This is a genomic window from Anaerostipes sp. MSJ-23 (assembly GCF_018918155.1).
In the GTDB taxonomy this organism is placed as follows: domain Bacteria; phylum Bacillota; class Clostridia; order Lachnospirales; family Lachnospiraceae; genus Anaerostipes.
Map to the genome: position 1 here is coordinate 1 of NZ_JAHLPY010000016.1, position 57671 is coordinate 57671.

63 protein-coding genes, 1 pseudogene, 1 riboswitch and 1 other annotated feature (1 of these 66 running past the window's edge) are annotated in these 57671 nt (G+C 35.8%); of the genes and pseudogenes, 7 read left to right on the forward strand and 57 right to left on the reverse strand.

Annotation, left to right across the window (positions count from 1 at the left end):
* Positions 1-73: 73 nt before the first annotated feature.
* From tnpA to KQI71_RS09870, 27 genes are all read right to left on the reverse strand, one after another.
* Positions 74-475, reverse strand: a complete 402-nt coding sequence (tnpA, locus tag KQI71_RS09740; RefSeq protein ID WP_216435775.1) for an IS200/IS605 family transposase — start codon at positions 473-475, stop codon at positions 74-76.
* Between the two features lie 516 nt (positions 476-991).
* Positions 992-1519 carry a GNAT family N-acetyltransferase gene (locus KQI71_RS09745; RefSeq protein ID WP_216435777.1) on the reverse strand — a complete coding sequence of 176 codons (528 nt, stop codon included), beginning with the start codon at positions 1517-1519 and terminating at the stop codon, positions 992-994.
* Positions 1516-2472, reverse strand: a complete 957-nt coding sequence (locus KQI71_RS09750; RefSeq protein WP_216435779.1) for an alpha/beta hydrolase — start codon at positions 2470-2472, stop codon at positions 1516-1518. Before KQI71_RS09750 ends, KQI71_RS09745 begins: the two co-directional genes overlap by 4 nt.
* Complete coding sequence (locus KQI71_RS09755; protein WP_216435781.1) at positions 2462-2917, reverse strand: DUF523 domain-containing protein; 456 nt, start codon at positions 2915-2917, stop codon at positions 2462-2464. The genes KQI71_RS09750 and KQI71_RS09755 overlap by 11 nt, the downstream gene beginning before the upstream one ends.
* 103 nt (positions 2918-3020) lie before the next feature.
* Positions 3021-4766, reverse strand: a complete 1746-nt coding sequence (aspS, locus tag KQI71_RS09760) for an aspartate--tRNA ligase (RefSeq protein WP_216435783.1) — start codon at positions 4764-4766, stop codon at positions 3021-3023.
* Positions 4767-4855: 89 nt separating this feature from the next.
* Positions 4856-5080: a binding site (T-box leader), on the reverse strand.
* 40 nt (positions 5081-5120) lie between these two features.
* Entirely contained in the window at positions 5121-6104 is a 984-nt protein-coding gene (locus KQI71_RS09765; protein WP_216435786.1) for a zinc ribbon domain-containing protein, read from the reverse strand.
* Between the two features lie 210 nt (positions 6105-6314).
* Positions 6315-7259 (reverse strand): tRNA dihydrouridine synthase, encoded by a 945-nt coding sequence (locus KQI71_RS09770; protein WP_216435788.1) that lies wholly within the window; start codon positions 7257-7259, stop codon positions 6315-6317.
* A gap of 19 nt (positions 7260-7278) precedes the next feature.
* Complete coding sequence (locus tag KQI71_RS09775) at positions 7279-8151, reverse strand: magnesium transporter CorA family protein (protein WP_216435790.1); 873 nt, start codon at positions 8149-8151, stop codon at positions 7279-7281.
* A 21-nt stretch (positions 8152-8172) separates the two neighbouring features.
* Positions 8173-10305 (reverse strand): glycogen debranching protein, encoded by a 2133-nt coding sequence (locus tag KQI71_RS09780; protein ID WP_216435878.1) that lies wholly within the window; start codon positions 10303-10305, stop codon positions 8173-8175.
* Positions 10306-10437: 132 nt separating this feature from the next.
* Complete coding sequence (locus KQI71_RS09785; RefSeq protein WP_216435792.1) at positions 10438-11511, reverse strand: amidohydrolase; 1074 nt, start codon at positions 11509-11511, stop codon at positions 10438-10440.
* The gene (locus tag KQI71_RS09790) at positions 11508-11825 is read right to left on the reverse strand and encodes a TIGR04076 family protein (RefSeq protein WP_216435794.1); all 318 of its coding nucleotides are present in this window, start codon (positions 11823-11825) and stop codon (positions 11508-11510) included. The genes KQI71_RS09785 and KQI71_RS09790 overlap by 4 nt, the downstream gene beginning before the upstream one ends.
* A 262-nt stretch (positions 11826-12087) precedes the next feature.
* The gene (locus KQI71_RS09795; protein ID WP_216435795.1) at positions 12088-12750 is read right to left on the reverse strand and encodes a phosphatase PAP2 family protein; all 663 of its coding nucleotides are present in this window, start codon (positions 12748-12750) and stop codon (positions 12088-12090) included.
* Between the two features lie 96 nt (positions 12751-12846).
* Positions 12847-13641, reverse strand: a complete 795-nt coding sequence (locus tag KQI71_RS09800) for a zinc dependent phospholipase C family protein (RefSeq protein ID WP_216435797.1) — start codon at positions 13639-13641, stop codon at positions 12847-12849.
* A 64-nt stretch (positions 13642-13705) separates the two neighbouring features.
* Positions 13706-14779, reverse strand: coding sequence for an FAD:protein FMN transferase (locus tag KQI71_RS09805; RefSeq protein ID WP_216435799.1), 1074 nt, complete (start codon positions 14777-14779; stop codon positions 13706-13708).
* An 11-nt stretch (positions 14780-14790) separates the two neighbouring features.
* Complete coding sequence (locus KQI71_RS09810; RefSeq protein ID WP_216435801.1) at positions 14791-15288, reverse strand: Gx transporter family protein; 498 nt, start codon at positions 15286-15288, stop codon at positions 14791-14793.
* 8 nt (positions 15289-15296) lie between these two features.
* On the reverse strand, positions 15297-15665 hold the full coding sequence (locus KQI71_RS09815; protein ID WP_253288027.1) for a NusG domain II-containing protein: 369 nt from the start codon (positions 15663-15665) through the stop codon (positions 15297-15299).
* Positions 15662-16396, reverse strand: coding sequence for an NAD-dependent protein deacylase (locus KQI71_RS09820; RefSeq protein WP_216435803.1), 735 nt, complete (start codon positions 16394-16396; stop codon positions 15662-15664). The genes KQI71_RS09815 and KQI71_RS09820 overlap by 4 nt, the downstream gene beginning before the upstream one ends.
* A gap of 157 nt (positions 16397-16553) precedes the next feature.
* Complete coding sequence (locus tag KQI71_RS09825; RefSeq protein ID WP_330655395.1) at positions 16554-18122, reverse strand: FGGY-family carbohydrate kinase; 1569 nt, start codon at positions 18120-18122, stop codon at positions 16554-16556.
* A gap of 23 nt (positions 18123-18145) precedes the next feature.
* The gene (gene ribH / locus KQI71_RS09830; protein ID WP_216435805.1) at positions 18146-18613 is read right to left on the reverse strand and encodes a 6,7-dimethyl-8-ribityllumazine synthase; all 468 of its coding nucleotides are present in this window, start codon (positions 18611-18613) and stop codon (positions 18146-18148) included.
* A 43-nt stretch (positions 18614-18656) separates the two neighbouring features.
* The gene (locus KQI71_RS09835; protein ID WP_216435807.1) at positions 18657-19856 is read right to left on the reverse strand and encodes a bifunctional 3,4-dihydroxy-2-butanone-4-phosphate synthase/GTP cyclohydrolase II; all 1200 of its coding nucleotides are present in this window, start codon (positions 19854-19856) and stop codon (positions 18657-18659) included.
* A 12-nt stretch (positions 19857-19868) separates the two neighbouring features.
* Complete coding sequence (gene ribE, locus KQI71_RS09840) at positions 19869-20522, reverse strand: riboflavin synthase (RefSeq protein WP_216435809.1); 654 nt, start codon at positions 20520-20522, stop codon at positions 19869-19871.
* Positions 20504-21589, reverse strand: coding sequence for a bifunctional diaminohydroxyphosphoribosylaminopyrimidine deaminase/5-amino-6-(5-phosphoribosylamino)uracil reductase RibD (gene ribD / locus KQI71_RS09845; protein WP_216435884.1), 1086 nt, complete (start codon positions 21587-21589; stop codon positions 20504-20506). The genes ribE and ribD overlap by 19 nt, the downstream gene beginning before the upstream one ends.
* Before the next feature lie 213 nt (positions 21590-21802).
* A riboswitch (FMN riboswitch) is annotated at positions 21803-21918 on the reverse strand.
* A 70-nt stretch (positions 21919-21988) separates the two neighbouring features.
* A complete protein-coding gene (locus KQI71_RS09850) occupies positions 21989-22615 on the reverse strand; it encodes a methylated-DNA--[protein]-cysteine S-methyltransferase (protein ID WP_216435887.1) in 627 nt (208 codons plus the stop codon).
* Positions 22615-23229 (reverse strand): cytidylate kinase-like family protein, encoded by a 615-nt coding sequence (locus tag KQI71_RS09855; RefSeq protein WP_216435889.1) that lies wholly within the window; start codon positions 23227-23229, stop codon positions 22615-22617. The genes KQI71_RS09850 and KQI71_RS09855 overlap by 1 nt, the downstream gene beginning before the upstream one ends.
* Positions 23230-23347: 118 nt before the next feature.
* Entirely contained in the window at positions 23348-24163 is an 816-nt protein-coding gene (locus tag KQI71_RS09860) for a Cof-type HAD-IIB family hydrolase (RefSeq protein WP_216435811.1), read from the reverse strand.
* Entirely contained in the window at positions 24148-24900 is a 753-nt protein-coding gene (locus KQI71_RS09865; protein WP_216435812.1) for a DeoR/GlpR family DNA-binding transcription regulator, read from the reverse strand. Before KQI71_RS09865 ends, KQI71_RS09860 begins: the two co-directional genes overlap by 16 nt.
* A gap of 114 nt (positions 24901-25014) precedes the next feature.
* Positions 25015-26031 carry an NUDIX domain-containing protein gene (locus KQI71_RS09870; protein WP_216435814.1) on the reverse strand — a complete coding sequence of 339 codons (1017 nt, stop codon included), beginning with the start codon at positions 26029-26031 and terminating at the stop codon, positions 25015-25017.
* An 87-nt stretch (positions 26032-26118) separates the two neighbouring features.
* On the opposite strand from KQI71_RS09870, the gene KQI71_RS09875 reads away from it, so the two are divergent.
* Entirely contained in the window at positions 26119-26949 is an 831-nt protein-coding gene (locus KQI71_RS09875; RefSeq protein WP_216435815.1) for an HAD family hydrolase, read from the forward strand.
* Positions 26950-26993: 44 nt separating this feature from the next.
* On the opposite strand, the gene rd is transcribed toward KQI71_RS09875, so the two are convergent.
* Positions 26994-27155, reverse strand: a complete 162-nt coding sequence (rd, locus tag KQI71_RS09880) for a rubredoxin (RefSeq protein ID WP_216435817.1) — start codon at positions 27153-27155, stop codon at positions 26994-26996.
* 23 nt (positions 27156-27178) lie between these two features.
* On the reverse strand, positions 27179-27541 hold the full coding sequence (locus KQI71_RS09885) for a desulfoferrodoxin family protein (protein WP_216435819.1): 363 nt from the start codon (positions 27539-27541) through the stop codon (positions 27179-27181).
* Positions 27542-27641: 100 nt separating this feature from the next.
* Between KQI71_RS09885 and KQI71_RS09890 the strand changes: the two genes are divergently transcribed.
* Positions 27642-28319, forward strand: coding sequence for a Crp/Fnr family transcriptional regulator (locus KQI71_RS09890; RefSeq protein WP_216435821.1), 678 nt, complete (start codon positions 27642-27644; stop codon positions 28317-28319).
* A 75-nt stretch (positions 28320-28394) separates the two neighbouring features.
* Here the strand turns inward: KQI71_RS09890 and KQI71_RS09895 are convergent, their stop codons facing one another.
* Together KQI71_RS09895 and KQI71_RS09900 are read right to left on the reverse strand one after the other, a co-directional pair.
* Positions 28395-29081, reverse strand: coding sequence for a flavodoxin family protein (locus tag KQI71_RS09895; protein ID WP_216435823.1), 687 nt, complete (start codon positions 29079-29081; stop codon positions 28395-28397).
* Between the two features lie 154 nt (positions 29082-29235).
* Positions 29236-30393: pseudogene (locus KQI71_RS09900) on the reverse strand (sugar transporter); the annotation flags it as partial.
* A gap of 210 nt (positions 30394-30603) precedes the next feature.
* On the opposite strand from KQI71_RS09900, the gene KQI71_RS09905 reads away from it, so the two are divergent.
* Positions 30604-31986 (forward strand): alanine/glycine:cation symporter family protein, encoded by a 1383-nt coding sequence (locus tag KQI71_RS09905; RefSeq protein WP_216435825.1) that lies wholly within the window; start codon positions 30604-30606, stop codon positions 31984-31986.
* 129 nt (positions 31987-32115) lie between these two features.
* Here KQI71_RS09905 and KQI71_RS09910 read toward each other — a convergent pair whose 3' ends face one another.
* The 20 genes from KQI71_RS09910 to KQI71_RS10005 form a co-directional block, all read right to left on the reverse strand.
* Entirely contained in the window at positions 32116-33048 is a 933-nt protein-coding gene (locus KQI71_RS09910) for an MOSC domain-containing protein (protein ID WP_216435828.1), read from the reverse strand.
* 1 nt (position 33049) lies between these two features.
* Positions 33050-34015 carry a GTP 3',8-cyclase MoaA gene (gene moaA, locus KQI71_RS09915; protein ID WP_216435829.1) on the reverse strand — a complete coding sequence of 322 codons (966 nt, stop codon included), beginning with the start codon at positions 34013-34015 and terminating at the stop codon, positions 33050-33052.
* A gap of 20 nt (positions 34016-34035) precedes the next feature.
* On the reverse strand, positions 34036-35052 hold the full coding sequence (locus KQI71_RS09920; protein WP_253288028.1) for an XdhC family protein: 1017 nt from the start codon (positions 35050-35052) through the stop codon (positions 34036-34038).
* Between the two features lie 3 nt (positions 35053-35055).
* Positions 35056-36081, reverse strand: coding sequence for a molybdopterin-binding protein (locus KQI71_RS09925; protein WP_216435830.1), 1026 nt, complete (start codon positions 36079-36081; stop codon positions 35056-35058).
* 3 nt (positions 36082-36084) lie between these two features.
* Entirely contained in the window at positions 36085-36432 is a 348-nt protein-coding gene (locus KQI71_RS09930; RefSeq protein ID WP_216435831.1) for a winged helix-turn-helix domain-containing protein, read from the reverse strand.
* Positions 36433-36453: 21 nt separating this feature from the next.
* Positions 36454-37509: a sulfate/molybdate ABC transporter ATP-binding protein gene (locus KQI71_RS09935; protein ID WP_216435894.1), complete on the reverse strand. Its 1056-nt coding sequence runs from the start codon at positions 37507-37509 to the stop codon at positions 36454-36456.
* Position 37510: 1 nt separating this feature from the next.
* Complete coding sequence (gene moaC, locus KQI71_RS09940) at positions 37511-37987, reverse strand: cyclic pyranopterin monophosphate synthase MoaC (protein ID WP_216435833.1); 477 nt, start codon at positions 37985-37987, stop codon at positions 37511-37513.
* Between the two features lie 15 nt (positions 37988-38002).
* Positions 38003-38707, reverse strand: a complete 705-nt coding sequence (modB, locus tag KQI71_RS09945) for a molybdate ABC transporter permease subunit (protein WP_216435835.1) — start codon at positions 38705-38707, stop codon at positions 38003-38005.
* A gap of 76 nt (positions 38708-38783) precedes the next feature.
* On the reverse strand, positions 38784-39632 hold the full coding sequence (gene modA, locus KQI71_RS09950; protein WP_216435836.1) for a molybdate ABC transporter substrate-binding protein: 849 nt from the start codon (positions 39630-39632) through the stop codon (positions 38784-38786).
* 105 nt (positions 39633-39737) lie between these two features.
* Positions 39738-41093, reverse strand: a complete 1356-nt coding sequence (yqeB, locus tag KQI71_RS09955) for a selenium-dependent molybdenum cofactor biosynthesis protein YqeB (protein ID WP_216435837.1) — start codon at positions 41091-41093, stop codon at positions 39738-39740.
* Positions 41090-41854 carry a selenium cofactor biosynthesis protein YqeC gene (gene yqeC / locus KQI71_RS09960; RefSeq protein ID WP_216435840.1) on the reverse strand — a complete coding sequence of 255 codons (765 nt, stop codon included), beginning with the start codon at positions 41852-41854 and terminating at the stop codon, positions 41090-41092. The genes yqeB and yqeC overlap by 4 nt, the downstream gene beginning before the upstream one ends.
* Positions 41851-44142: a xanthine dehydrogenase family protein molybdopterin-binding subunit gene (locus tag KQI71_RS09965; RefSeq protein ID WP_216435841.1), complete on the reverse strand. Its 2292-nt coding sequence runs from the start codon at positions 44140-44142 to the stop codon at positions 41851-41853. Before KQI71_RS09965 ends, yqeC begins: the two co-directional genes overlap by 4 nt.
* Complete coding sequence (locus tag KQI71_RS09970; RefSeq protein WP_216435843.1) at positions 44130-44603, reverse strand: (2Fe-2S)-binding protein; 474 nt, start codon at positions 44601-44603, stop codon at positions 44130-44132. Before KQI71_RS09970 ends, KQI71_RS09965 begins: the two co-directional genes overlap by 13 nt.
* Before the next feature lies 1 nt (position 44604).
* The gene (locus tag KQI71_RS09975; RefSeq protein WP_216435845.1) at positions 44605-45372 is read right to left on the reverse strand and encodes an FAD binding domain-containing protein; all 768 of its coding nucleotides are present in this window, start codon (positions 45370-45372) and stop codon (positions 44605-44607) included.
* 113 nt (positions 45373-45485) lie between these two features.
* Positions 45486-46886, reverse strand: coding sequence for a uracil-xanthine permease family protein (locus KQI71_RS09980; RefSeq protein ID WP_216435847.1), 1401 nt, complete (start codon positions 46884-46886; stop codon positions 45486-45488).
* Between the two features lie 134 nt (positions 46887-47020).
* Positions 47021-47257 (reverse strand): DUF3343 domain-containing protein, encoded by a 237-nt coding sequence (locus tag KQI71_RS09985; protein WP_216435849.1) that lies wholly within the window; start codon positions 47255-47257, stop codon positions 47021-47023.
* A gap of 12 nt (positions 47258-47269) precedes the next feature.
* Positions 47270-48415, reverse strand: a complete 1146-nt coding sequence (locus KQI71_RS09990; protein WP_216435851.1) for an aminotransferase class V-fold PLP-dependent enzyme — start codon at positions 48413-48415, stop codon at positions 47270-47272.
* Positions 48412-49023 (reverse strand): sulfurtransferase-like selenium metabolism protein YedF, encoded by a 612-nt coding sequence (yedF, locus tag KQI71_RS09995; protein ID WP_216435853.1) that lies wholly within the window; start codon positions 49021-49023, stop codon positions 48412-48414. The genes KQI71_RS09990 and yedF overlap by 4 nt, the downstream gene beginning before the upstream one ends.
* Before the next feature lie 20 nt (positions 49024-49043).
* The gene (gene selD, locus KQI71_RS10000; RefSeq protein WP_216435855.1) at positions 49044-50072 is read right to left on the reverse strand and encodes a selenide, water dikinase SelD; all 1029 of its coding nucleotides are present in this window, start codon (positions 50070-50072) and stop codon (positions 49044-49046) included.
* Positions 50073-50101: 29 nt separating this feature from the next.
* Positions 50102-50557 (reverse strand): MerR family transcriptional regulator, encoded by a 456-nt coding sequence (locus KQI71_RS10005; protein WP_216435857.1) that lies wholly within the window; start codon positions 50555-50557, stop codon positions 50102-50104.
* 127 nt (positions 50558-50684) lie between these two features.
* On the opposite strand from KQI71_RS10005, the gene KQI71_RS12570 reads away from it, so the two are divergent.
* Both KQI71_RS12570 and KQI71_RS10015 read left to right on the forward strand, forming a co-directional pair.
* Positions 50685-50870 (forward strand): hypothetical protein, encoded by a 186-nt coding sequence (locus KQI71_RS12570; protein ID WP_253288029.1) that lies wholly within the window; start codon positions 50685-50687, stop codon positions 50868-50870.
* A 116-nt stretch (positions 50871-50986) separates the two neighbouring features.
* A complete protein-coding gene (locus KQI71_RS10015) occupies positions 50987-51772 on the forward strand; it encodes a hypothetical protein (RefSeq protein ID WP_216435859.1) in 786 nt (261 codons plus the stop codon).
* A gap of 1 nt (position 51773) precedes the next feature.
* Here KQI71_RS10015 and KQI71_RS10020 read toward each other — a convergent pair whose 3' ends face one another.
* The 3 genes from KQI71_RS10020 to KQI71_RS10030 all read right to left on the reverse strand — a co-directional run bounded on the left by KQI71_RS10020 (position 51774) and on the right by KQI71_RS10030 (position 53970).
* The gene (locus KQI71_RS10020; RefSeq protein WP_216435861.1) at positions 51774-52778 is read right to left on the reverse strand and encodes an aldo/keto reductase; all 1005 of its coding nucleotides are present in this window, start codon (positions 52776-52778) and stop codon (positions 51774-51776) included.
* Between the two features lie 95 nt (positions 52779-52873).
* A complete protein-coding gene (locus KQI71_RS10025; RefSeq protein WP_216435863.1) occupies positions 52874-53257 on the reverse strand; it encodes a hypothetical protein in 384 nt (127 codons plus the stop codon).
* 191 nt (positions 53258-53448) lie between these two features.
* Positions 53449-53970, reverse strand: coding sequence for a 2'-5' RNA ligase family protein (locus KQI71_RS10030; protein ID WP_216435865.1), 522 nt, complete (start codon positions 53968-53970; stop codon positions 53449-53451).
* A 228-nt stretch (positions 53971-54198) separates the two neighbouring features.
* On the opposite strand from KQI71_RS10030, the gene nudC reads away from it, so the two are divergent.
* Positions 54199-55152: an NAD(+) diphosphatase gene (nudC, locus tag KQI71_RS10035; RefSeq protein ID WP_216435867.1), complete on the forward strand. Its 954-nt coding sequence runs from the start codon at positions 54199-54201 to the stop codon at positions 55150-55152.
* Between the two features lie 19 nt (positions 55153-55171).
* On the opposite strand, the gene KQI71_RS10040 is transcribed toward nudC, so the two are convergent.
* Positions 55172-55555, reverse strand: a complete 384-nt coding sequence (locus KQI71_RS10040; protein WP_216435869.1) for a NifB/NifX family molybdenum-iron cluster-binding protein — start codon at positions 55553-55555, stop codon at positions 55172-55174.
* An 84-nt stretch (positions 55556-55639) separates the two neighbouring features.
* On the reverse strand, positions 55640-56536 hold the full coding sequence (locus KQI71_RS10045; protein ID WP_216435871.1) for a sugar phosphate isomerase/epimerase family protein: 897 nt from the start codon (positions 56534-56536) through the stop codon (positions 55640-55642).
* Between the two features lie 248 nt (positions 56537-56784).
* On the opposite strand from KQI71_RS10045, the gene KQI71_RS10050 reads away from it, so the two are divergent.
* Entirely contained in the window at positions 56785-57486 is a 702-nt protein-coding gene (locus KQI71_RS10050; protein WP_330655400.1) for a DeoR/GlpR family DNA-binding transcription regulator, read from the forward strand.
* Here KQI71_RS10050 and KQI71_RS10055 read toward each other — a convergent pair.
* Positions 57483-57671 carry the 3' portion of a VanZ family protein gene (locus tag KQI71_RS10055; protein WP_216435873.1) on the reverse strand. Its footprint extends 327 nt past the window's final position, so the window shows 189 of its 516 coding nt (coding positions 328-516); its start codon lies beyond the right edge, outside the window; it ends in the stop codon at positions 57483-57485. The two genes, KQI71_RS10050 and KQI71_RS10055, sit on opposite strands and share 4 nt — an antisense overlap.

The following is a 57671-nucleotide window of genomic DNA, read 5'->3' on the forward strand; positions in this document are numbered from 1 at the left end:
GTTTTTAATGGAAATTCAACAATAAAGTTTGCCATAATATTCACCTCACTTTCTAATATAATATTCTCTTTTTCTAATATCTCTTCTTTTGATTTTCTACATACTTTTTAATTGTTTCGCTACATACATTACCTGCCGTAGAAACAAAATAACTTCTTGTCCATAAACTAGGCATTTTTGATAGTTCTACAAACTCTTCTCTAAGAATTTTACTTGTATATCCTTTTATTTGTCTCATAATGTCTGATGGACTTAACGTAGGTAGACAATTTAAGAACATATGAGTGTGGTCTTTATCACATTCGATTGCAATAATTTCAATTTCTAACTCCTTACATTTTATTTTGACCAGTTCTTTAAAGCGTCTTTCTACATTTGATATTAGAAAAATTTTTCGTCTGTATCTTGGACAAAATATAAAATGATAATTTATCAAAGATACTGTTGTGTTTGTATGTCTATAATTATTTTCCATACATATACTATACTATAATATGTGTATAAAATCAATGGAGACATACACATTAAAATATAAAATAAATGTGCTGTCCATCCCACACCTAAAGGAGTGGGCTTTTCGCACTATTAATTGTAATTGAATGACCAGAGCATGTGATTTATGAAGTTCCAAACTCCATAGATAGGACCAATACCGTTTTTTACACAGCTATTCTTACAATATATGGCGTCTTTATTACCATCAGATCCTATCTTTTCTTTCCCTTTTGTTTTGCCAAATACAATCTTTACAGACCATATCATAGGATAATTGATATTATACACAAAAGTGCAGGAATGTATCAGATTTTATATAGTATACAATATATATCATATAAAACAAAAAATAACCATATGTTCGAAAACATATGGCTGCAAAACGCTTTCATCTCGGTAATTGAATTGCCAAGGATTCCCGCTTATTATCCTAGAAATATTATATAATAATGATTAATGAATATCAATATTTTAAGATGAATCTATAGATATCTTTTCAAAAGCGAAAACCGTCTGTTTTCTTTTTTTCCATAATGATTCGTGGCATTCCACCATATTTTAATAATTGTTTTGCTTCTCGATATCCCATTTGTACCATATTCCTACGACTATAAACATTATCTGGGTGTACCGTTGCAAGAAAATATTTATATTTTGTTTTACACAATCTTTTCTCTGCCTCTTCCACAAAACGTTTCTGCAACCCATATCCCTGTGCTTCTTTGGAAACAACTGCGTAATCCATATGAACCACCTGCTCCAATTTTTCTTCTGAATAACCAAGATCATATCCAAGATTTTCTTTTTCTCTTCCCGGAATATCTACGATAAAAAAGCCGACAATTTTTCCCTCCTGACATGCTTTCAAGATAAATCCATGTTTTTTCACTCGTTTTTCCACATAATCTCTGTTATCCGTTGCAAACCACTGTGGATCTTTTACTTTTTGTTTTGCTTCCATCATCAATTGCATAACAGCATCTATATCTTGCTTATCTGCTTTTTGTATTTTTATTTCTTTCATTCATTTCTCTTTCGTGTTTCATATTTTTTTATAAATTTTTGAATCCATCGTTTTCCTTCTTCCATATCTTTTGAAAATGCTAGTGCATGTCCTGCTCCATGAACAATATAAAGTTCTTTGGGACCTGCACAGGCTTCATAATTCTTTACTGTCATCCACATGGGCACATATTGATCTCTATCTCCATGGATAAAGAGAATGGGTATCTGATTTTGTTTCATAATCTCAGGAATTGATACTTCCTTTAAACCAAATCCAGCAAAAATCTTACAAATAAAATTAACCGAGTACATCAATGGAAAGGATGGAAGATGCAATCTTGTTTTGGCAACATGCTTAACAATATCCCACGGGGAAGTAAATCCACAATCTGCAATGATCCCTTTTACATTCTTCGGAAGCTTCAACCCTGCTGCCATCAAAGCTGTTGCACATCCCATGGAAATGCCACATAAAAATATATCACGTTGTGCCATATGAAGCATATCATTTGCATATAAAATCCATTGTTTCAAATCATATCTTTCCTTCACCCCATAAGTAATGTAGCGTCCCTCACTTTTTCCATGACTTCTCTGCCATGGGAGCAAAATGCTATAGCCAAGATCCCATAAAAAACGAATTTCTGGCACAAATTCTATTTCAATAGCTGAATGATAGCCATGCATACAAATGATAATTCCCTTTGCATTCTCTTTTGGAATATATACAGCCTGAAGTTTCAATCCATCTTTCGATTCAATTGTTTTTAATTCTTTTTCCTGATGCTCATACAACCATTTTTGTTCTTTTAAAACATAATTAAGATATGGCTTCCACTTTTCTTTTTTTCGAATATCCGGCTGCTTCTTTTTACGACAAATGGCATACTCAAACAACGCAAACGATGCTGCTGTGAATATAGAAGTTGCTATAGATGCTACCGCTAGAACTGTCTGCTTTTTATCTTTCATCCCTCTTCCCCACATTTTTATAAAGTTTATTTAAATGCTTCTCTCCAACTACATAAATTCCATGTTCTTTTAGCAATCTTGCAGTCACTCCATCTCCTTGTATTAAAATGCCCTGAAACGTTCCATCATAAATCTCTCCGCTACCACAAGATGGACTTTTTTCTTTTAAAATGGCACAGTGACATTGACAAAGCTGTGCAATCTTTAAAGTTTCCAAAGCTCCTTTTTGAAATTGACAAGTTACGTCTCGCCCATCTTTTGTAAACACCTGTTTTCCCTTATTTTCAGCTGGTACTCTTGGTGTCGGCAGTCCTCCAAGAATCTCTGGACAAACTGGTATCAATTCATGCTCTTTTAATAAAGAAAGAACTTCTTCCTTCTTATTATTCCCACCACTATATTTACAATTCATTCCTAACAGACAGGCACTTACCAATATTCTCATACTTCTCTCCTATGTGCATCAAATAGCATCTTCTTGAAATTTCCTATGAAATGAAAAAGCAGAAAGAAGAATCTATTCCCCTTCCTGCCTTATATTAAATCAATTAATCTCTTACTTTAATATGAACCTCACGAAGCTGCTGTTCTGTGATTTCATTTGGTGCTCCGCACATCAAATCCTGTGCTGTTCCACTCATTGGGAATGCAATGATTTCACGGATATTTTCTTCATTACGAAGAAGCATAATCATACGATCAATTCCAGGTGCCATGCCTGCATGAGGTGGTGCACCAAACTGGAATGCATTATATAACGCTCCAAATTTATCTTTTAATGTTTCTTTATCATATCCCGCAATTTCAAATGCCTTTTCCATGATTTCCATATCGTGGTTACGGACAGCTCCTGAAGATAACTCCACACCATTACATACAATATCATACTGATATGCAAGAATATCCAGAGGATCTTTTTCATTTAATGCTTCCAAACCACCCTGAGGCATAGAAAATGGATTATGAGTAAATCCAAGTTTTCCTGTCTCTTCATCAATCTCATACATTGGGAAATCATTGATATAACAGAATCGATAAGCGTTCTTTTCAATTAGATCCAAACGACGTCCAAGTTCATCACGAATCTGTCCGGCAAAAATGCATGCTGCCTTTTCTGGTGCTGCAATAAAGAAGATAGTATCTCCTTCCTGTAATCCTGCCATCTGAGCTAATTCCATCTTCATATCATCTGGAATAAATTTATCAATCGGTCCTTTATATTTCATTTCTTCTTTAACTTCAAGATATCCAAGTCCGCCCATACCAATAGACTGAGCAAACTTCAAAAGTTTTTCATGCTGTCCTTTAGAAAGTTTTGCATGAACATTGATTGCACGTACCGTCTGTCCATGAAATGGTTTAAAAGTACATCTCTGGAAAAAGTCTGTGACATCTAAAATACGCAATGGATTACGAAGATCTGGTTTATCGGTTCCAAATTTCAACATAGCTTCTTTATAACTGATGATTGGATATGGAGCTTCTGTAATTTCATATCCTTCCGGCGCAAATTTTTTAAATGCAGCTGTTAATACTTCTTCTCCAACTTTAAATACGTCTTCCTGTGTTGCAAAACTCATTTCATAGTCTAACTGATAAAATTCTCCAGGTGAACGGTCTGCACGAGCATCTTCATCACGAAAACAAGGAGCCACTTGATAGTATTTATCAATTCCAGATACCATTAAAAGCTGTTTATACTGCTGAGGTGCCTGTGGAAGTGCATAAAATTTACCTTTGTATTTTCTTGAAGGCACTACATAGTCTCTAGCTCCTTCTGGAGAGGATGCACAAAGAATTGGTGTCTGAATTTCAACAAATCCCATTTCTTCCATTTTATCTCTTAAGAAACGAATAACTTTTGAACGGAATAAAATATTATCTTTTACTTTTCTATTTCTCAAATCAAGAAAACGATACTTCAAACGAACATCTTCTCTGATTTCTTTCGATGTTGCGATTTCAAACGGAAGATCTGTATAAACTTTTCCTAAAATATCAATTTTATGAGCTTCCAGTTCAATGGTTCCTGTTGGAATTTTCGGATTATAAGTTTCTTCATCACGATGCTGAATAACACCTTCAATAGATAAGCATTCTTCTTTTCTCACATGATCTAAAAGGCTTGTATCTCTTAAAACTACCTGCATTACTCCATACATATCACGTAAGTCAATAAAAGATACTCCACCATGGTCACGAATGTTCTCTACCCATCCAGCAATTTTTAATTCTGTTCCAATATCACCTTCGGAAATCTGATCCATGGTTCTTGTACGGTATATGTCTGACATTTTCTTTCTCCTTTTCATTTTTGTTTTTATACTTATTCAGGCGGTATTTCTTTTTAAATAAAAAAAGCTCGTCCTGAAAAATTAAATTCTTTCAGGACGAACCTATTACAGTCCGCGGTACCACCTGATTTACTGTTTCTACAGTCTCTCTTGTGCTTCTGTTAACGCCAGAATTACGTCTCACCTACTGACAAAAAGTGTTCAGATCAATGCTCCGGAGTGTTCTTCACACAAATTCACTTTGCAGGATTCCCACTATCGCCTGCTCACTGGGAACGATAAGTTATGTTACTTTTCTCCATCATCGCCTACTGAGCTATTATAATAGAAGAAAAACATTTTTGTCAACCAAAACTATTTTTTTGTTCCCATAAGATCTTTCTGAAACTGATCAAATGTTCTTAATTGATAAGTTGTATTGCTAAAAGAACATGCTCTATACATACAATCCACAACATAATTAATTGTTTTATGAGGATTTGTATACTCTGGATCTTCATAAGCTATTTTCATAACATATGTTCTGCTGCCATCATTTTTCACTAAATGATACTGCCATTTCTTTTTCGCAGAATCACTATAGCCCATCGCGATCATCGTTGCACTTCCATCTGCTTTTACTGCTTTACTCATATCCGTTTGTGGATAACGATAAGTAATCGTAAGATGATTTTCATTGATACAATCATCAATATAGTTCTGCGCTATAGTAAGAGAATCCCCAGTTGCTTCCGTAACAGAATAATCTGCCTTGATTTTCGTTTCATTATCTTTTTTAAAGCTCAAAAGATAATGGTTATTGTTATCATCCCTTCGGCTTTCATTAAATAAAGACTTTGGATAACCAAAGCGAAAAGAACCATCTGAACTCGTTATATACTGATAATTATTTGGATTTTTGCAAGCGGATAAGTCCATTGTATCATTATTCGTATTTGGAAGTTTAGAACCTGAATCAGACTTTGTTATCTGACTACTATTTTCTGAATTGCTATTCTCTTTTTCTGTCTGTTGTCCTTCTGAAATTGCTTTTACTACATTTTTATTTTCTACAATATTAGTTTTCTTTTTTACTATCTCTTCTTTTTCTCCTTTTTTGAAATCTTTCGATACGAAAAAAGCACCTCCAACACCAATTCCAATACAGACAACAATTAATACTGCTATTTTTATAAATTTTCCAGATGAATGCTTCGAAGCTTTTAATGGCTCTACAAAATCCATTGAAAAATCGGATCCAAGAATTTTGGCATTATCTTCTTCATGCATGAGAGATCCACATTCTTCACAAAATTTTGCATCATCATCATTTTCTTTTCCACAATTAGGACAATACATTTCTCTATCCTCTCTTTCTTTATTCTGTTTTTGATTATACCAATTTTTTCCTTCCTTTTTATAAAAACAGCATAAACAGTATTCTATATGTAATAAAAAAATCTATAAAATTCTTCAAATAGAATGAACTAACCAAGATCATCCATATAAGTTTTTCCATCTAACTCAAAGCGAAAACAAATATAGGAATGTATCATCTCTATTTTCTTTTTATAACGCCTCTCTAATTTCCTGTTCCGAAACCAACGCATCCACTGCCTGTTCATAACTTTTTAAATTTTGCGCTTTTTTTATTTTTTTTGCATATTTTTCATAATTTGTAAACAACTTTACCGGATTACTCCAAAAATCCTTCATTTTAAATAATACGTTCTTTTCTCCAGATACATACCCTTTATATGCCTCATAAATCTGATTATGCATTTTTAAAAGTTCTTCTTTTGAAAGAGCCGGTCCTCCTTTGATTTGCCGAATCAGAGCTGGATTATATAAAAGGCCTCTTCCAATCATAAAAGCATGTACCTGCGGAAATTTTTTTCTTAATTTTTGAAAATCATCCACTGATGTAATATCACCATTATAACAGACCTCATTGCTGCTATCTTTCACTGCTTTGGAGAATGTATTAATATAAGGCTTTCCGCTATAAAAGTCCTTTTGAACTCTCGGATGAATAATCAACTCACTAATTGGATATTTATTATATATTTCAAGGATTTCTCCAAATTCACTTTCACTATACATTCCAACTCTCGTTTTTACAGAAATCTTCATGTCTAATTTATCAAATATTTCCGTAAAAAATTCATCTAATTCCTCCAAATGATTCAAGAATCCTGAACCTTTTCCTTTAGAAACAACTGTTTTTGACGGACAGCCAACATTTAAATTTACTTCATCGTATCCCATTTTTTGAAGTTCCTTTGCTGTTTTTATAAATTCTTCTGGTTTTTTTGTAAGGATCTGCGGAACAAGATGAACTCCTTGATTATGTTCTGGTAAAACATCCTGCAACTCTCTTGTACGAAAAATTCTTTTTTGATTTGGCATAAGAAATGGTGTAAAATACTGGTCAACTCCCGCAAAATACTTTGCATGTGCATTTCTGTATAAAAACGTCGTAATACCTTCCATAGGTGCAAAATAAAATTTCATATTCATATCCTTCCCATTTTCACAACATTTTCTTTTTTTTGAAATAATAAATTTCTGCTGCAACAATCACTACACTTAATATAATTACAAATAAATATCCATATTTCCAGCTAAGCTCCGGCATTCCTCGAAAATTCATTCCATACCATTCTGCAATTAATGTCAATGGAAAAAAGATGGTTGTTACGATTGTTAAAAAACTCATTACGCGATTTTGCCGGATATCAATCTGCGACTGATAAATTTCACGAATTTGAATTAAATATTCCCTAAGCATCTCAACTTGGTTATGCAAACGTTCTGTACGATTTGTATAATGTTGCCATCTGGCATCTTCTTCGCTATTTAATGGCTGGCAAATATTCTCCTGCATTAAATCTCCGATGTTAATCAACTGTTCATAATAAGAGTGAAGTCTTGATAATTCTTTCCGGTATCTCACCACCTCCTGATAAAATGTTTCTGAAATATCTTGTAAAATTGTTTCTTCCAAAGCTTCCAGTTCCTGTTCTACTTTTAAAAGATATCGAATATCATCTTCAATCAATGCTTCCAGAAGAAGAAGGAGAAAAAAGTTTGCCCTCTCCTTCTGATAAGATTCTGAAGGTATTTTTTTTAAAATATTATCAAGAACAGGTTCTGTCTCAAGAAGCAACAAATGATTTCCTTCTATATAAAATCCGAAAGAGATCCGTTTTTTTCTATGAATATTTTTTTCTGAAGTACGTATTGTTCCGATAATACATTCTCCAAAAATTTCCACCTTGCTGTCACGTACCAGATCCATACTTTTTAAAAGGATTTTACGATGAGGATAATTTCCCTTCATCACTCGAAATTCTTCTGGTGATATAAGAGGAATCTTTCCATTCTCTATGGAATATTCTACCATAAACTACCTCGTTTTCTTTTTTTACTCATTCATGTCTACGAGCTCATGACGCTTATGACCAGTAAAAATGGCAACCGTTCTTGGTCTCATTAAATAAGAACCTTCAATTAATTTTTCCTCATTTTCTTCATAACAATAGTCTCCAACCTCATCTCCGTAAGTATCTGCGGTTAAATACCAATCCCCATATCCGTGAAGATCTGGGAGACGAATCTGTACTTCCTCCCAAAAAGCATTCACTGTCATATAAACAAGATCATCTTCTTGTTTTTCTTCATCAAATCCAGCAAAACTAATCGAAAATGTTTTTGCATCTTTTGGTAAGTTAACAATATCTGGATTAACATCATGCAAACGAATTGGCTCCATTCCACACTCTGCTTCTTTTATTGTTTTACGGATTGCCGGATGTTTTTTGCGATAGGCAATCATAAATTTGAAAAATTCAAACAAATTTTTGTTTTTTTCAAGATTATCCCAGTTCAACCATGAAATATCATTATCCTGGCAATAACTATTGTTATTTCCTCGTTTTGTATGTCCAAACTCATCCCCCATAAGGAACATCGGCGTTCCACGGCTGCACATTAAAGTAGCGCAGGCATTACGAATCATCCGAAAACGTAATTTCAACACTTCCGGATCATCGGTTTCGCCCTCAATACCACAGTTCCAGCTTCGATTATCATTGGAACCATCTGTGTTATTCCATCCATTGGCTTCATTATGTTTTTCATTATATGAATAGAGATCATACATCGTAAATCCATCATGACATGTAATAAAATTCACACAGGAATCATATCCAGCATAACGATCATTATGTCCTCCATAATAACCTCCATATAAATCGCCAGAACCTGCAAAACTCCAAGCGGCATTCCATGATTCCCAGAAATCTCCTTTTAGAAAACTACGAACAGCGTCACGGTATCTTCCATTCCATTCTGCCCATCGCTGACTTGCTGGAAAACTTCCGACTTGATACATTCCACCTGCATCCCATGCCTCTGCAATCAATTTAACATTCCTCAAAATAGGATCACATGCTAGTGTCTGTAATAATGGCGGATGATCCATAGGTTCCCCATATTCATTTCTTCCAAGAATACTTGCAAGATCAAATCGGAAACCATCAATGCGATAATTAATTGTCCAATATCGAAGACATTCAAGAATCATCTGCTGTACAATTGGCTGATTACAATTCAATGTATTTCCACAGCCGCTGAAATTATAATATTTTCCATCACTAGAGAGAATATAATAAATATTATTATCAATTCCTTTAAAACTAAATGTTGGTCCATGTTCATCCCCTTCTGCCGTATGATTAAATACGACATCGAGAATAACTTCAATTCCATGTTCATGAAGAGCTTTAATCATTGTTTTTAATTCAAGCCCTTCTTTATGAGCTACATCTTTTGCTGCATAACTTGTGTTTGGAGAAAAATAACTTACCGTATTATATCCCCAATATTCCAAAAGTTCTTTTCCATTGACTTCACGTGCATTGATTGTTTCATCAAATTCAAAAATAGGCATCAGCTCTACTGCATTTACACCAAGTTCTTTTAAATAAGGAATTTTTTCCATAACTCCGGCAAAAGTTCCTTTTTGCTCTACACCAGAAGTCTCATGCTGAGTAAAACCGCGAACATGCATCTCATAAATAATCAAGTCATTCATTTTTCTCCTAGACTGCGGAAGATCTCCCCAGTCAAATACATCTTTTACGACTCGCGCATGATAGATTCCTTTTCGCTTTTTTCCCCAGGTTCTCTGTCCTGCTACTGCTTTTGCATACGGATCCAAAAGAATATTCTTCTTATCAAACAATAATCCTTTTGACGGATCATACTCTCCGTCAATTCGATAGGCATATTCAAATGTTTCAACGTCCAGATCATATACGATCATCGAATAAACATCCCCAATCTTATAAGATTCGGGAAATGGAATTACTGCATACGGTTCTTCTTCTCCTTTATGGAATAAAAGAAGTTCACAGCTTGTTCCTCCATGTGTGTGAATGGTAAAATTAATGCCTATCGGCAATTCTGTAGCGCCATTTAAGTCAAACATTCCAGGCCGCACCCAATATCCTTCTACCTGCATCATTGGGCAAACCGATACTGAATGTTTGAGCATATCATTATCAAAATATCGTTTCACTGTATTCTCCTATCTTCTTCTGTATACTTTACCCTGTTTTTATTAAACCACAGAAAAAGATCTCTCACAAGTCCTCCTCCCCATTTTTTATTTATATGATACTATTTATTATTCAAATATTAATCTACAAAAAGCTTCTATAGATTGTCTTAAAATACAATCTGGATATTCATAAAATTGTGTATGCAGAGCCGGACAGTCTTCTCCCGCTCCAATTCCAAAAAAAGCCCCTTTGCATCTTTTTAAATAATGGCCAAAATCTTCACTCCAACGCATTGGCTCTTTTAAACTCTGTCCATTACAGCATTGTAATACTTTTTTTACACATTCCTCATTGTTTTCTGTTGCCGGAAATACATCTTGTTCTTTTATCTTAAATTTTAAATTTTCTTCCTTGGCTACATTTCGTGCATAATGAACAACCTTTTCTTTTAAATTCTCAAGATCTTTATTTTTCTCTGCCCGCAAAGTAAGCCACACCTGTGCATCGGCTGCTGCAGCCCCAAATGCTTTTTCTCCCATAGAAACACCTATTACCGTACAAAGTGTCATAGACTCATAAAATTTTTGATTCGAAATTTCAGGGAGAGCACAAAGAAACTTTCCAACAGCCAACGCTGGTGAAATACCATATTCTGGATACGCTGCATGTGCTGCTGCACCCTGAAAACTAAGAATCAATCCTTCAGATCCACAGGCAAAGGTTCCTTCTTTTATATAAACCTGTCCTTTCGAAAATCCTGGAAGATTATGCATTCCATAAATTTCTTCAATCGATTCTTTTTGGAAAATTTCTGTACATGGAAATGCCCCCTCTCCGGTTTCTTCTGCCGGCTGAAACAATAAAAAAACATCTCTGTCAGGTTTTTGTTCTTCCAGTATCATGGCGACACCGCAAAGAACTGCCGCATGTCCGTCATGTCCACATAAATGTGCTGCCGTACCATCTGGTCTGGCAAGCGCATCATAATCAGCCCGAAGCACAATCCCTCTATTTTTTCTACCTTCTGAACGACAGGCAACATAGAACCCCCTCCCGCATGGATTTATTTCAAAATTTGTAAACTCTTTCAAAAATCGAATAAGAGTTTCCTTTGTTTTTACTTCCTGACCAGAAATTTCTGCACATTGATGTAATTGTTTCCGTAATCTTTTTATTTTATTTAACAATTCCTCTCTCATTCTTGTGCCTCCTCATCTAATGCTTCAATCAAAAAACTAACTGGCCGAAACCCATCATTACAAGAAATCATAGCCGATTTATCATTTTTCATCCAACCATTATAAAAGTTGCTCCCTCCATGAGACAATGTCATCACAAAAGCAGACATACTTTCCCATGCACTATCACACATTCCATCCGGCTTTTTCCATCCATTTGCAATAAAAACCTGTCCAATTTTCATATCACATGCATGTTCGATCGGATTTTCATACTGTTCCATTAAATCTGGATAAGAAGCCATGCGCATCACGGTAATCTTACATTTTTTCATCATTTCCTCCTTTATTTTGCATATTTTTATTTTAACACAATGAAACAGAAAAAAAATACGTCTGAATTTACCAGACATATCTTTCTTAAAACCGTGTACTCTTTTTTGAAATATAAACTAATAATGTCCCGTTCCTTCATATCCTTACTACATCCATCACTGCATTTTCTCTTCTTACTTTTTTATACATTTATCATAACGCATGACAATAAAAAAAGAGAATTCTATCCAGATAATGAAACTGATAGAATTCTCTTTTTACTTACCAGCTTTTTACCTCTGAACGTCGGTATGAAAGACTGGGTATCGTTACATAATATAACTGATAGCAGATGGCATACAAAATTGCCGCAAAAATCACATCTACAATACTATGCTGTTTTAGCAACATTGTTGACATAATAATTAAAATAGTTAGTACCTGTGCTGACCGTTTGATCCATGGTCTGATATTTTTATTTTTTATAATTGCCAAACAGCAGGCCAATGAATTAAAGACATGAATACTCGGCAATACGTTCGTCGGTGTATCCGCATGATAAATATATTGCACTGCTTTTATAAAAATACTATCTCCAGTCAGTGTTGGCCGAAGATCCTGACCGTTTGGAAAAACCAAAGAAATTACCAAAAAGAGGGTCATTCCCGTTCCAAGGGTAATTAACAACTGATAATATTCATCTTTTTTATGGCTAAAAAAAGCAAAATAAATCAGTGTTACTGTAATAAAAGCGAACCATAAAATATAAGGTACAACAAAATATTCACAAAATGGAATTTGATCATCGATTGCTGTATGAACAATGTATGGATGTGTATTTCTTTCTTCTATATAAGAAAAAACACTCATATAAAAAATAGAATATATTAACACGACTAATACATGCCCATGTTTTTTCATCTTTTGAATTAATTTTTCCCACATATTTATAAACTCCTGTTTCTTTATGACGGACCTTTTCGAATATTGTAAAACATTTTCCAGATGAATTCAAGGGCACAGCTTTGTGTGCTATAATTTCTATTCCAAATTTCGATTAAAACGTTGATTTAACTCTTTTTCATTTTTTACACTTTCATCAAAATCATAGATCATATAAATCGCCACTGGTACCGCATGTAAATAAATATCCAAAAGCTCCCGATTGGTTTGTTTACATTTTAGATTCTCTTTTCTTTGATTCATCAATCCTTTCATTTCTCCATATTTGCCGACAAACCTCATTCCTTGATTGATCATGCCTTGTTTCACAGGACATGGTGCAGTAAACAATTTCTTTACAAACTTCATCCATTTTAGAGACTTCTGAATGGTTTCTTCATCTGCAATTTCTCCATAAAATGGTTCCATTGCCTGCGCTGTTATTCGATCAGTATAAACTTTTTTCGCATAAGGATAACGGAATGGATTTTTCCCATCCATTTTTAAAAGTCTTTTCTCATATTCTTCTTCAATTTCCAGATGAGCAACTCCTATCTTCTTCACCATCTGCTCTACATAATGATGACTCTCACTATCTAATATAAAATGACAGATAAAACCAAGAAGATAAGCATATTCTTTGCTCTCCCTTCCCTTTTCCTTTATCACCCCAATCGCATGTTCAAAAAATGGCAACGCCGACTGATAATGAATAGCATATCCATAGTCAGAAACTCTATTTTTCTTATAAGCTTTATAAAAGAAAAATACATCCGGACCCTGGAGTCCCATTTGAAATGGCCCTTTATATTTTCTTATGATCGTTTTTAATTCTTTATTCAAATTTCGAAAAACACTAATACCAAAACGATAATGAGCATAAAATGCTGGCATAAATTTTTCACTCCTTTTTTATTTTTGAAAAGAGAACCAGTATTGCCCACTGATTCTCTTTGATCTATTTTACAATCTTATAATCGTCGTTTGTCAATGAAAAGTCAAGACCATCACTGACATAGACATTTTTCTTTTTATCTACAAAAATTGCTTTTGCATGATACTTTTTTAGCAATTTCTGACTTTTTTTCACGCCAAGAATAAAGCAAGCTGTTGAAAGACCATCACTATTTATCCCAGAATTACATACAATGGTACAGGATGTAATATTAGTCTCTGCGGAATATCCGGTTTTAGGATCAAGAATATGAAAATATTTCTTTCCTGTTTTTTTATCAATAAAATATTTTTCATAATCGCCGGATGTAGAAATACATGTTCCACCGCTGACTTTTACTCCGCCAAGAACTTCTCCATCTTTTCCGTATGGATCCTGAATCCCTACATTCCAATCACTTCCATCCAATTTTTGTCCATAAACAAGAATGCTTCCACCAAGTGCTACCATCGCACCTGTAATATCTTTCTTCTTTTTTAAAAATTCCCATGCTACATCTGTTCCAATTCCTTTTCCATATGCACCAAGATCAAATTTTGTTTTTTCATCTTTTGCTTTCAGATTTCCTTTGGAATCAATCGTTACATGACGACTATTATCCGAAAGTCCACTATTCACTGCTTTTTTAATGTCTGAAGCTTTTGGAAGAGACGGATGGTCTGATTCAAAATTCCATAATTGTGTTAACTGACCAATGGATGGATCAACCGTTCCACGACCATCCTCATAAGAATCCTTGCTTAACTTAAGAGCTTGTAAAAGCCATGACTTTAGGGGTTCTTTAATTTTAGCTTTTCCCTGATTTTTTGCAACTTCACGATTAACCTTGGAAAGTTGAGACCCCTTTATTCTCCAAGAAATCTGTTCCTTTTCTAGTTTTTTTACTTTAGAAATAATTTCCTGTTCCGTTTTTTCTAAAGAATCGCTCTTTCCGTAAAGAGTAATATTCGTCACCGTTCCCATCGCAAAATCTGTATGACTATATGATTCTTCTTTCTTCTGACAGCCCGTAAAACTTGCAACAATCAATGCCAAACTCAAAAAAGTGACTGCTATTTTTTTTCCTTTTAATCTCATGATAAGCTCCTTTAACAAAACAGACTTTTGGGGAGTTTTTTTACAAGAATCCCTGTTAAAACACCAATCACAACTCCAGCGATCGTTCCAGTGATAAGTAATACAGGTGCATAATAGTAAATTCTTGCATTTTCCATCAATAATACTGCAACACTCAGCTGACCAATATTATGTGCAACCCCTCCGCCAACACTAATACCGACCGTTGAAAATCCATGGATTTTTTTTAGTAAAAGCATTACCAAAAGACTTAAAATCCCACCTGCCAGACTATAAGCAATTGTCATTGGGTTTCCAAATAAAAAACCTACAAGGAAAATCCTCATAATAGAGATTATCAGAGTCCGCTGCCAAGTAGAAAAAAATAAAAGTACCATAACGACTGCATTCGCAAGTCCTATTTTTACTCCTGGAATTCCAATAGGAATCGGGATTAATACTTCAATATAGGATACAACGAGCGCAAGGGCTAAAAATAATCCATCGGTTGCTAATCTTTTTGTTGACATATTTTCTCCTATCTTGTCATTCCATCCAATTCCTGATCATCCTTATCGGAGGAGACTTCTATAACTACTTTATGCGGTAAACATACAATGGTCTCTCCAGATTTTTCAATTGCCTTATGTTTATGACAAATTTGATCTGGACAATCCGCTTTTTCCATCGTAACCTTTCCATCTTTAATCTTCATCACATTCAACCCACTTTTTGTTGGAATCTTATATGTCTGATTTTTAGATAAAGTTGTCCGATATACTTCATTCCCATTAATTGTAACAATCACTTCTTTTCCATCTTTCTGTTTCCACTTCATAACACCAAAACCAAAAAGAGCAAGCAGTAAAACTATAACAATCAATATGATATCTTTTCTTTTTATCATGATCTTACCTTAATTTGTCCTAAAACTTCTCCGATTGGGTCTGTTATACATAAATCTGCCTGTTTATCCCTAGAGGTTGCATCACGATTTAATACCGCCAAATATTTTCCGCGGAAATAGTCAATCATTCCGGCTGCCGGATAAACAACAAGAGAGGTTCCTCCAATAATTAACATATCCGCATCAGCAATTGCATTGATCGCTCCCTGCATAATATTACCATCTAGCCCCTCTTCATATAGAACAACATCTGGTTTAATAATACCTCCACATTCTTCACAGTAAGGAATACCTTTCGTTTTCATAACATAATTTACATCATAAAATCGATGACATTTCTCACAATAATTGCGATGAACACTTCCATGAAGCTCATATACTTTTTTACTTCCTGCCATCTGATGCAATCCATCAATATTCTGTGTGACAATGGCTGAAAGTTTCCCTGCTTTTTCTAATTCTGCAAGTTTTAAATGCGCTTTGTTTGGTTTTGCGTCTAAAAATACCATTTTATTTTTATAAAAATCAAAAAATTCTTCGGTATGTTGTACATAAAAACTATGACTTACCATAACTTCCGGTGGATATTTATAAGTCTGATGATACAAACCATCCGTGCTTCGAAAATCTGGTATATGACTCTCTGTCGAAACACCTGCGCCTCCGAAAAATACAATCTTATGACTTTCATCAATCATCTGTTGAAGTTTTGCTATTTTTTCTTGATCCATTTTTCTCCCTCCATTTTTATTAAAATATGCTTATTTCAATCACTTATTTTATCAAAATTCTATCTTTTATTCTACAAGAAAAAAAGGCCCTTTGTAAAGGAGCCTTCTTTTGATTTACCTATTATTTAGAAATTTTCTCTTTCTTTTTTTCAAATTTTTATAAGGAAACTTCACATGCCATTTTTTCGATTTTATGAAGCCTTTCAAAAACAGCCGTCATATCCTGACCAATCAGCTTTCTTTGCTGTTCATAAACATTTCGATAATAAGTTGTATGTTTCGAATCTGGTTCATAGACATCTTTGATTTTTCTGCTTTTCTCAAAAACTGTTTTTAAATCTTTCAAATCGCCAACGGCATAAGCTGCTGCAGCTGCATCTGTAAGTACTGCCCCCTGTGCATTTTCAAGTGTCACTGTACGACATCCAAGCATATCTGCCTTGATTTGGTTCCAAAGATCAGATTTACTTCCACCTTCGGTAATCGTCATAATGTCCAATTTTACTCCTGCCTTCTTATAAATATCCGTAACACTCATATAATCATATCCGATGGCTTCTAGGACAGCTCTCCACAAAACTGCCTGATCATCATCCATTGACAGATTCAGAAAACATGCACTGGCATTTGTGTAATCTCCAAAACCTCCCGTTAAATACGGTAAAAATAATACACCGTTAGATCCACATGGAACCTTCTTTGCCCTATTGGTTAATTCGTCAAAATAGGTTCCATCTCCAACTTTATTACAAATATTATCCCGATACCACCGAAGTGCAAGACCTCCGGTTCTTATAAACCCCCAGTAAAAATAAGTATTTTCTAAAGTCCCGCTATTAAAGATCAAATCGTTTTCCACACGACTTAATTCTGGACGAATACCATCTGTTGCGATGCAAAACATCGCACAAGTTCCAGCGACATCGGCTGCTTGATTTACATCCATTACGCCACAGCCAATCATTGACTGCATCGTATCCCCTGCACCCGCGCAAATCGGAATTCCCTGCGGAAGTCCAGTCTCTTTTGCATATTTTTCTGATAAATGTCCAATAATATCCCATGGTTTTGTAATTCGAGGCATCATTCTCATTGGAATTTCAAGAATGTCCAGCTGTTGTTTGGACCATTCTTTTTTTATGACGTCATATCCAAGCCCCCATCCGGACATCGCTCCCCAGTCGATAAAAGCCTCTTCTGCTGAAAGACCTGCCAAATTTGCAAGAATATATGGCGCATTATGCATAAATTTTTTCCCACGTTTTTGATATTCCTCGCAATTTTTCATCATCCATCTGGCAAACATGGCCGGAAACATACAATTGGGTTGTGGATTTCCTGTTTCCCTTGCCCATATTTCAAGATTTTTTGAAGCAAGTTCCTCTACATCTTCTTTTGTTCTAGAATCCAGATAGTTAATATAAGGTGTGATTGCATGGCAGTCTTTGTCAACTCCAACAATCCCACATATAATCCCATCTCCAAAAATAGAACGAATTTTTCCAGGATCTAATGCTTTCTCTTTCATTTGATTTACACAATTTCTAATTCCAGTGACTGTTGCTTCCAGATACTGATCCGCATCCATCTCTACCCAATCCGGATATGGATAATTTAATTGTGTTGCATTAACATCGGATGCTATACATTCCATATTGATATTATAGATTGCTACCTTAACACTTTGTGTGCCTGCATCAAATCCAAGATAGTATGTATCCATCATTCAACCCTTCTTTTCTCTATTTTTTATTTCTCAATTTCCTTTACTAGCTGAACCATTTCAATTGCAGATAATGCGCAGTCATATCCTTTATTTCCTGCCTTAGTTCCAGCACGTTCAATTGCCTGTTCAATGTTTTCTGTTGTAACAACTCCAAATAATACTGGAATTCCAGAAGATAAAGATACCTGTGCAACTCCTTTTGATACTTCATTACATACATAATCATAATGACTTGTCGCACCACGAATCACAGCACCAAGACAAATGACTGCGTCATATTGTCCGCTTTTTGCCATTTTATCAGCAATCAGAGGAATTTCGAATGCACCTGGAACCCATGCAACATCAATATCATCTTCACAAACATCATGACGTTTCAATCCATCGAGTGCTCCCGATACTAATTTTGATACGATAAACTCATTAAAACGTGCTGCTACAATTCCTACTTTAATTCCACTTGCTACTAATTTTCCTTCTAAAACTCTCATGTTCTTATCTCCTTTTATATAATTTTATTCTTTTGCTATCGCTCTATAAAAAATTCAGGATATGCCCCATTTTTTCTTTCTTTGTTGTCATATAGAACTTATCATATGGTGTCAGCTTTGTCTGAATTGGCACACGTTCCACAATTTCCAATCCATAATCGTGAAGTCCATCAATTTTTGTAGGGTTATTTGTTAAAAGTTTCAACTTGCTAATTCCAAGATCTCTTAAAATTTGTGCTCCAATATAATATTCTCTTAAGTCATCCTTAAATCCAAGAGCAATATTCGCCTCTACCGTATCAAGACCTGTATCCTGAAGCGCATACGCTTTTAATTTATTAATAAGCCCAATTCCTCGTCCTTCCTGGCGCATATATAAGAGCACTCCACGTCCTTCTTTCTGAATCTGACGCATTGCCTGATGAAGTTGATCTCCACAGTCGCATCTTTGTGATCCAAAGGTATCTCCTGTCAGACATTCCGAATGTACTCTACAAAGTACCGGCTCTCCATCAGATACGTCTCCAACTACCAAAGCTACATGATGTTCTCCAGATACCTGATCGATATATCCATATGCCTGAAATTTTCCATATTTTGTAGGCATTGGAGTTGTTACTTCACAGTTGATAAAAACTTCATGTTTTTTGCGATAGTCCTGAAGCTCTTTGATCGTTGTCATTTTCAAATCAAATTTTTGTGCAAGTTCCACCAGTTCTGGTGTACGCATCATCGTTCCATCTTCTCTCATGATTTCACAGCATAATCCACTTTCTTTCAGACCTGCAATCTTCATCAAATCAACCGTTGCTTCTGTATGTCCATTTCGTTCCATCACACCCCATTTTTTTGCAATTAAAGGGAACATATGACCTGGGCGTCTCAAATCCTCTGGGCGGATATCATCTTCCATACACTTCATCGCTGTCATAGAACGTTCTACAGCAGAAATTCCCGTGGTTGTATTCACATAATCAATACTTTCTGTAAAAGCAGTTTCATGGTTATCTGTATTATTTTTTACCATAGAAGATAAACCAAGTTTATGTCCAATTTCTTCAGACATTGGCATACAAATCAAGCCCTTTCCGTGAGTTGCCATAAAGTTGATATTTTCTGTCGTTGCAAACTGAGAAGCACAAATAAAGTCGCCTTCATTTTCGCGATCCTCATCATCCGTAACGATAATAATTTTTCCTTGTTTTAATTCTTCCACTGCTTCTTCTATCGTACAAAAATTCATTCTATTTCCTCCTTAAAATCCGGCATTTCGCAACATTTCCATTGTTAGTCCAGATGATGTTTCTTCTTTTTTATTTTCTTCAAAATGTAAAAGCTTGTCGATATATTTTCCAACCATATCGTTTTCTAAATTTACTGCATCTCCTGCTTTTTTATACCCAAAATTTGTATTTCCTATCGTATGAGGAATCATGGAAACGGATAATGTATCGACTGTTAACTTTGCAATCGTCAAGCTGATTCCATCGAGTGCAATAGATCCTTTCTCAATACAATACTTCATGATCTGATCCGGTGCCTTAATCGTAAACCATACAGCATTATCATCCTGCTTAATTGATGCGATTTCTCCAACGGCATCCACATGACCAGCTACCATATGTCCGCCAAATCTTCCATTGGCTGCCATAGCTCGCTCCAGATTTACAACATCCCCATGGCTTAAACTTCCAAGGCTACTTCGATGAAATGTTTCATTCATAACATCAGCCTGAAAAGTATTCCCGCTGATATGACTTGCAGTCAAACATACTCCATTGACCGCTACACTATCTCCAAGTTTGAGGTCTTCAAAAATCTTTTTCCCCTTAATCGTAAGAACGGCTGCTTGACTTCCACGTTTTAGTGAAACAACAGTTCCAAGTTCTTCTATGATTCCGGTAAACATTCCATCACCTTTCCTTCCAGCAAAATATCAGTTCCAAGAGGTGTTGTCTTTAAACTTTCCAGATGCAAGGCATCCTGAATGAATGAAATTCCTTCTCCTTCGATCGGTGTCTTCGCATCTTTTCCTCCAAATAACTTTGGAGCAATATAAGCATATACTTTATGGACACATCCGCTCTTAATCAAAGCTTCATTCAATATTCCACCGCCTTCAACAAGAACACTGTCAATTTCCTTTTCATGAAGCCTTTTCATCAAAGGAAGTATTGATACATGACCATTCTCTTCTTCTATCGTCCACACTTCACATCCTGCCTTTTTCAGTCTTTCAATCTTTTCTTTCTCTTTGGAAACCGTAGCAATGATCGTTGGAATTTCTTTTGCGCTTTTTACAATATTAGAATTCTCTGGAATTCTCAATCTTGAATCACAAATCACTCGTATTGGATCATGTCCATTTTTAATTCTTGCATTTAGCATCGGATCATCTGCAAGAACTGTTCCAATTCCAACCATAATTGCTGCATAACGATGCCTTAAATAATGGACATGTTCTCTTGCTTTTTCTCCCGTAATCCACTTCGATTCTCCAGTATATGTTGCAATCTTTCCATCTAATGTCATTGCATATTTTAATGCTGTAAATGGCACATCATGCTGTATATAATGAAAAAATATATCATTCAATTGCTTACACTGCTTTTCCAAAACTCCTGTCTCTACTTCGATCCCATGGTCTCTTAAAATCCTCACACCTTTTCCAGCTACTTTCGGATTTGGGTCCATGCTTCCGACATAAACTTTTTTAATTCCTTTTTCAATCAAAGCTTCCGTACATGGTGGTGTTTTTCCATAGTGACAACATGGCTCTAATGTTACATAAATTTCTGCATCTTTTGGATCTTCCTTACAATGTTTCAGCGCATTCCTTTCTGCATGAAGTCCACCAATTCTTTCGTGCCACCCTTCACCGATAATCGTTCCATTTTTTACAATCACGGCTCCTACCAACGGATTCGGATTTGTCCATCCAACTCCATTTTTGGCAAGCTCAATTGCACGTTCCATATATTCTTTCTGCAATTTTATCTCCCTTCCCTTCAGGTATTCTTTGGGAGAACGAATGATAAGATAGTACAAAAAAAGTTCCTGAGATCTAAATCTTCAGGAACTTTATCAATCTTTTTCTTTTCTTATGCTATATCGCCATAAATTTGATATACTGTCATAAACTAGAAAATCCTGGAATTATAAAAAATCCCAGGACAAATTATCGATATCTCTTATCTTCTTCCATCCAGACTATACTGTCGGCCTCGGAATCTCACCGAATCATACCTTACGGCTCGCGGGCTTTTACCGCCGGTAGGGAATTACACCCTGCCCTGAAGACGTTATTTAATTTATCTATACAATAGCACGAATCTATTCATTTGTCAACGAGAGTTTTTCCCACATTTTCTCATTTTAAATGGAAATTCCATATTTCTTAAGATCTACCTTTCCATCCCGCACTTCAATTCCATCTTTTCTTAACAATTTGGCTTGCATTTTTTCTCCTCCGAACACAAAGGCACCTGATAACTCTCCCTTTGCATTAACGACACGGAAACATGGAATATGATCCGGATCTTTATTTTTATGAAGTGCATTTCCAACGGCTCTTGACATCTTCGGATTTCCTGCCATTGCTGCAATTTGACCATAAGTTGCTACATGTCCTTTTGGAATCTTTTTCACTGCTTCATAAATTCGCTTTGTCGGGCTATCCGTCACAAGATCATAACTTTCTGTAATCATCCTTTTAATTTCTTTTTCTGGTATAGATCCATCAAGAATAATTGTATTCCAATATTTTTTGTTCTGATGATATCCGGGAATTACTGATGGATAAACTTCCCGCCAAAAATCTCTCCACTGTGGATTCACCTTGACATTTAAATTTACAAAACCATCCTTTTCATATACCCATAAGAATGCCTTTTTGCTATTCTTGATCCTGATAAGCTCCCAATTTGAATCTCGAAAAGGAGCTTGTACATAAGTCTCCGGAAATGACAAACCATAGTCTAATGCTTCCTGTCTCGTCTTCATCATGATTCATCCTCAATATAATCAATGATCACTTTTGCTGCTTTTTCGAGTCCGCTCTTATCAACATTAATGATTAAATCATAATTACTCGGATGTCCCCACTTGATGCCAGTATAATAATTGTGATAAGAAGAACGCTCTTTATCCGCTTTTCGAATCATCTTCATTGCTTTCTTTTCTGTTACATTTTCCGTCTGCTGAATTCTTCGAATACGATCTTCCTGTGGTCTATGGATAAAAAATCGATAACAATTTTCATATCCTTGCAAAATCACATCTGCGCACCTTCCAACAAAAATACAAGATTTTTGTTCCTGAGCAATTTTTCGAATGACCTTTGTTTGCGTAATAAACAATTTCTCTGGTGTCATAATTCCGTCATATTCTGCTCCAAGAACCGGATGCCCCATTGGTACTCCAAGAATATGACTGTAAACTGGATTCCCTTCATGACTCTCTACAAATTCTTCCGTCATGCCGCTTTCATCGGCAACCTTTGTTAAAATTTCCTTGTCATAAACAGGAATTCCAAGCTTTTGTGACAAAATTTCTCCAACCTCTTTTCCTCCACTTCCAAATTCTCTGGAAATACAAATAATGACATCTTTTTTCATCACAAAACACTCCTTTCTGGCACAAAGCAACTTCTAAGGCAAAACCTTTTACCAAAGCATGATTGATACTTATATTATACCAGAAAAATTGCTAAGATTGTTTATCTTTCGATAAAAATCAGAAACAAAGATCCAGTACTTTTCGAAGTCCTTCCTGATCATTTTTTTCTGTTATATAATCTGCTGCCTTCTTTACCTCATCTGTTCCATTTCCCATAGCAACTCCAAGTCCTGCATACATAATCATATCAATATCATTAAAATTGTCTCCAAATGCTATAATTTCCTGCTTTGTAACATCAAATGTTTCTTCCAGCATATGGACAGCATCGGACTTAGAAGCTTTCATAGACATAATTTCAAGATAAGTGTCTTTAGATCGATAAACACGAATATGAGGAAATTCCTTCCATAACTTTTCTTCCAAAGAAGCAATTTTTTCGGCATCTCCCATACATAAAATTTTATGAACCTCTTCAAATATACTCTCGTCTTGAAAGGAAACTTGCTCTGCCCTCACTCCTGTAATTTTCATTTCCTGATCTATCCAAAATTCTTTAAGATTTTGTACCATCCAACGATCATTCGAATATAAATTAATAGAAATATCAGAATCCATTTTTTGAATCGTCTTGCAAAGTTCTATGGCTTCGTCTTTTTTTAGAGAAACACTGTAAAGTGGCTTGTCATTTTCATCAACAACAAGCGCACCACTATAACAAATCATTGGACTTTTCGCTCCAAGTTCCTTTCGAATTTCTGTCATTCCTTTCGGCATTCTTGCAGATACAAGTACAAATGGAATTCCTTCCTGATTGATTTTTTGAATCTTATTTTTTGTCTTTTCCGGTATCTGATGTGATGTATTTAATAAAGTTCCATCAATATCACTAAACACTGCCTTATATTTTCCTTTTTCTAAACAACCTGCCACCTTAATTCCTCCTTTAAAAATCTATCTTCCCATTCTTTTGATAGTGCACGATCTGTAATTAATAAATCAATCATATCCCATTCAACTGCTCGATATTTACTTTCTCTTTGAAATTTTGGATAATCTGCAAGAACAATGACTTGTTTCCCTCGTTTTGCCGCAAGCTGCTTAATCCTTGCATCCTCTTCATCCTCAAAATAAATGCCATCTTTTAAAACAGCCGCAGCTCCTAAAATAACATAGTCAAATCTTTTTTGAGATAAAGCTTCCCATACTTCATATCCATAAAAAAAACGATTATTCTTATTCAATCTCCCGCCAAGACAATGCACATCCACCTTTGGTATCTGAGCTAAATCTCCAAGATTGTCTAAAGAGTGCGTATAAACACTAATTTCTTTCTTTAATTCTTTACATACAAATTTCATATGTGTGGAAGTATCAAAAAAACATAAGCTTCCTTCCGTAAGAATCTCTGCTAAAACTTTTGCAATTCTTTGTTTCCCATCTGGATTATCTGTCATTCTTGTCTGATAATTTCCCACCTGTGTTTGAAAATCAACTCTTGCAATTCCACCATGTGTCCGAACAGCACTCCCATTTTCCGTTAGTCTTACAATATCTCTTCTAGCTGTATCTCTGGAAACTTCCAAACGCCGCATAAGTTCTTGATTCGAAAGTACCTGTTCTTTTTCAAGCCATTCCATAATCTTCTTTAACCGTTCTTCCTGATACATTGCATCCTCCTTTTTAAGTAATTATAAGCATATTTAAGTATTTTGTCAATTTTTTCTAACTAAAATTAAAAAAAGCATAACATTACTTATTTTTCATGCTATGCTTTTCTTTTATTATTTTACATATTTTTCAAGTGCATTAAACTCTTCTTTAAAAATACAATGCTTCCATCTTTTACTTTTCATTTTTCTTTGACATGTTCTATAATCCATCCATACAACGCCATCAAGTTCTTCTTTTTGAATTTTCAAATCTTTTATGTCAATAGGTTTTTCATATAAATAAACCGCACTAATTTCCTGATTAAGAAATGGTCTTCCATAAAATTTTGACCGCATGGAACCTCTATGCATCCCGATTTTTCTAAGATCATCTCCAGATGCCTCAATTCCAAGTTCCTCAAAGATTTCTCTTTGTGCCGTCTCTAAATATCCTTCTCCTGCATCAACATGTCCTGCTGATGAAATATCATAACATCCAGGAAACGAATCTTTATCCTCACTTCGCTTCTGAAGTAATACATCAAAACCTCTTTTCGTCTTTCTGACTACCCAAATATGCACCGTTCGATGCCAATCCCCGTCTTCATGAACAAGAGAGCGTTCTTTTATCCTCCCAGTTATATTCCCACTTTCATCTAGTACATCAAAGAACTCCAGCTCTTTTCCATCCAGATTTGCTGAAATTAAATTTCCTTTGGTATAAGTCAATTTCAAAGAAAAAAACGGACGTCTCTCTTCCATATAACGAAGGAACAATCGATCTCCTTCCCATAATTCTAAATTCAAAAGATCTTCTTTTTTCACCCATTCAAGAACACCTTCATCACACTCTTTTAACTCTCCTTCAAAAGCTTCCACATGATAAAGACACATATATTCCCATGCTTCTTTTTTTGTTCCCATATCTGATAAAAAAGTAACAATCCCACAAAATCGAAAAGAAGTCGGAATAAGACCGGTTTCCTCCATCACTTCACGAAACATACAATCTTCCGGACTTTCTCCATGCTCAAAATGTCCGCCGACACCAATCCATTTATCCTTATTGATATCATGTTTTTTTATGATCCGATGCAACATTAAATAAGCATCATCTTTTTCGATATAACATAAGGTTGTCATTCCCATTTTTACTTTTCCTCCTAAAATCATTTTAAAAATATTGTAATTAGAAAAAACAAAAGATACAATAAAAAAAACGAAAGGATTATGATTATGAACATTCAATGCATTGCTTTAGACTTAGATCGAACAACATTAAACGCACATGGCCGGCTTTCCGATGGAAATCGAAAAGCCTTAGAAGAAGCCATCAAAAAAGGAGTACATATTGTCATCGCTAGTGGCCGTTCTTTTGCTACACTACCAAAAGATGTGCTTGCTATTTCTGGAATTGAATATGCCATCACATCAAATGGAGCTGCCATTTATTATATTCCAACAAAGACTTGCCTACACGAATATAAACTAACAAAAGAATCTGTAGAGGCAATCCTTACGGTTGCCAAAAACTATCCCATTGCCCTCGAAGCCTTCATTGACGGAGAAGCCTTTGCTGAAAAAGTCTATGTAGAAAATCCAATAGTTTACGGTGCAACCAAAAAAGCAATTCCTTATATTCAAAATACAAGAAAACCAATAAACCAAATGGCACATTTTATAAGGAAACATATCGATGGTATTGACAGTATTGATATCGTTGTTTCTTCACAAAAGCAAAAAGAAGAAATTGAATACTATTTAAAAAAAGCATCGAAAGATATTTACATTACATCATCTGTATCACAGTTAATTGAAATCTCACACAAAAACGCTGGAAAACACTCCGGATTACGCTTTATCAGAGAATATTTACATTTAAAGAAAGAACAAACGGCTGCCTTCGGAGACGGCGATAATGATATTGATCTTTTGCTCGAAGCTGGTATCGGCATCGCCATGGAAAACGCATCCGAAAAATGCAAAAAATCCGCAGACGCTATCACTATCCACCATGATCAGGACGGTGTCGCCTACGGAATGAAAAATATCTTAAAAATCTTATAATTCATTGACAAACCCCAGAGATAAATCCCTGGGGTTTTGATACATTATTTTACTTCAACAAAGACTTCTTTTCCCATTCCACAAATTGGACAGACCCAATCCTCTGGAAGGTCTTCAAATTTTGTTCCTGGAGCAATTCCGTTGTCTGGATCTCCAACTGCCTCATCATAAATATATCCACATGGTTCACACTGATATTTCTTCATTTTTTTGTCCTCCTTGATGTCTCTTATTTGTTTTCTGATTTCCATAATCCGTGAAGATTGCAGTATTCATATGCTGCTATAAATTCATCACCGTCGACCAAAGTAAAGGTTGCCTTTGGCTCATCACCTGGCTTGAATTTATGTAGCTGACCACCGTTTTTTGTTTCAATATAAACACCCATAATATAATGTTTCTCCAACATTGGATGCTTAATCGAACCAATTTCAACCGTAATCTTGTTGCCATTTTTTGTTACCTGCGGAACATGTTTTTCACCAGCCGCATCGGTTGTATTTGGCGTCAAAAGTTCTGCTCCTTCAACTTCTGCTCCTGTGCCAAAAATATCAAATAAAATAGTACCATTGCTACGATAAAATTTACTCATTATTTTTCCTCCTTTACTATGTTTGATCTTGGTTTTATAATATATCAAAATGGAAGGAAATTCCGTAACAAATGTTACGGATTCAAAAAAAGGTGAAAAAATGGAATTAAAACAAACAATCTTGTTTCAGAATCTAAATCAAAAAGAAATCTACCGTGTCCTACAATGCGCAGACGGAAAATTTCTTAATTACACTAAAAATCAATCTATCATTCTTCCAGATGATAAACCAGAAGTTCTCTATTTGATTCTAAATGGGAAAGTTGTGATTGAACAATATAACTACATGGGAAAGCCAATGAATCTTGAATATCGAACAGAAGGTCAAATCTTTGGTGAGTCTGATCTGTTTTCAAAAAAAGAACGTTTTGATTTTTCTGTTCGCGCTGTGTCTGACTGCAAAATCTTAACAACAAAACGAAGCTTCTTTTATCGTACTTGTGAAAAAAGCTGTAAACACCACAGCAAGATTATCTTTAATATGCTTCATATTCTTTCCAATGATAATAAACAAAAACAACAGCGCCTGGAACTTTTAACATGTGGCGATTTAAATCAAAGAACAGCCCAGTACCTTTCTGAAACAGCGAAAGGTTCTGAGCTTATAACCCTTTCTATGGATCGCAATACATTATCAACTTATTTGAATACAACAAGGCCTTCTCTTTCCCGAATCTTTTCCAATCTGCAAGAGGACGGCATCATTAAAATAGAAGGAAGAAAGCATATCCGCATCCTTGATCAGGAACGTTTATCTGAAATTGCAGATGGCGTCTGATACAGAAAGAAAAGGAATTGTTTTTATTTTATAATCAACCTACGATAAAGATATTCCATATCTTCAAACTCGACACTACCATGGACGTTTTTTCTTATCCCATCCTTTTTCTTTCCAATAATTAAGATCAGAATCATCCCATGACATCCTATGTAAAAATCTCGCCATATAAAACCAAAGTTTTGTTTTCATTCCAGGTTTTACATGCTTATGTCTTTTTTTAATTTGTCTGGCAAGTATGGTTGTCTTTTTTTCTATTTTATTTTTGATTTTTGGTTTTATTCCTTGATAGGTTGTAGACATGACGGCAACTCCATAGCGATAAATTTTTCCAACACCCCAAAAAAACATACTATCAGCCATATCTTTTGTTGTACTTTTCATGCCAGCACCTGCTGCCGTTGCAATACAAACCGCCTGTTTATGAAACATCCTTTCTTCTGGTCGATGAATCATCCAACGATATCCATAATGATCAAGAAAGGCTTTCATTGAAGCTGTCACGTGATATACATAAACCGGGCTTTCAAAAATCAATACATCTGCTTCGTCCAACGCTTTTGTCATTGGTTTTATTTTTTCATAATGCGGACATAGTGTTTCATCTTTTCGAAAACAATTTGTACACCCAGTACAAAATTCTTTAAAATCTCGCGGCAGAAAAAATTCCGTAATATCTCCATCTAATTTTTCTGCCAACATCTTTGCAATATGGTAGGTCGAACCTTTATGATTCTGTCCATGTATAATAGTAATCTTCATGCTATTCCTCTCCTGCTATTTTTTCTTATATTATACTCTACTAGAAAAACTTCCTCCATTCTAACACCACATAATGGATTCCAACTTTTTCTTATGTCATGATATACTTACAAAAAATAAAAGAGATCCCGCTTTCACAAAACGGGATTTCTTTTTATATGACCGAAGTCCTTTCTCTTTTTTTCATAAAACCAATCAAACGACTAATGCAATAAATAGCTGCGATTACAGCCAGTATTCCTCCAACATATCCAATATTTTTAATGGATCCATAAGTACATACCGTTCCTCCCATCCATGTTCCACATCCAATACCAAGATTACAAATGGCAGAAAAGATTGCCATGGCAACAGAAGATCCTGAAGATGGTACACACTGAATCAATTCAGATTGAAAAGATACATTGTAAGCCATTACTGCCATTCCCCACACTGCACAGATAATAATCACAGTATATCCACTTATAGAAGCCGGATATAGACAGATTAATGCAGCCGCAATGCAGATCATGACAATACGAATAAAGACATAACGATTTTTTTCATAATATCTTGAAAACAGAAAACTTCCAACAATTCCTGCAACTCCAAAAATAGTCAACGCAAAAGTCACACTTCCATCTTTTAATCCAGCAACCTGTTTTAAAAATGGTTCAATATAGCTATATCCTGTATAATAAGAAGTCGCTACAAGAAAATTCAAAAGATAAATTCCTATCAATAATGGATTTTTCAGAAGTTTCGGAAGTTCCTTTAAAGAAAAAGATTCCTGCTGCTCCATTTTTGGAAAAAGAGCCCCTTGATATACAAAAAGCAAGAAAGCAATCACTGCCACACATAAAAATGTCATTCTCCAACCAATATATAATCCAATAACACGTCCAAGTGGTAATCCGACGATCATCGCAATGGATGTTCCAGTAATAATCATACTCAAAGCCTTTGTCTGATGCTCTTTTGAGACAAGTTGTACCGCAATGGGTGATGCAATGGACCAAAAAATTGAATGGGCACATGCTACTCCTATACGAGAAAACATTAAAATCATATAATTTGGTGATAATAAAGATAATACCTGGCAGATGCCAAATAACAATATCGTCCCAAGTAATAATTTTTTTGATTCTATCTTGCACACAAGAAGCATCAATGGCAGGGATAATAAAGTAACTGTCCAGGAATACGCGGTAATCATCATTCCAGCCTGGGCTTCTGTAATATGAAAATCTTTTACAATATCTGTCAGTAATCCAATGGGCATGAATTCTGAAGTATTAAATATAAACGCAGAAATTGTCATCCCAATCAATGGAAGCCACTCTTTTAATGACTTTTATGTTTCATTTTTCTTTTTTTCTCCTTTTTTTGTATTCTGTGTTTTTTACAATCGCTGACGATTATATGACAGATTCCTTGCCCTTGTCAATGGGATTTCTGTACTTTTTTCCATGAATATGATATGATTTCCTTTGTGTCTGCAATGCAGATAACAGTTTATAAAATATTTTAGAAAGGCTTATTTATGCTAGAACAAATACAACATATTAACAGCGTAGTGAACAATTTTATCTGGGGTGTTCCTGCAATGATCTGCATTATAGGTGTCGGATTACTGTTAACTTTTCGAACCAGATTTCTTCAAATCCGCAAATTTCCATATGCGATGAAAGAAACGATCGGACGTATTTTTCACAAAAAAGAATCCTCCGATGGGTCTATGACTCCTTTTCAGGCCGTCTGTACAGCCCTTGCTTCGACCGTAGGAACTGGTAACATTGCCGGTGTTGCCGGTGCAATTGCAATCGGAGGTCCCGGAGCAATTTTTTGGATGTGGGTTTCCGCAATTCTTGGAATGTGTACAAAATTTTCCGAAGTGACTCTTGCTGTTCATTTTCGTGAAAGAAATGATCAAGGAGACCTTGTTGGTGGACCTATGTATTACATAAAAAATGGTCTTGGAAAACACTGGCAGTTTCTTGCAGTTTTATTTTCCGCATTTGGTGTTCTAACGGTATTTGGAACCGGAAATGCAACACAGGTGAATACCATCACAACTGCAATTAACTCTGCTTTACTAAATTATCATGTGATTTCTAAGGAATCAACAAGCATCTCAAACCTTGTGATCGGAATCATCGTTGCAATTCTTGTTGCCCTTATCTTATTAGGCGGTATTAAACGAATTGGACTGGTTGCTGAAAGACTGGTTCCTTTTATGGCATTTATTTATATCTTTTTTGCTCTTGGTGTTGTTGTTTTAAACATCGGAAAACTTCCTTTTGTTTTTTCTTCTATTATAAATGGTGCTTTTCATCCTGCATCTGTTACTGGAGGAATCGTTGGAAGTTTCTTTATGAGTATGAAAAAAGGTGTAGCACGCGGTATCTTTTCTAATGAAGCTGGACTTGGTACCGGATCCATTGCACACGCATGTGCAGATACAAAAGAACCAGTAAAACAAGGAATGCTTGGTATTTTCGAAGTGTTTACGGATACGATTTTAATTTGTACATTAACCGCTCTTGTCATCTTATGCAGCGGTGTTTCCGTTGGATATGGAATGGATGCTGGCGCAGAACTTACAATTACTGGATTTACTGCAACTTATGGAAATTGGATTTCCATTTTTACTGCTGTAGCTCTTTGTTGCTTTGCTTTTTCAACCATTATCGGATGGGGACTATATGGTGCACGCTGCATCGAATTTTTATTTTCTTCCAAAGTCATCAAACCATTTATGGTCGTTTACTCCCTTGTTGCGATCGTTGGTGCTACCGTTGATCTTGGAATGTTATGGAGTATTGCTGAGACATTCAACGGATTAATGGCAATTCCAAACTTAATTGCATTATTCCTGCTTTCCGGAACCGTCGTAAAACTTGTAAAAAAATATTTCAAAGAATAAAAAAGAACAACCATTTAGCAGCATGTTTTTGCTTTGATTCACACAGAATGGTGCTAAGACACATCGGTGATTTTATCGCCATGTGTCAAGCGCCTACCTGTTAATCCATCTGCTCCTTGGTTGTTTTTTCTACCTTGCGCATTCTCCATCTGTACCACATAAGATTTTAATGCCATGTTCCAAATGAGGTAAAAGAAATTCCAAAGCCTCTTTAACTGCCTTCGGACTTCCCGGAAGATTTATAATCAATGTCTCTTTTCGAATTCCCGATACCGCCCGGCTAAACATTGCTCTCGGCGTAATTGTCATAGAATAATTTCTAATGGCTTCTGCGATCCCATTAGCCATTCGATCACATACTTCGATCGTTGCTTCTGGTGTAATATCTCTTTTTGCAAATCCAGTTCCACCCGTTGTAAATATAACCTGAATTTGTCTCTGATCTGACAGGCGAATAAGCTGACGCTTTAATGCTTCTTTCTCATCTGGCAATAATAAAGTTTCTTTCACATCATACCCGGCATCTTTCAGCATTGATACCGCCTTAGGACCACTTTCATCTCTTCGTTTTCCTGCTGCTCCTTTATCACTCAATGTAATCACTGCTGCTCGAATCAGATGATTAGGATTCGGTTTTTGCATCTCAACCATATCCCCTGTTTTTATCCTTCCTCCACGAATAACTTCAGTAAAAACTCCTTCCGTCGGCATAATACAACTTCCCATTTTTTTATAAATTTCACAATGGTTATGACATTCCTTCCCAATTTGTGTTAACTCAAGAATGACATCTCCGATCACAAATCTTGTTCCAACCGGAAGAGCTGAAAAATCATATCCTTCAACAATCAGATTTTCTCCAAAAGCTCCAAGATCAATCTTAGCTCCTTTTTTTCGAAACTCTTCTATTTTTTCATAAGATAAGAGACTAACCTGACGATGCCATTTTCCTGCATGAGCATCTCCTTCAATCCCCCAGTCTTTGATCAAATTTGCTTCTTTTATTTTTGTTTTCTGTGTTCCTCGTTTCTCACTGATACATATTCCAATAACTTTTCCCATCTTACCCTCCTATTTGTATCATATTCTTATGTTCGGTAATATTTTCAGAATGTTCAAAACAATGTTGTCCCGGCTTTATTTTAATTGCTTTTTTCAAAATTGCCCTAATCTCCTCAGGCTTCCCACCACGCACAGCATTCTTAATTGAAACCGCATCCTCAAAACAAAGACATGGCTTAATTAAACCAGTTGAAGTCATTCGAATTCGATTACAACTTTCACAAAATTTCCCATGTATTGGACTAATCATACCAATTTTTCCACAAAAACCTGGAATTTCATAATAAATTGCAGGCCCATTCCCCTCTTTTTGTTTGACTTCGCAAATATCTGGATCATATTTTTTCATTTGCTGAATCAACTGTTGATTTGATATTCCTTTTTGGCCTTTTCCAAAACCAATTGGCATCATTTCAATAAATCGAACATCAATCGGGTTGTTCTTAGCAATCTGAATCAGATCCTTCCATTCACTCTCATTGACCCCTTGTTGTAATACCACATTAATTTTTACTTTGATCGGATAATAAAGGCATTCTCTAATTCCGTCCAACACAACATCAAGTTGATCAAACCCTGTGATCTGTTGATAAACAGCGGAATTTAATGTATCCAGACTAATATTGACTCCATCCAGTCCTGCTTCCACTAATTTTTTTATAGACTGTTTTAGCAGAATACCATTGCTTGTCATCGTAACTTGTTCTACACCCGGTATCTTTTTGATCTTATGAATCAACTGTTGACATCCCTTTCTAACCAAAGGCTCTCCTCCAGTAATTTTATATTTTGTAATCCCAAGAGAAACAGCCTGATTACAGATTTTCTCAATCTCTTCATAAGTTAATATCTCCTTCATAGAAATTTTTTCAATTTCTTCTGGCATACAATATTTACAGCGAAGATTACAACGGTCTGTAATTGAAATTCTCATATAGTCAATGGTTCGGCCATAAGTATCTTTCAATTCAAAATCTCCTCTCCTTCTTATATTTTCTCAAGAAAAACATCAACAATTCCACCGCAGACCATACCTTCTTCTTCTGCATCTGCTCCAGTCATATCCACTCTGCACAGCTGAACATTTGATTCATTTTGTCCCATAAGAGTTCTTGCTTTGCGCACTACATCTGCTTCCATACATCCCCCTCCAATGGTGCCAATGCAATTTCCATCCGGAAGAATTAACATTTTTGTTCCGACAGCCCTCGGTGCAGAACCTTTTCTCGTAACGATCGTTGCCAATATTTTTGTACCTTCTTTTTCTCGAATCGCATGAAGCATTTCTTTTGTATAACCAGAAGTTCTTTTTTTCATATTTTTTACTTGAATCATTTCCGCAGCGATTGCAACTGCAATTTCTTCTGGTGTTTCAGCACCAATGGATAGCCCAATGGGAGAATAAATATTTTCAATTACCTGTGGATCGGCTCCATCTTCTATTAACTGTTTTTTCACCGTTGCAACACGTTTTTTACTTCCCATCATTCCAATGTAAGCATGTTCTTTTTTTGCGATCTCAAATAGACAAATTTGGTCATATCGATGTCCCCTTGTAACAATCACAAAGAATGTATCTCTTCCGCCTTTTATTTTTTTCAATGCATCCTGAAACGGCTCACAAAAAACTTCACTGGCTCCTGCTCTTCTTGCATGATCAGCAAATTTAGGACGATCTTCAATAACAGTCACATGATTTCCCATCATTTGTCCAAGTTGAATGATCGGAATCGAAACATGCCCCCCTCCACAAATGACAAGTTTTATCTGCTGTCCTGGTATATCACAAAAAATCATTTCCTCTTCAACGTTAATAATTCCACTTTCTATTATTTTCTCAGCAATTTCTTGATGTTTATGAAAAAATCCATGATCTTTATTTTCCCATAAAAGTCTGCTTTCTGAAAAAAGCGCCTTTTCTCCTACATGTACTCCTTTTACTACTGTCAAAATTTTTCGTTCTTTTTCTGTATCGTACTGTTCCATTGCTTCAAATAGTCCCATCCATTACCTTCCTTTCCCAAATCCACAATTTGGAAATGTACAAACTGGACAATTTAAACAAAGTCCGCCTTCTCCAAGCACATCCAAGTCTTCTTTCTTAAGAATTTCACCTGTTAGAATTCTTGGAAGAATAAGGTCAAATACTGTTCGTTTCGAATACATCACACAGCCAGGCAACCCCATTACTGGAATGTTTCCTTGATAATAAGCAAGTAAAAACATGGCTCCTGGGAGAACCGGTGCCCCATAAGTGACAACATCTGTCCCTGCATTTTTAATTGCAAGTGGTGTCCGATCATCAGGGTCTACGCTCATCCCTCCGGTACATAAAATCATATCACACCCTTTAGAAAGAAGATCTTTTATCGCCTCTGTAATCATGAAATGATTATCATTGCATACTTTATGTCCCATCACTTCTACACCATACTCTACGAGTTTTTCCTCGATAACGGGTGTAAACGTATCCTCGATCCTATGATTATACACTTCACTTCCCGTTGTTACAATTCCTGCTTTTTTATGAAGATATGGCCTAATCTGCAATAATGGTTTTTCTCCAGCTACCTCTTTCGCCTTTTTCATTTTCTCTTCTTCAATTACTAATGGAATAATTCTTGTACCTGCAAGTTTTTCTCCTTTTTTCACCGGAAAATTTCCATGTCTTGAAGCAATCATCATCTCTCCAAGGGCATTTACTTTATAAAGTCCTTCAGTATCTACTTTCAGCACTCCATCACAGTCCGCAATCAATTCAATTTTTCCCTCTTTAACGCCGGATGGATGCATATGCTCTCCCTGACATATTTGTCTAAGAATTTCTGCTGCCTCATCTTCATGAAGCATACCCTCTTGCTTTTCCCAAACATAAAGGTTTTCTTTTCCAACGGACAATAACACAGGAATATCTTCTTCTCTTACAATATGTCCTTTTCGAAAAATGGCGTCTTTTGTTACACCTTTAATGATTTGTGTAATATCATGACAGATCACATGTCCTACTGCATCTTCTGTTTTTATTAATTTCATCTGTTACTCACTTTCCTCTTTAAAATATAATGCAAAAATTTTTTCTGTCTGTTCCTGCACTTGCGCTTCCATAGAACGATATTTCCAAATTAAATCGATAGCTTTCTTTGTCAAAACAGAACCTCCTCCGCCATTGCCTCCAGACTGACTTTTGATCAATGGATATCCAAGATTTTTTTCTGCAATACAAATCAATTTTCTTGCCTTAGAATAGGAAAGATTCATCTTTTCACAAGCTTTTTGTATCGATCCCGTTTCCTGTATGAATTCCAAAAGTTTACACGGACCAGGACCAAATGTTTTTTCCTCCACATATAATTTGACTTGAGATACCGGATACAATTTTCCCATAGTCCCTTTCCTCCATCTTTTTTATGATGACTGAAGAAATAGTACCTTCTCCTCTGGTATTTCCAGATAATCCGGTAATCCTTTTTCTTCTATTATATCCCAGAAGTTTCTCTGAACAAACCAACAAATCATCTCCTGTGGATTTTTTTCACTCTTTAGAAAGAATTTTTTTTCAAATGGAAGTTCTGCCATACTCCCTTTTATAACTCTTACACAATTTTCTTTTTCTTGCCCCCATATCGGTATAAAATCATGAGCACGTATTCCAACACAATTAATTTCCTTTGGAATCTTTTTCCTCGTTTTTAACGTCATTCCCCATCCTGGAATTTCCAAACAATGATCATCGATACGAATAGCTTCTATTAAATTTTTGCATCCAGTCAGTCTCGCTGCCGTTTTCCACTGTGGGTTTTCAAAAATCTCTTTTGTCTTTCCCTGACAGATTGTTTTTCCCTGATCAAGAATCAACAGCTCATCACTAAATCGATAAATTTCATCTCTGCTGTGAGAAACAAGAATGACAGTTCCTTGATAATCCGCAAGCATCTCGAGCATTTCCTGCTGAAGTTGATCTTTTAAAAACATATCCAGTGCAGAAAATGGCTCATCCAATAAGATCACATCTGGTTCATACGCCATAATTCTTGCTAATGCCACTCTCTGCTGTTGTCCCCCAGATAACTCTCCCGGAAGTCTCTTCTCAAGTCCAGTAAGCTGAAATTTTTTAATCATTGCATCTACAACTTGTTTTTTATCCTTTTCTTTTTTACGAAGCCCTATCCCAATATTTTTTTCTACTGTCATATTAGGAAATAGTGCATAATTTTGGAATAAATATCCGACATTTCGCTTTTGAGGTTTTTGATTTATTTTTTCTTTTGAATGATATAATGTTTTTCCATCAACAATAATTTCTCCATCATCTGGTATCTTAATTCCTGCAATACTTCTTAAAGTCATACTTTTTCCACAACCTGAAGCTCCAAGAATTCCAATTCTCCTGCTGTTACTTGATAGATTGACATTCAATTCAAAATTTTTTAGTTTTTTATGAATATTACATACAATTGGCATCTTATTTTTCTCGCTCCCATATTCCGCTTTTTCCACCTGATTTTTTCATTAAATGAATGGATCCAATTTCCATTCCACGATCGATTGCCTTGCACATATCATAGATCGTTAGCAATGCCACAGAGACTCCTGTGAGAGCTTCCATCTCAATTCCTGTCTTACCAGTTGTTTTGGCACAACATCTTGCCTCAATTTTTCCATTCCCAAGAAAATGAAAATCAATCTCTATTTTTGTGATTGGAATCGTATGACAAAGTGGAATCAACTCCGATGTTTTTTTTGCTCCCATAATTCCTGCAATTCTTGCAACACCAAGCACATCCCCTTTTTTCATTGTTCCTTCTTTGATCTTCTCATAACATTCGTCCGACATAGAAATCATTCCAGAAGCAATCGCCTCTCTCTTTGTGTCTACTTTTTCACTAATATCTACCATCCAGGCCTCTCCTGCCTGATTAAAATGTGTAAAATCACCCATGTGTTCTCCTTTTTTCTACCATTTTTTTTGCTGCTTCATCTTTTTACTAGCAATCACATTCATAAAAAATACTAATAAAAATGCAATTACAAGAACAATGGCTACCCATACCCCTGCTGTCAGATAATTTCCATCTTGTATAACCATGGCAATTCTTTGTGAAATTGTCCCCGTTTTTCCTGGAATGTTTCCTGCAAGCATAGAGGTTGCACCATACTCTCCCATTGCTCTTGCAAAAGTAAGAATTGTTCCAGAAAAAATTCCAGGTCCAGCAGCTGGAACAACAATTTTCCAAAAGATTGCCATCTCACTCATCCCAAGAGTACGTCCCGCATAAATTAAATTAACATCCACCTGTTCAAAAGCAGCTCGTGCATTTCGATACATCAGCGGAAATGCAATAACTGTTGCTGCAACTACACATCCAAGCCACGTCTGAACAACTTTGATTCCAAATGTCTGAAATAGAAAAATTCCAAAAGGACGCCTTTTACTAAAAATCAGAAGCAGAAAAAAACCTGCAACCGTCGGTGGAAGTACAAGCGGAAGTGTAAGAATCCCATCCAATACTGCCTTTAATCTTGAAGTTGCTCCCATAATCTTTTGTGCTGCAAAAATCCCAAGAAAAAAAGAGACTATGGTTGCTGCAATTCCTGTTTTAATCGATATATAAAAAGGACTCCAATCAAGATTTTTTAATATTTCCACAATCTCATTCATATGATATTCTCCTATTTTCTTCTAAGAAAAATTCAGGATGATCTCTGTCAAACCACAGAAATCATCCTGATAAAAATTATTTTACTGTATCAAAATAATATTTTTTGAAAATTTTCTTTGCTTCTTTGGATTTGATAAATTCCATAAATTTATCTGCCGCTTTATTTTCTGCCTTGCTTGCTTCATCATTTTTAATTCTTGCTGCAGGATAGATAACATTTCCTGTGGCATCATAATTTACTTTCTGAAGAATCTTGATGTCTTTTTCAAAGCCATATGTATCAGAATAATAAGTTGTTCCAACTTCACATTTTCCTTCTTTAACTGCAGTTAAAACCTGGCTTACATTTCCCTGTTCACTAATTTCAACTCCGCCTAAAGCTTTTGAAACCTGCTCCGTTGTAACTGTGGAAGGATCTTTTACAGGAGTTAATTTTCCAATATTCATCAATGCCTGTCTTGTATATTTTCCTACTGGAACACTTCCATCAGCAAGCGCAATGCTCTTCGCATCTTCCAGATTTGCAAGACCAGTTACTTGTGTATTACTATCTTTTCTGGTAATAACAACAACCTGGTTGTTTACGATATTGGCACGTGTGCCTTTTTCTACCAGCTTATCTTTTTTCTCTAACTGATCCATCTGTTTTTGTGCTGCTGAAAAGAAAATATCACAGTTAAATCCTTCTTCAATCTGCTCCATCAGTTTTCCAGAACTATCTGCGCTATATAAAATTTTAATATTTGGATTTTTTTCATTAAATTTCTTTGCTACTTCTGTCATTGCAGTATTTAAGCTAGCTGCAATAAATACATGAACTATAGTTTTTCCTTCACTTTTTGATTCCTTCTTCGTGGAACCACATCCAGCAAGGCTAAACACCATCATAGCTGCCATCAATACTGCTAATACTCGTTTCTTCATAAATTCCTCCTATTGATTTATATTTGTTATATCGTTCGTTTTTTTAAAAACGAACCAATCTTTATTATAGCTGAATTTTATTATCTTGTAAAATAAATCCTCTGCTTATTTTTCTTTCTTCCATGAAGGATCATCAATATCTTGCAGCTCTCGCTTATCAGCTTCGCAAAAAAGAATCTGGTCCTCATATTTTTTAAGAATCTGCTTTCCTCCGATGTCTCCAGTCAGTGCTAACAATTCTTTCCAATATTTATGATCAAAAAATACTGGATTCCCAATTTTCCCATGATATGCTGCAGCGATGATTTTTCCAGGATTTTTTGCCGCCATATCCAAGATATTCTTTAAAGTTTGTCTTCTGATATAAGGCTGATCACAAACGATAAATAAAATTCCTTTCATCTTTGGATCTTCCTGCATACATTTTTTCATTCCAAGTTTTAAAGAATAAGAAATTCCACGATCTGGATCATCATTTTTTATCACAGCAATTTTATTATCTTCTGCTACTTCTTCAATTTCCGGAAATCTTGTAACAATTACTTTTGTTCCTACAGAAACTCTTGAGATCTTATCCAAAAGATGCTGATACATTTTTTTGCCATCCATTATTTCTAGTAATTTATTACTTCCATAACGCTTTGATTTACCTGCAGCAAGTATAACGATTCCAAAAGACTGAAAAGTCAATCTCTCTATTGCTTCTACAACACCTTCTCCGATTGCATTAGATTTATCTGAAATGGCATAGACGAGAGATTCATCATCTCTTGGATCTACATCTCCAATCTTTAATCCTTTTTTTACCTGAACACCTTCCTGCAGCATTCCGCGGACAATCCCATCAATTTGTGCAATAACTGGTTTTTCTCCGGTATACGCTACAATTTGTCCCTTTTTTACATGATCACCAATCGATGCCTGTGGATTCATCATACCATCACCCATTGCTTTTAAAAGACGTTCCTTTGCATAGCCTCCAATCATTCCAGGAACTCCTGTATTTACAATGGCTTCTCCTTCATAAATTGGCTTTGCAAGAGTTTCTCCTCGCATCGTTTCAATCACTGCATGACAATCCTTTCCCGCACAAAATCCTGGTCCAAGACCAATCACATAAGGTGCATCTGTAATCTTTGTTCCTATATTTCGCTTTGCAATAATCGCATCCACAAGAATCTCTGGCTTATATTCTTTTAAAATTTCTGCATTGGGATCAATGATCACTGGAAGATTTCCTTCCTTTAAAATATTCTTTGCCTGTTCATAATTTTCCACAAGAACTGCTTTCTCATCTTCTACGACTGCTTCTTTTTCATAGACAGCCCTTGAAAATGCCACCTGTCTACGCACTGTCAAAGGAGTTTCGATTTCTGTCATAATGACTTGATATCCTCTTCTTTTTAATTGAACTGCTACTCCACTTGCCAGATCTCCGGCTCCTTTCACCAATACTTTCATTCTTTTTTCTCCTTTTTTTCCATAAGTTGTGACGTGACATGCACATAGGAAATTCCTTGCTTTCCAAGATCTCTTGCAATTGTTTTTGCTATCTTATATTCTTTCTCTGTATCCGTTTTATTTAGTATAACATGATACTTCATACAATCCATTACACCTTTTTTCCCTGCCAAAGGACTAGTGGCCAATAAAATCAGATCTTTTTCCTCAAGAATCTGCTCTTTTGTTTTTCCAAGGATTTTACATACTTGCTCCGTTCCAAAACATATATCTTGAATTTTTTTCCCAATACCATCCATGCCATATACATTGACAACAGTTGTTGTCTCTTTAAGAAGAACTGGTTCCTGGCTCCTTGGTGCTTTCACCGGAAGATGTTTGGCTCCATCTGCCTCAAGAAGAAGCCAAAATCCCAAGTTCTTTACCTCTCTTAAAAATTCAGAAGAAAACCCTTTCATTTTCCATTCATTCACTGGCTCTCCCATCCAAACGGTATGACAATGCATGAAAATTTCCCGGAGCATCCGCAAAGAGGGATGTCCCAGGAATCTTTCATTACGTTCATATTGCATGTGCGTTGTTGTTGATATGACATGTGGTAATTGTTTTTTAATACATTCCATCTGAAGTCTTCGAAGAACTGTCGTTTTCCCTCCAGCTCCTACAACAGAAAGCACTTCTTGTTGTCTTTGATTAAATTGTAACGCATCAAATAAATTGTTTGTTTCCTGCCATTTTCCATCAATGAAACTTTTTATCATAAGAACTCTCTATTTTTCAACACACCCATAGCAATCTTCTCACTTGTAATTGGAAGACTTCGATGCCATACTCCAGTTGCATTAAAAATCGCATGTGCTAGTGCTGGTGCTGGTGTATTGATAACGATCTCACCGATTGATTTTACACCAAATGGCCCCGTCGGTTCATAACTTGGTTTAAACTCTACGTGAAGATTTCCCATATCCAAACGAGTTGGAATCTTATATTGCATCAAGGAGTTATTATAAAGCTTTCCATGATCAGAATACTGAATATTTTCATACAATGCCATACCAATTCCTTGACCAAGCCCACCTTCTACCTGCACTCTTGCAAGATTTGGATTCACAACCGTGCCGCAATCAACAACTGCTGCATAATTTAAGATTTCTAAATGTCCAGTTTCTTTATCAAGTTCAATTTCTACTGCACCTGCCATATAAGGAGGAGGTGACACAGGAGAAGTGTAACTTTCCGTTACTTGAAGCGCAAAATCATTAAAGCACTGCGCTTTATATCCGATTTCTTCTGCCGTTACAGACTTTCCAGTTTTAATATCCCTTGCTTGTTTTCCATCAAATTCAACATCTTCTATCTCACATTCGAGCATCTGAGAAGCTAACTTCCGGATTCTTTTTTCCAATTCTGTACTTGCTTTTACAACTGCCTGTCCAGTTACATAGGTTGTACTTGAAGCATAAGATCCAGAATCATAAGGCGATGTATCTGTATCCGCACCAGATACAAAAATCTCATCTGTTGATACACCAAGACACTCTGCTGCCATCTGTGCAAGAATGGTATCGCATCCAGTTCCCATATCTGCCGCAGCAATCGCAAGACGATAACTTCCGTCTTCATTCATCATAATTGTTGCAGATCCTACATCGACATAAGAAATACAAGATCCCTGCATTGCCATTGCAATTCCTACCGAACGTACCTTTCCATTTCCCATATCTTTTACTGGATATTTTTCTTTCCAACCGATCATTTCTGCCGCACGGACAAGACAGTCATCCAGACGACACCCTCTTGCCACTTCATTGCTATAAGCCTGCATGGTCATTCCCTGTCTTACGACATTTTTCAAGCGAAGTTCTACCGGATCCATATGGAGAATCGATGCCAATTCATTTACAATCGATTCCAGTGCAAAAATTCCTTGTGTTGCTCCATAACCACGATATGCACCAGCTGCCAAAACATTTGTATAAACAACATCAAAGGTATGTCGAAATGCTTCCATATTTGCGGTATACATTGGAAGCGATTTGTGCCCGGTAAGTCCTGCTGTCGTTGGTCCATGATCTCCATAAGCTCCCGTATTCGAAAGATTATACAGATCAAATGCACGTAATGTTCCATCTTTATTTGCCCCAATTTTTACAGTCACTTCCATCTCATGTCTTGGAGAACCTGCAATCTGGCTTTCTTCTCTTGTATAAATGATTTTTGATGGCTTCTTTGTCATCCAGGTAACAAAAGCTGGAAAAATTTCTGTAACAACCGTCTGTTTTGCTCCAAATCCACCACCAATTCGTGGTTTTAACGCACGGACTTTATGTTTTGGAATTCCAAGCGCATTTGCAATAATCCTTCGCACATGATATACGATCTGTGTAGAACTAAAGACAACAAGTCTTCCGTAAGTATCAAGATAACAAGTCGTACGGAATGTTTCCATCATTGCCTGATTGACTGCAGGCACATGATAAGTCCTTTCAAGAACAATATCACAATCTGCAAATGTTTTTTCCAGATCTCCGTCACTATCTTCCATATGAGCACAAAGATTTCTCTTATTGTCAGCACCTACTGGAAATTTAGACTCCCAATTATCCTCTGGATGTACCAATACTTCATTATCTTTTGCCTTATGATAATCAAGAACTGCAGGAAGTACTTTATATTTTACTTTGATCATCTTCATGGCACGATCTACACATGCTTCATCTTCTCCTGCAATAATTGCAACTGCATCCCCAACAAAACGAACATGCTGATCAAGAATCAGTCTGTCATATGGGCTCCACTCCGGATATGTCTGTCCAGCCTGCGCAAAACGGTGCTTTGGAACATCTTCCCATGTATAGATTGCTTCTATTCCTGGCACTTTCATTGCAATTTTTGTATTTACTTCCTCAACGATCGCATTGGCGTGAGGGCTTCTTAATACCTTTACAATTAGACAGTCTTTTGGTGCAAGATCATCCATGTATACTGGTTTTCCAGTAACCAGTGACATGGCATCTTTTTTTCTGACTGGCTGACCTACGACTCGCATGAGACACCTCCCTTTTTATATTCCATAAAATCATGAATCCCTCGAAGTTGTCCTTCATAACCAGAACACCTGCATAAATTACCTGCAAGATATTGTTTGATCTGTTCATCCGTTGGCTCTTCTAGTTCACGAAACATCGCAATCGCATTCATAATCATCCCAGGATTACAAAAACCACACTGTTCTGCTCCCTGATCTGCAATAAATCTACCAAATTCTTCTGCTTCTTTCTGAAGTCCTTCCAACGTTTCTACTTTATGTCCACTAACTCTTGCTACAAGGACTGCACAAGAAAGGACTGGCTGATCATCTAAAAATACAGTACATAATCCACAGTTTGTTGTCTCACATCCACACTTAACACTATAACATCCATGTTTTCTCACGAACTGAAAAAGTGTCATATCTGGACTGACTTCATCTGCAATTTTCTTCCCATTTAATATCATACTTACGATCATACTATGCTTCCTCCTTTCCTCTTAATTGTACAAACGCTCGTCCAATCAATACTTTTGCAAGATGAGACCGAAATTCTTTGCTTGCTCGTAGATTCGTTCCTGTAACAACCTTTTGTGCAACCTGACATACACTGTCTTCCGTCAGATCTTTTGCAGCGAAAAGCACTGCTCTTGCTGGCCTTGCTCCTACGGATACTTTTATTTCATCTCCCATTTTTGATGCAGCGACTGCAAGAACTGGAAAATCTGTTTTCGTATTTCGGTGTGACTGATACACATAATGCCCTTTTGTTTTTTTCACGATCACTCGCACAAGAATATCATTATCTCTTTTCATTGCAGCAAATTCTGATAACGGAACAATTCCTCCCTTATATAACTCCACATAGGAATCCATGGCAAGAAATGCTGTTAATACATCAGAAAATCCAAAACGGCCAAATAAACTTCCTCCAACCGTTGCAAGATTTCGAAATTGTACTCCGACAATATCTTCCACACAGTTTCTTACCAATCCTTCACTCATTTCATTTAATCCCTCGTGAAGTTCCAGTTGTCGTAGAGTTACCATACATCCAATAAGAAATTCATCTTCTGTCTCTTCAATTTTATCAAGTCCAAGATCTGACAAGTCAATCGCTTTCTGGATCTGTGCATTGGTCATTCTCATCCAAAGCATTCCACCAAGAATACGATTCGTCCTTTTCTGGTTTAATTCATAAGCTTGCTCCAAGCTTTCTGCCTTCACAAATTCTTTGATTCGCAACATTTAAAGTTCCTCCATTTTTTTGTAAATGTCGAAAAAAATTCTCAGCAAGAGATATCTCCCGCTGAGATTATTTTACTTGTATTTTGTTGAAATAGCAACAAATACAATCTATTTTATACTTCTTCTTTTTCTTTTGGAAGCACAATATTTAATACAATTGCAATCAGCGCTGCAGGAACAATTCCAGATCCTCCAAAAATTAACTGAATGATCTGTGGAAGCCCTGCAAGAACCGCACTATTTGCTCCAATTCCATATCCAAGACCAAGCGCAGCAGATACAATTGTAATATTTCTTGCTGTCATTTTTTCTTTTGTAATCAGCTGAATTCCACTAATAACGATGGATGAAAACATCATAACTGCAGCTCCACCAAGCACACTCTGTGGCATAATAGAAATAACTGCTGCAAGTTTTGGAAATAATCCACATAAAATCAAAAAGACCGCTCCTGTTGCCAAAGCCATACGGTTTACAATCTTTGTAATTGTAACAAGACCAACATTCTGACTGAATGATGTATTTGGAAGGACTCCAAATATAGCTGCAAGACTGGAACCTAATCCATCACAGATAACTCCACCAGAAAGTTCTGTATCGCTTGCTTCTCTTCCCATACCACCTTCCATAACACCAGAAATATCACCAACAGTCTCAACAGCTGTAACAATAAACATAATCATGATTGGTACAATCGCACGCGCATCAAATACAAGTTTTACTGGGATCAGCTTTGGAACTGCAAACCAGCTTGCTTTTGCGATCTTATCAGCATTTAATACCCATGCCTTTGTATATTCCACGCCATCTGCTGTCACACCAGTTGTTGGAAGTACCATTCCCATAATGATTGATGCAATATATCCAACAATAATTCCAATCAAAATAGAAGATGCACTAGTAAAACCTTTTGTTCCATGTTTAAATACAATGATAACAATCATAACAATTGCTCCAAGAGCAAGATTTTCCATAGAACCAAAATCTTTCGCTGAACTTCCTCCGCCAAAAGAATTAACTCCAACCGAAATTAGAGAAAGACCAATGGATAATACTACTGTACCAGTAACAACTGCTGGGAAAAATTTACGCAAAGGTTTTAACATAAGACCTAAAACACCTTCAAATAAACCGCCGATCAATGATGCACCCATAATCGCTCCATAGGCTAAAACACCACCGCCCATAATAGAAGATACACTACTACATACTCCAATAAATCCTGAACTTGTTCCCATAACAATTGGAACTTTTCCTCCAATTGGTCCGATCGAGAACAGCTGGATTAAGGTTACAACACCTGCGATCAGCATAGCATTTTGTAAAAGCGTGATCTGAACGTCTGCGAAAGCTGTTCCAGAGCCGAGACCACATGCTTCTGTGATAATCAGCACCGGAGTCAGATTACCTACAAACATAGCAAGAACATGTTGCAGACCAAGGGGAATCGCTTTTTTCAAAGGAAGTTTTCCATAAAAATCATATGCTGCTCCTTTGTTTTCCTGTTGATTCATTTTTTCTGTCTCCTTATTTTTTTCATTTGTTGCAATGTTTAATGGACAGACAATTTTCATTGCCTGCCCATCTTTGTGACATCTTATTATAGCTCATTTTTCTTTTTTTGTATAGTTCACAACCTAATTTTTTTTTATACTTTCATAATATATATTTCCTGCCATATAATTTGTTGTTCTTCCATTACAACCTTTAGCTGCTCCTTTTCCTCAGGAAGAGCCTTCCAGGCAAGTCCACATCCAGCTGTAATTTCCCTTGGTACCGGAATCAATCTTCCTGGCAAATGATGTTCCATACAAAATTTATCCATTTTCATTGCCTGTGTAGTACTTTCAAAAGAAATAATTACAGATTCTATTTTTTTTCGCATTTTCTTACCCCACTATGCCATCTCATAAATCGCTGCTACTGCTCTATCAATTTCCTCTTCAGTATTAAAATAAGACATGCTGAAACGAACTGCTCCCTGCTCCTTTGTTCCTATTGCCTCATGAATCAACGGTGCACAATGAGCACCTGATCGTACAGCGATTTGATATTCTTCCATTAACTCATCACTAACTTCTCCAGAATCAACACCTTTAAAATTAATCGTTGCCGTTGCAATTCTTTTGGATAGATCCGAGTTTCCATAATATAAAATTCCCTGGGCACCTTGAATTCCTTTCAGGAAACGCTTCATTAAATCATGCTCTCTTTTATAGATTTTTTCAATTCCTATTTCTTTTATAAAGCAAAGAGCTCCATGAAGCCCTGCAATTCCATGTGCATTTAACGTCCCGGCTTCAAGGGCAGTCGGCATTTGCTTTGGATGTTCTTTACTATAACTTTGTATACCACTTCCACCGACAATAAACGGCGCTAATTCTATCCCTTCTCTTACATAAATTCCACCAGTCCCCTGGGGTCCCATCAGACCTTTATGGCCGGAAAAGCAAAGAATATCAATTCCCATCTTTTCCACATCGATTGGAAGAATTCCTGCCGTTTGAGCTGCATCCACAATCAGAAGCAGATTATGCTTTTTTACAAAAGATTTAATTTCTCGAAGATCTGTAATATTACCTGTAAGATTTGAGGCATGTGTCACAATCACTGCTTTTGTATTTGGCTGATAAAGATCTTCCAGCTTACTATAATCAAGGATTGCCTGTGCCTTTTCTTCCATGGTATCCCCTTTTAATGGAAGAAACCCAATTTCTATGCCGTCCATTTTGTACAAAGGACGAAGAACCGAATTATGTTCGCATACTGTTGTGATTACATGATCTCCTGGTTTTAACAAGCCATGAATCGCAATATTTAATGCTTCTGTTGCATTAGAAGTAAACGCAAAGCGCTCTGGTTTTTCGCTTCCAAATAGATTTGCTAAAAGTTCTCTTGTTTCATAAATCATCCTGGATGCATTGATCGTTGCACGATGTGCTCCTCTTCCTGCATTTCCCATATTTTGAAACGCTTCTATCACTGCGTCTAAAACTTGTGATGGCTTTTTCATTGTTGTTGCCGCATTATCAAGATAGATCACGGTTTCACAACCTTATCTGCCTGTGTCATCTTTTCTGCAATAACATACATATTCGTTATTTCTCCAACCTGCAGTTTTTCTGTCAATCCATAGTAATTTAAACATGTCCCGCAAGTGAAAATTTCTACTCCCTGTTCTTTTAAAAATTTTAAGTCCTCCAATGATTCAGAACCTTCACAAGTAAGGAATGCTCCCCCATTATAAAACAACATTGTTTTTGGGAGTGTGTCGAGCTGTGTCAGCGCATAAATAAATCCTTTGATTAATACTTTTCCAAGCTCTTCTTCTCCTTCTCCCATTTTTGAAGAAGAAATAACGACTACCGTATTTTCTGAAGAATCAGACCGCTCTGATTTTTTTGCGAATTCTTCCTTTTTTTCCTCAACAGCTTCTCCAATGGTCATTTTTACCTTGTACTGATTATCTCCTAGTTTTTCACAACTTGCCTTATACCCTTTCTGATCTGCCATTTTCTTAAGATTCTGTACAGCAATTTCATTATCTACAAGTGTTTCTACAACACCTGCTCCATTAAGTCCCTCAATAGCCTTTTTAGTTTTAATCACTGGAATTGGACATGTATCTCCCATTGCATTTACTTCTACCATTTTTCTATCTCCTTTTTTATTTATAAAACAGTAATTTCTGTCGCTGTTTTCTGTGTAATTTCTCCAACAATTTTTGCCGGAAGTCCAATATCTTGCAACTTCTTTTCAAGACTTTTTGCTTCCTTTGCAGAAACTGCAATCAAAAGCCCTCCTGCAGTTTGCGGATCAAATAAAATCTCTTCCATTGCAAAAGAAATATTTTCAAATTTCACAGCATTTCCTACATGATTTCGGTTTTTCTGTCCGCCAGCTGTAATCATAAATTCATCTGCCTGGTGAACTGCTTCCTTTATAATCGGGATATCGCTTGCATAAATATGACAGGAAAGCCTTCCATCCATCATCTCATGAAGATGTCCAAGGAACCCAAAACCAGTCACATCAGTACAAGCATGAATTTCATAATCTTTACATACCTGTGCTGCATATTTATTTAATGTTGTCATTGACTCAATTGCTTCATCCATTGCTTCTTTGGATGCTTCGCCAACTCGGTTAGCCGTACAAATAATACCAACTCCAAGTTTTTTCGTAAGGATCAGACAATCTCCCGGTTTTCCTTGATTATTGGGATAAATTTTATCAGGATGAACGATGCCGGTGACTGATAAGCCATATTTTACATCAGAATCTGCGATGGAATGTCCACCAGCAAGCGTTCCACCGGCTTCTATGACTTTCTCAGAACCTCCTCTCATAATCTCTCCTAAAATATTTAAATCCATATTTTCCGGAAAACAGACAATGTTCAAAGCTGTCTTAACTTCTCCTCCCATTGCGTAAATATCACTTAACGCATTTGTTGCAGCAATTTTCCCAAAAATATAAGGATCCTCTACCATCGGCGGAAAAAAATCCAACGTCTGAACAATGGCAAGATCCTCACTAACTTTGTAAACGGCCGCATCATCTTTGCTATCGTACCCAACAAGCAGATTTTCATCCATCTTTCCTTTTGGAAGTTTCTCAAGAACATGACTTAAAAGACCTGCTCCGAGTTTTGCAGTACATCCACCACTCTTACAAAAGGTTATTTTATTTTCTTTCATTATATATTCACCACTTCTCTTTTTATATTTCAAATATTATGCAGACCTTTTGCCCGCTTCCGTACCTCTCTTAATGCTTCTGGAACATCTTCTTCCATCATTGTATCATGAATTTTACATGTGCCTGCTTTTTTTGCAGTTTCATAATACCATTCTTTATATTCCAGCATCTCCATGGTTTTTCTTAGCTGCTCCATCTGTTCCTCTACTTTTTCTTTTTGTTCCTTTATTAGATCAAGTCTCTGATCAATTGTATCATCTCCCTGAAGGCACCAGTCAATAAAATCCCGGATCTTTTTGATTGGCATTCCTGCTTTTTTCAAACACTCAATAATCGAAAGCCATTCAAAATCACTTTCATTAAACATACGAATTCCACCACTAGAACATTCAACAAAAGGAAGAAGACCCTCTTTATCATAATAACGAAGTGTCGAAGAAGCAACTCCAAGTTTTTGTGCCATCTCTCCCACCGTATAAACCATATTTTAAACTTCCTTTCGATAAAAAAATTTCTTATTGACTTAAACTTGACTTTAAGTTGTATATTTAATATTAGCTTCTATTTATTATTATATTTTCACGGAGAACATCCGTCAACAGGAGGAAAAAATGAATCGACCATATATTTTCTGTCACATGATGATGTCTTTAGACGGCAAAATCATGGGATCTTATATGAATACACCAGAGGGTGCTGCAGCCGGTGATGTTTTCTATAAACAATTAACATTTTGCTCATTCAAAAAACCTCCTGAAATATATCATTCTTTGTTCTTTTTTCACTCTACAACTTGAAGTTAAGTTTAAGTCAAGGAAAATATTAAGTTTTTTTTAAAAAAGAAAAGATTCATTGAAAAAACAAAAAAAAGTGCTACAATAGATGATTATCAAAAATAAAAGAGGAGTTTATTATGAGTAACTATTATATTTCACATTATTTCAATTTTCGAAATGCCGGTAATTTCATGTTAGTTTCACTGATTGCTCTTGCTGTTGTTCTTGCCATTGTTTTATGTACTGCCAAACTTCAAAAACACTATAAAATTAATGTTAAGAATCCGACACCGGAAGAATTAGAACAAATCAACAAACAACATAGAAAAAAAGAACTTTCCATGATTGAAAGCTTTTATGAGATGGTATTTTCCAGCACATCTGTGCTGATCTTTTTATCACTTTATTATGTTCTAGATGAAAGAATCCCCCAGGCATCATTTTTCTGGCATAAATATCAAGATATTTTACTTCTTGTATTTTTAGTACTTTCCGTATTTTTGACCTTTTGGTTTGACAGTATTTTTGTACTCCTGAAGGATCTTTCTTCTAAACAAAAAGCCTCTGTCCGTCTAATTTCGGCTTTTTATATTATTTTAATTTTAATGTACATTAAATTTATTTACAACGATTCCAACTATGACTCTCTCATTTTTTACTTTGTTATGCTCGCTGTTGGTCGTTTCGTTTATTTTGATTCTACATTAGAAGATATCAAAGATTCTTTTATAGGAATTGGTAAAAATATTCCACTTTTAATACTGATGGGAATTTATTCTGCTTTTGTATGTTGGTATGGATTTCATGTTAACTTCTTACTAACATCAAATGGTGTTATTATTAGTACACTGGTTGCACATTTATTTATGGATGTATCCATTTTTGTATTAAGCAAAACACGAATTATCAAATTATTTATTTGATCTATTTCTTTTCATCTAACAACATAACACCCTGTTTGGGATTTTCATTAATTGCACCAACTATTGGATGTGGTACATATGGTTCTTCCAAATACGCAATATCTTCTGCTGTCAGTTTCACATCAAAGGCTCCGACCGCATCATCTAAATATTTTTCTTTCGTAGCACCAATGATCGGAGCCGCAATACCTTTCGCCCACTGCCACGCAATAGCAATCTGTGACATCTTACATTCATATTTTTCAGCAAGATGATGTACACGATCTACGATATGCATATCCTGTTCTTCCATCCGATCATATTTTCCCATAGCTACACGATCTGTTCTTCCTCTAAGAGAGGAGGACTCCCACTGTGGTCTTGCCAGATGTCCTGCCGCCAAAGGACTATATGGCATTAAAGAAACATTCATCTGTTTACAAATCGGAATCAGCTCTCTTTCGTCTTCCCTATACAAAAGATTATAGTGATTCTCCATCGTTGAAAATGGTGTCCATCCATGATCTCTAGCTGCAAGCTGCATATTATAAAACTGATATCCATACATTGCAGATGCACCAAGCGCTCTTACTTTCCCCATTTTTACTAAATCATGAAGTGCTTCCATTGTTTCTTCAATTGGAGTATCATAATCAAATCGATGGATAATATATAAATCCAGGTAATCAGTACCAAGACGCTTCAAAGTTCCATCAATTTCTCTTAAAATTGCTTTTCTTGAAAGCCTTCCTTCATTAAAATAAACTTTAGAAGCAATGATAATCTTATCTCTTGCAGCATTCTTTTTTAATGCCTTTCCAAGATACTCTTCACTCGTTCCTTCAGAATAACCATTTGCTGTATCAAAAAAATTAATTCCAAGATCTAATGCATGATGAATCATTTTTTCACTTTCTTTTTCATCTAATGTCCAATCATGCATTGTACCAGCCTTTCCAAAACTCATACAGCCAACACATAATCTAGAAACTTCAATCTCCGTATTTCCTAATTTCGTGAATTCCATTTTTTCCTCCATTTCCTTGCTATTCGCATTCTGACTCTGTGTCAATTTTATTTTAAAACAATCCTTCCAAAATGTCCAAATAATATTTCTCTTTTTTAATTAATTTTTGATCTTCGTTTTTTCATCTGCAAAACTCTTGGCCGATTATATCTCTGAATCATTACAAAAATAAAATCTGCCAGACACGCAGCGATCGAAGTAAGGATAAACACTGCTGGGGCTCCATACCAATGAATAAAAAAAAGTGGAACAAATGACAATACCATAATCATTTCATGACTAACTTCCGCCTGTGTCATATTGTGAATCAGCTCATCAAAACTTCTATTTTTTACATCAAACTGTTCTGGTTTTGCTGTAATTGCTCTTTTTTTCCATTTTTTTACCCCTAAAATTTTATAAAAATGCTGTTCAAATTTATGTTGCTGGTACCACCAACATTCATAATGAAATTCTCGCTTTCGATAAAAAAAAGTCACGCTTTCTCCCACGATGATACGCATAATAAAATGGTAAGATGTCGTTAAAAACGTAACATATAATGAAAGGAAAAGCTCAAAAGGAAACCATATATAAAGGCATCGAAAAAGAATGGTTAATATAACAAAACTTAAAACACACCAGAACAATTTATAAAACCTTTTCGAATGATACAAAAAATCCCCCCTTTTTATAAATCCAACGTCCACAAGTCTTTATGTGGATTCACTTTTGCAAGACCAATCTGTGTCACTGTTGCTTCCAATGGCGCAAACTGTTTCTGCATAACTTCAAAAGCAATCTTCATCTGTTCCTTTGTTAATTTTTTTCCCATCGTAATATGCGGAAGCCATTGCATTGGACGATAAAATCTACTAATGCTTACTTCTGGAATATCTTTTACACAATCATAAATTTTTTTAGACAAGTCCTGCAAATATGCATTCAATAAAGGAGTTACATAAAAAACATAAGGAAACAACATTCCTGCAGATACAATCTGAATTTTTCCGCTTTTTACTCGATTTCTAAGCAATTCTACATATGGAATCAAAAGTTCTCCGCCTCTTGCTTCAACAGAAGAAATCGTCAAATGTGCAGGCACCTGATGATCTGTCATAAATGTATTTCCGGTTTCTTCTGCAATTTCTCGAATGTAACGATTCAGTACCTTCTGCGCATGACGATCAAAATAAGCTGATATTAAATACATATTTTCTTCCTTCCTTTTTTTATATTTCTTTTACTATACAAAATTTTTTAAAAAATGGCAAAAAACAAAGGTTCCTATAACAAAACGTATGCAATTTGTCCATTTGGGTTATGATCCCCACAGGAAAATACATCTCGATTCTTTCGTTCCATCTTTTCATATGATAAAATTATTTTTGAAACAGAACCTATGAGAAAAATAAAATTAAGAAAGGAATTTCGTATAACTATGATACAAGATATTTACCCACATAAATTAAATAATCAATATAAAACAAATGCTAAGGCCACTTTGGATAGTATCATTTTATATTTCACAAAAGATGGTCTCCTGCATCAGCTGCTAAGTCATGATGATATGCGCCAAATAGGAAAAGAAGATTTATTTTCCCTCGATGAAATGGTTCATACCGGAGATGGGAAAAACCTTGCAAGGCCTTATCATCTAAACGAAGAACCCCTGTTTCTTTCCTTTCCTAGACTAAGTGATTTTTCAGAGGACCATTCCGTTACCGAAGAATCTCTAACGTATCTTTTTTCTATTGATAAAGAGAACTACTTTCTATTAAACAAACAACCAGAAGAATTACCAGAAGGATATGCTTTTCAAAGCGTACGTGAACTTCGAAAAATGGAAATCGGTCCAAAGCACCGAATTTTTGCAGCAATTACAGGTCTCCAACTTTATAATTGGTACAGAAATAATCGTTTTTGTGGCCGTTGTGGACATTCAACCATTCCTTCCTCTACGGAACGTGCACTGAAGTGTCCATCCTGTGGCCATATCCTTTATCCTCGCATCGTACCTGCCGTTATTGTTGGAGTACGAAACGGAGATAAAATTCTCGTAACCAAATATAAAACAGGATTTTCTCATTATGCACTTGTAGCTGGTTTTACTGAAATCGGAGAAACTCTGGAGGAAACCGTAGAACGTGAAGTTATGGAAGAAACAGGTCTTCGTGTAAAAAATATCTGCTATTATAAATCTCAGCCATGGGGCATTGTTGATGACCTACTTGCCGGTTTTTACTGCGATGTAGATGGCAATACTGATATCCATATGGATCAATCAGAATTAAAACTTGCCGAGTGGAAAACCCGAGATGAAATCGTTCTGCAGCCAGATGATTTTAGCCTTACAAATGAAATGATGCAAGTATTTAAAAACGGAAGAGATTAATCTTCTCTTCCGTTTTTTCTTAATGTTGTCCACACCCATGCTCACCACAGGAATGTCCTTTTTCATGTTCCCCATGATGATTACAGGTTACATCCGTTGATACAAGTTCACCTTTCAGATATGCAGAAACTGCCTCATCCGCATAGCCAGATACACCAGAATATAATACTATTCCTTCTGTTGACAACGCATTTTTTGCCCCTTGCCCAATTCCTCCACAAATTAATATGTCAATGCCGTTATCCGAAAGGAAACCTGCTAAGGCTCCATGTCCTGCTCCATTTGTTTCCTCAACTTTGCTGTTTATGATCTTATGATCTGCTACTTCATAAATTTTAAAACTTTGTGTCTTTCCAAAATGCTGAAAAATCTGGCCCTTTTCATAAGTTACTGCAATTTTCATAGTCCGAACTCCTTTATCTTTATTCATTATATCTATCCTAAAATAATGTAACACGCTCGTATTTACAAAGCAATGCTATGAAATTTATAAGTTTCTTAAATAATCTGCACCATCTTTTTCATCTGTTACGAGTCCTTTGATATCTTCTTCCTCTTTTATAGTTCTCCACAAGGAAACAGATTCTGCCGACGGAGATTGACTAAGAACAAACGGTTCCATAACCATTGGACCATTAAATTTTATTTCATGAATTACTTTAGCTATCGCTGACCAATCAATATTACTTTTCTTTTTCCCTGTAGGAATTCTTCTGTTGGATTCTCTAAGATGCAAATATCCAAGACATCCTTGTTCGGAAGCTTTGCGAATGGAATCAGGGATATAGTCTTCCTCAATATTCATATGAAAAGTATCAAGAAGCAGTTTGCAATTTTCATTATTAATTGCCTGACACAGTGCAATTCCCTCGTCTACCGTATTTACAATATATTGCTCAAAACGATTTACAATCTCCATACAAAGAATCACGCCTGTTTTGTGTGCATGTTCTGCCACTTCCTTTAACCCAGAAATGGCATTTTCTGTACGAATTTTCTTAATCTCTGCTACATCTTTTCCTTCCGGTTTTGTATTCCATAATCCATATGGAATTTCTGAAAAATAGATGGCTCCCATCTCTTTGCATAGATCAATCATATATTTTAAATGCCGGATTCCTGCTTTATGAACTTCTATATTGGAACTTGAAATATCTCTTTGTGGTCTTAATCCTGTTCCATTTACTGTAATGCAAAGCCCTGCTTGTTTTATTTCTTTTCTTAAATCACTACGTTCCAGAGCAGACAATGAAACAAAGTCTGCTGCTTTTAATTCTATAATATCCATACCAGCCGCTTTTGTAAGACGAATTATTTGATGTATATTTTGTTTAGGATTTGTTCCACTCCAGTATGCAGTTTGTAATCCAATGGGATTTTTCATGATTTCTAACTCCTTTCCATGACATCTTCCTGACAAAACTACCGTACCATGAGACGATCATTTTGAAAATATATGGCGCTTATATTGACAAATTTTCAAAAATCAATGACTATTTTGAACGTTTCGATCATTTATTTTTGATCATTCGCATGATACAATTATTTTAAAATATTATATTGAAAGGATTTTATTCATGAATCAAGAACGACGAGAACAGATTTTAAATCACCTTTCCCAAAAAAAATTTTATAACAGTCAAAGATATGGCGAAACAAATTCATGTCAGCGAACCAACGGTGCGAAGAGCTTTTCGTGAATTGGAAAAAGAAGGATTGATCTATAGAAATCACGGAGGTGCTTCTTATCTTGCAGACAAGCATAATCAATGGCCACTTGCGTATCGAAGCCGTTCTCATCTAAAAGAAAAAACTTATATTGCACAACTTGCGGCCGCTTATGTCAATGACGGTGACTATATTTTTCTAGATTCTGGAAGTACTTGTTACTGCATGGCAAAAGAACTAACAAATTTCCATAACCTTCGAGTTCTCTCCCATGGGCATCCAGCAATTCATGTTTTATCCAAAAACGAAAATATCATTGTTGAATGCATGGGTGGCACTTACAGTCCAAAACACGATGCAACTTTTGGATATGAGGCCATTGATTTCATTCAAAAACGTCATGCGAAACTTTTTATTACCTCTGGATACTGTCTGAATATGCAATATGGAAGTATGGAAACATTCGAAGAGGAAGTCCCCGTCAAAAAAACTTTTTGTGAAAATGCAGATAAAACGATTCTGCTTATGGATACTTCCAAATATGGACAAGTCGGCTATTTCCAGACACTAAACTTCGACCAAATTGATGTTATCGTCAGCGATCAAAAACCACCAGAAGAATTTATTCATCATTTTGAAGCATTCAATATTGAATATGTTTATTAAAAACCATTTACTTTGAAAATAACAACGATTAGTCCTGTCATAGCCGCTGTAGCAAAAGATGCACAAACAAGAATGATTTTTTCTGTCCATTCCTGGTTCCTACACATTTTTGATAATAAAAAATAAATCACAAGACCGAAAATTCCTCCTATTGTATTTTCCATTAAGTCTGTAATATCACTTCT

Bases quoted from the DNA above. Each gene is read 5' to 3' on its own strand.
- KQI71_RS09765 (WP_216435786.1), bottom strand. From the start codon at position 6,104: ATGTATTGTCCTAATTGTGGAAAAGAAAATGATGATGATGCAAAATTT.
- aspS (WP_216435783.1), bottom strand. From the start codon at position 4,766: ATGTCAGACATATACCGTACAAGAACCATGGATCAGATTTCCGAAGGT.
- KQI71_RS09875 (WP_216435815.1), top strand. From the start codon at position 26,119: ATGAACATTCAATGCATTGCTTTAGACTTAGATCGAACAACATTAAAC.
- KQI71_RS09745 (WP_216435777.1), bottom strand. From the start codon at position 1,519: ATGAAAGAAATAAAAATACAAAAAGCAGATAAGCAAGATATAGATGCT.
- KQI71_RS10020 (WP_216435861.1), bottom strand. From the start codon at position 52,778: ATGGAATTCACGAAATTAGGAAATACGGAGATTGAAGTTTCTAGATTA.
- KQI71_RS10030 (WP_216435865.1), bottom strand. From the start codon at position 53,970: ATGTATTTAATATCAGCTTATTTTGATCGTCATGCGCAGAAGGTACTG.
- KQI71_RS09775 (WP_216435790.1), bottom strand. From the start codon at position 8,151: ATGGTAGAATATTCCATAGAGAATGGAAAGATTCCTCTTATATCACCA.
- KQI71_RS09855 (WP_216435889.1), bottom strand. From the start codon at position 23,229: ATGAAAAAAGATGTCATTATTTGTATTTCCAGAGAATTTGGAAGTGGA.
- modA (WP_216435836.1), bottom strand. From the start codon at position 39,632: ATGAAGAAACGAGTATTAGCAGTATTGATGGCAGCTATGATGGTGTTT.
- KQI71_RS09755 (WP_216435781.1), bottom strand. From the start codon at position 2,917: ATGAGAATATTGGTAAGTGCCTGTCTGTTAGGAATGAATTGTAAATAT.
- KQI71_RS09750 (WP_216435779.1), bottom strand. From the start codon at position 2,472: ATGAAAGATAAAAAGCAGACAGTTCTAGCGGTAGCATCTATAGCAACT.
- KQI71_RS09785 (WP_216435792.1), bottom strand. From the start codon at position 11,511: ATGAGAGAGGAATTGTTAAATAAAATAAAAAGATTACGGAAACAATTA.
- KQI71_RS09820 (WP_216435803.1), bottom strand. From the start codon at position 16,396: ATGGATCAAGAAAAAATAGCAAAACTTCAACAGATGATTGATGAAAGT.
- KQI71_RS10015 (WP_216435859.1), top strand. From the start codon at position 50,987: ATGAGTAACTATTATATTTCACATTATTTCAATTTTCGAAATGCCGGT.
- ribD (WP_216435884.1), bottom strand. From the start codon at position 21,589: ATGGAACGTGCAATTGAGCTTGCCAAAAATGGAGTTGGATGGACAAAT.
- KQI71_RS09770 (WP_216435788.1), bottom strand. From the start codon at position 7,259: ATGAAATTTTATTTTGCACCTATGGAAGGTATTACGACGTTTTTATAC.
- yqeC (WP_216435840.1), bottom strand. From the start codon at position 41,854: ATGATAAAAAGTTTCATTGATGGAAAATGGCAGGAAACAAACAATTTA.
- KQI71_RS09825 (WP_330655395.1), bottom strand. From the start codon at position 18,122: ATGATGGATACATACTATCTTGGATTTGATGCAGGCACACAAAGTGTT.
- KQI71_RS09980 (WP_216435847.1), bottom strand. From the start codon at position 46,886: ATGAATCAACAGGAAAACAAAGGAGCAGCATATGATTTTTATGGAAAA.
- KQI71_RS09965 (WP_216435841.1), bottom strand. From the start codon at position 44,142: ATGCGAGTCGTAGGTCAGCCAGTCAGAAAAAAAGATGCCATGTCACTG.
- KQI71_RS09885 (WP_216435819.1), bottom strand. From the start codon at position 27,541: ATGAGTAAATTTTATCGTAGCAATGGTACTATTTTATTTGATATTTTT.
- KQI71_RS09890 (WP_216435821.1), top strand. From the start codon at position 27,642: ATGGAATTAAAACAAACAATCTTGTTTCAGAATCTAAATCAAAAAGAA.
- yedF (WP_216435853.1), bottom strand. From the start codon at position 49,023: ATGGTAGAAGTAAATGCAATGGGAGATACATGTCCAATTCCAGTGATT.
- modB (WP_216435835.1), bottom strand. From the start codon at position 38,707: ATGAATGAGATTGTGGAAATATTAAAAAATCTTGATTGGAGTCCTTTT.
- ribH (WP_216435805.1), bottom strand. From the start codon at position 18,613: ATGAGAGTTTTAGAAGGAAAATTAGTAGCAAGTGGAATTAAAGTAGGA.
- KQI71_RS09910 (WP_216435828.1), bottom strand. From the start codon at position 33,048: ATGGGAAAAGTTATTGGAATATGTATCAGTGAGAAACGAGGAACACAG.
- KQI71_RS10005 (WP_216435857.1), bottom strand. From the start codon at position 50,557: ATGGTTTATACGGTGGGAGAGATGGCACAAAAACTTGGAGTTGCTTCT.
- KQI71_RS09790 (WP_216435794.1), bottom strand. From the start codon at position 11,825: ATGAAAAAATGTAAGATTACCGTGATGCGCATGGCTTCTTATCCAGAT.
- KQI71_RS09905 (WP_216435825.1), top strand. From the start codon at position 30,604: ATGCTAGAACAAATACAACATATTAACAGCGTAGTGAACAATTTTATC.
- KQI71_RS09865 (WP_216435812.1), bottom strand. From the start codon at position 24,900: ATGTATCAGGAAGAACGGTTAAAGAAGATTATGGAATGGCTTGAAAAA.
- KQI71_RS09935 (WP_216435894.1), bottom strand. From the start codon at position 37,509: ATGCCAATTGTATGTAATATTCATAAAAAACTAAAAAATTTTGAATTG.
- tnpA (WP_216435775.1), bottom strand. From the start codon at position 475: ATGGAAAATAATTATAGACATACAAACACAACAGTATCTTTGATAAAT.
- KQI71_RS09925 (WP_216435830.1), bottom strand. From the start codon at position 36,081: ATGAAATTAATAAAAACAGAAGATGCAGTAGGACATGTGATCTGTCAT.
- KQI71_RS09805 (WP_216435799.1), bottom strand. From the start codon at position 14,779: ATGAGATTAAAAGGAAAAAAAATAGCAGTCACTTTTTTGAGTTTGGCA.
- KQI71_RS09835 (WP_216435807.1), bottom strand. From the start codon at position 19,856: ATGAATTTTTGTACGATAGAAGAAGCAGTGGAAGAATTAAAACAAGGA.
- rd (WP_216435817.1), bottom strand. From the start codon at position 27,155: ATGAAGAAATATCAGTGTGAACCATGTGGATATATTTATGATGAGGCA.
- KQI71_RS10040 (WP_216435869.1), bottom strand. From the start codon at position 55,555: ATGAAAATTGCAGTAACTTATGAAAAGGGCCAGATTTTTCAGCATTTT.
- KQI71_RS09970 (WP_216435843.1), bottom strand. From the start codon at position 44,603: ATGATCGTAAGTATGATATTAAATGGGAAGAAAATTGCAGATGAAGTC.
- KQI71_RS09895 (WP_216435823.1), bottom strand. From the start codon at position 29,081: ATGAAGATTACTATTATACATGGACAGAATCATAAAGGTTCGACCTAC.
- KQI71_RS09815 (WP_253288027.1), bottom strand. From the start codon at position 15,665: ATGATAAAAAGAAAAGATATCATATTGATTGTTATAGTTTTACTGCTT.
- KQI71_RS09920 (WP_253288028.1), bottom strand. From the start codon at position 35,052: ATGGGACTATTTGAAGCAATGGAACAGTACGATACAGAAAAAGAACGA.
- KQI71_RS09930 (WP_216435831.1), bottom strand. From the start codon at position 36,432: ATGGGAAAATTGTATCCGGTATCTCAAGTCAAATTATATGTGGAGGAA.
- KQI71_RS09795 (WP_216435795.1), bottom strand. From the start codon at position 12,750: ATGTGGGAAAAATTAATTCAAAAGATGAAAAAACATGGGCATGTATTA.
- ribE (WP_216435809.1), bottom strand. From the start codon at position 20,522: ATGTTTACCGGAATCATAGAAGAACTTGGAACTGTTGTTTCACTAAAA.
- KQI71_RS12570 (WP_253288029.1), top strand. From the start codon at position 50,685: ATGAATCGACCATATATTTTCTGTCACATGATGATGTCTTTAGACGGC.
- yqeB (WP_216435837.1), bottom strand. From the start codon at position 41,093: ATGAAAGTATTGGTGAAAGGAGCCGGAGATCTGGCAAGTGGAGTAGCA.
- KQI71_RS09870 (WP_216435814.1), bottom strand. From the start codon at position 26,031: ATGGGAATGACAACCTTATGTTATATCGAAAAAGATGATGCTTATTTA.
- nudC (WP_216435867.1), top strand. From the start codon at position 54,199: ATGATACAAGATATTTACCCACATAAATTAAATAATCAATATAAAACA.
- KQI71_RS09985 (WP_216435849.1), bottom strand. From the start codon at position 47,257: ATGCGAAAAAAAATAGAATCTGTAATTATTTCTTTTGAAAGTACTACA.
- moaC (WP_216435833.1), bottom strand. From the start codon at position 37,987: ATGGGTGATTTTACACATTTTAATCAGGCAGGAGAGGCCTGGATGGTA.
- KQI71_RS09800 (WP_216435797.1), bottom strand. From the start codon at position 13,641: ATGCCAGCATTTTATGCTCATTATCGTTTTGGTATTAGTGTTTTTCGA.
- KQI71_RS09780 (WP_216435878.1), bottom strand. From the start codon at position 10,305: ATGCTCAAACATTCAGTATCGGTTTGCCCAATGATGCAGGTAGAAGGA.
- KQI71_RS10045 (WP_216435871.1), bottom strand. From the start codon at position 56,536: ATGAAAAATCCCATTGGATTACAAACTGCATACTGGAGTGGAACAAAT.
- KQI71_RS09975 (WP_216435845.1), bottom strand. From the start codon at position 45,372: ATGTTGCGAATCAAAGAATTTGTGAAGGCAGAAAGCTTGGAGCAAGCT.
- selD (WP_216435855.1), bottom strand. From the start codon at position 50,072: ATGAAAGAAAATAAAATAACCTTTTGTAAGAGTGGTGGATGTACTGCA.
- KQI71_RS09850 (WP_216435887.1), bottom strand. From the start codon at position 22,615: ATGAAGACGAGACAGGAAGCATTAGACTATGGTTTGTCATTTCCGGAG.
- KQI71_RS09810 (WP_216435801.1), bottom strand. From the start codon at position 15,288: ATGTCAACAAAAAGATTAGCAACCGATGGATTATTTTTAGCCCTTGCG.